The organism is Streptomyces sp. NPDC058464, from assembly GCF_042721035.1.
Lineage (GTDB): Bacteria > Actinomycetota > Actinomycetes > Streptomycetales > Streptomycetaceae > Streptomyces.
The window spans coordinates 1-55098 of sequence record NZ_JBHXMA010000057.1 but is presented as its reverse complement, the minus strand read 5'-3'; the positions used below and the strand labels follow the sequence as shown (position 1 = coordinate 55098).

Here is a 55098-nt window from a genome sequence, read left to right as displayed (position 1 = left end):
CAGGCCGACGCCGTCCACCAGCGCGGGCTTGTGCGACTGCAGGCCGCCGGCCAGCGTGGCGAGCCCCGCACCGCTGACGCCGGCCGCGCCCTTCGAGGCCAGCAGCAGGAAGAGCAGCAGCGGGATCTGCTCGCCGACCGACATCGGCGTACCGAGGGCGTCGGCGATGTACAGGGACGCCATGGTCATGTAGATCATGGTGCCGTCGAGGTTGAAGGAGTAGCCGGTCGGGACGGTGATACCGACCACGGCCTTGCTGACACCCAGGTGCTCCATCTTCGCGATGAGCCGCGGCAGCGCGGACTCGGAGGAGGAGGTGGACAGGATCAGCAGGAACTCACGGGCGAGGTACTTGAACAGCGTGAGGATGTTCAGTCCGGCGACGATCCGCAGCAGCGCACCGAGCACGACGAAGACGAACAGCACACAGGTCACGTAGAAACCGAGCATCAGCACGGCGAGACTCTTGAGCGCGTCGAGCCCGGCGGAGCCGACGACGGCGGCGATCGCGCCGAACGCACCGATCGGCGCGGCCCACATGATCATGCCCAGGATGCGGAAGACGAGCCGCTGGATGTGCTCGACACCACGCAGCACCGGCTGGCCGACCGACCCCATGGCCTGCAGCGCGAACCCGGCGAGCAGCGCGATGAGCAGCGTCTGCAGCACCTGGCCCTCGGTGAAGGCGGAGACGAAGGTGGTCGGAATGATCGACAGCACGAAGTCGACCGGGCCGAGCGCCTCGGAGTCGACCTGGCTGTGTCCGGTGGCCTTGAGGGCGTTGGTGAGGTGCAGCCCGTCACCGGGGTGCAGGATGTTGCCGACGACGAGACCGATGCCCAGCGCGACCAGGGACATCACCAGGAAGTAGCCGAGCGCGATACCGCCGACGGCACCGACCTTGGCGGCCTTCCGCACGGACCCGATCCCGAGCACGATCGTGCAGAAGATGATCGGCGAGATCATCATCTTGATGAGGTTGACGAAGCCGGTGCCGAGTGGCTTGAGCTCGACCCCGGCGTCGGGCCAGACGAGCCCCACGACGATGCCGAGCGCCACCGCGGCGATCACGGCGATGTACAGGTAATGAGTGCGGTCCCGCTTGACTGCGGGTGCGGCAGGTGCCGTTTCGGGGGTGCTTGCTGCGGCCACGGCTGCCCTCCTTGACGTCTTCGTCGGCATCACCGGCGTGCGGCTCACGTCCGGGGGTTGTGGGGGATGCCGTGACTATCTCCCGGTCTGTGAGGGCGGTCACGCTTCCGTTCATTTAGTTCACGCTTAACCCGCGGGGCACACTGCTGACATGCGCCTCCCGTCCGTCCCCCGCCCCCGCAGCCTCGCCGGCCAGCTCTTCGCCATGCAGGCCGTGCTGATAGCGGTCGTGGTCGCCGGTTACGCGCTGTTCACATACGTCAGCGACCGCCACCAGGCGGAGGAGGCGGCGACCCGGCAGGCGACGGCGGTGGCCCGGTCGGTCGCCGACTCCCCCTCCGTCCGCGCGGCGATCCACACCACGAACCCTTCTTCGGAGCTCCAGCCCTACGCCCTCCAGGTGATGCGCGCCACGGAGGTCGACTTCATCACGATCATGACCCCGAACGGAATCCGCTGGACCCACCCCGACCAGACCCAGATCGGCAAGCACTACCTCGGCCACATCGGGGCGGCCCAGCAGGGCCACACCTTCAGCGAGACCTACAAGGGCACCCTCGGCGCCTCCGTCCGCACGGTGACGCCGATCATGGACAACGGCCGGGTGATCGGCCTGGTGAGCGCCGGCATCAAGGTGGAGGCGATCAGCCAGCGGGTCCAGGAGCAGGTGACGGCACTGCTGGGGGTCGCGGCGGGCGCCCTGCTGCTGGGCGCGCTCGGCACGTACGTCGTCAACGCCCGCCTGCGCCGCCACACCCATGGCATGAACGCGGCGGAGCTGAGCCACATGCACGACTACCACCAGGCGGCGCTGCACGCGGTGCGCGAGGGCCTGCTGATGCTGGACGGCCAGTACCGGGTGGCGCTCATCAACGACGGGGGGCGGGAACTCCTGGGAGTGGGCGCCGAGGAGGACGTGGTCGGCCGATCGGTGGCCGAACTGGGCCTGCCGGCCCCGCTGACCGGCGCGCTGCTGGCCTCCGAGCCCCGGGTGGACGAGGTACACCTGACGGCGGACCGGGTGCTGGTGGTGAACACGTCCCCCGTGTCGGGCGGAGAGCGCCGAGGAACGGTGGTGACACTGCGAGACGTCACCGAACTCCAGTCCCTGATGGGCGAATTGGACTCGGAACGCGGCTTCACACAGGCGCTGCGCTCCCAGGCCCACGAGGCGGCGAACCGTCTGCACACGGTCGTATCGCTGATCGAGCTCGGCCGGGCATCGGAGGCGGTCGACTTCGCGACGGCGGAGCTGGAGCTGGCGCAGGCCCTGACCGACCAGGTGGTGGCCGCGGTCAGCGAACCGGTCCTCGCCGCCCTGCTGCTGGGCAAGACCGCCCAGGCGAACGAGCGGGGCGTGGAGCTGGTGGTCTCGGACGAGAGCCGGCTGGATGACGGTTTGCTACCGGAGAGCCTGTCGGCGCGCGATCTGGTCACCATCCTCGGCAACCTGATCGACAACGCGGTGGACGCGGCCCAGGGGACGGTACGGGCGCGCGTGACGGTGACCGCCTACGCGGAGGACGCCGAGTTGGTGATGCGGGTGACGGACACGGGTGCGGGGGTCGACCCCGCCCACGCCGAGCTGGTCTTCCAGCGCGGCTTCTCGACGAAGCCGGCGGGACCGGGCGGGCGGGGGCTGGGACTGGCCCTGGTACGGCAGGCGGTCGTACGGCTGGACGGGACCCTGACGGTCACGGAGGCGCCGGAGGGCGGAGCGGTGTTCGAGGTACGGCTGCCGTTGCGGGCGTCGGTGGCGGGGGGCGAGGCGCGATGACCGGCGAACCTATTCGGGTGCTGGTCGTGGAGGACGACCCGGTGGCCGCCGACGCCCACGTCATGTACGTGGGCCGGGTGCCGGGGTTCGTCGCCGTGGGCAAGGCGCACACGGGGGCGGAGGCGCGCCGCATCCTGGACCGTACCCCCGTGGACCTGCTCCTCCTGGACCTGCACCTGCCGGACGTGCACGGCCTGCAGTTCGCCCGCTCGCTGCGGGCGGCGGGGCATCAGGCGGACGTCATAGCGGTGACGTCGGCGCGGGACCTGGCGGTGGTGCGGGAGGGGGTCTCGCTGGGGGTCGTCCAGTACGTCCTGAAGCCGTTCACCTTCGCGACGCTCCGCGACCGGCTGACCCGGTACGCGGAGTTCCGGGCGGCGGCGGGCGAGGCGAGCGGCCAGGACGAGGTGGACCGGGCGCTGGCGGCCCTTCGGGCACCGTCGCCTGCGGCGCTTCCGAAGGGGTTGAGTGCGCCGACGCTGGAGCGGGTGACGCTCGCGCTACGGGAGTCGAAGGAGGGGCTCACCGCGGCTGGGCTGGCGGAGAGCGTGGGGATCTCCCGGATCACGGCTCGGCGGTACCTGGAGCATCTGGTGGAGGCGGGGCGGGCTGGGCGGAGTCCGTTGTATGGGCAGGTGGGGAGGCCGGAGTTGGTTTATCGGTGGGGGAAGCGGTGAGCCTTTCGGCCTGGGCGCGGGCTTGGGTGGCTTCGGTGGGGGCGTTGGCTCGGGTGTAGGCGTCGGCGGCTTGGATGTAGTGGGCGCGGGCGTCGGCCAAGCGGTGGGCGGTCTCGTGGACGACGGCCAGGTTGTACAGGGTCTGGCCAGCCCCGTACCAGTCCTCGAACTCCTCAAAGACGCCCAAGGCCTCGGCATAAGCCTCGATCGCCTCCTCCACCCGACCCGCCTCCCGCAGGGCGACGCCCAGGTTGTTCAACGGGCCGGCCTCGCGGTGACGGTCGTCGGCAGCCCGGAACAAGTCGCGCGCACAGATGTGAGCCTCGACCGCCTCCTCCACCCGACCCGCCACCTGCAGGGCGACGCCCAGGTTGTTCAACGAGCTGGCCTCGCGGTGACGGTCGTCGGCAGCCCGGAACAAGTCGCGCGCACAGATGTGAGCCTCGACCGCCTCCTCCACCCGACCCGCCACCCGCAGGGCGATGCCGAGATGGTCCCATGCCATGGCCTCACGGCGGCGATCGTCCGCAGCCCGGAACAAGTCGCGCGCGTAGATGTGAGCATCAATCGCCTCCTCGACCCGACCCGCCACCCGCAGGGCGATACCGAGATAGTCCCAGGCGACGGCCTCGCGGTCGCGGTCCCCGGCACCGTATGCGGCCTCCCGCGCCGCACCGGCCACGGTGACCCAGTCGTCGAAATACCGCCGCCGGTTCAGATACTCCCCCAGACGCTCAGCCAACCGGACCGCCGCGTCCGCGTACCGATCCTCACGCGCCCACCCCATTGCCGCCACCAGCCCCGCCCGCTCCCCGTCCAACCACGCCAACGCCGCACCCCGGTCCTCGAACCGCTCCGGCTCCACCCTCCCCGGCCGCCAGCGCAACCGGTCAGACGCCGCATACACCCACCGGCAGTAGAACCCCAGCACCCGCTCCCGCGCCGCCTCCCCCTCCTCCCTCAACCCCGCGTCCCCCGCCACCACACTCACCCCATACACCCGCACCAAGTCATGCAACCGCCACCACGCCCGCTCGCTCCCCCGCTCGACGAGGTGCGCACGAGCAAGTGCCCTCAGGTCCCGCAGCGGAGGCGCACCGGTCCCCACCAGCGCGGCAGCAACCTCGTCACTCACCTCAGGGCCAGGCGCGAGGGCGAGCAGGCGCAGCAACCTTGCCTGCTCAGGCGGCAGACGGCGATAGGACAGTTCAAAGGCTGCGCGAACGCTGCGCTCCCCGTCATCGAGATGCACGAGCCGGTCATGCGAAGCCTCCAGCTCGCCGACGAGTTCCGCGACCGGCATACCCGGATCCTCCACCAACAGCGCCGCCGAGATCTGAAGAGCCAGGGGCAAATGTCCACACAGGTCGGCGAGTTGTCCGGTGGCATTGGGATCACTCGACACGCGACTGTCCTCAGGATCGGCAATCCTCAGGGCCAGTTCGAGAAGTCGTCGTGCCTCCCTCAGCGTAAGCTGGTACAACGACACGAGCCTCGCGCCGAGTTGGGGTAGCCGATCGCGTGAAGTCACCAGCACCCGATGCCGACCGTCCCCCGGCAACAACGGCCGCACCTGATCTGGCGACGAAACGTTGTCGGCCAGTACCAGCACCGCCCCCCGCTCCCGCGCCCGTTCGGCGAGCACCGACCGATACAGAGCCGCCCGATCATCGGCCGTATCCGGAAGGTGCTCTGGCGGAACCCCGAGCGCCCGCAACATCGATTGGAGAGCCTGGTCGGCGCTGACTGACTGCTCGTCGTACCCATGCAGGTCGACGAAGAGCACCCCGCCCGGGAACCACCCCTTCCCGCATGCCAGATGCGCGGTCTCGACGGCGAGCGCGGTCTTCCCGATGCCGCCGAGTCCGGATACAGCGGTCGCAAGAACCGCGGCGGAGCCGTCGAGCGCCCGCAGCAACTCAGCCGTCTCCTCCTCCCGCCCGGTGAACCCCGCCGGCCGCGGCGGCAGCGAGGCCAACGCCTCCGGCGCCGCAGCGCCCCCACCCTGAAGGATCACGACCTGAACCCCGACCACCTCACGCAGAAATACCCCGCCACGGAAGTCGGAGTGATCACCCCCGTACCAGGCAGCAGCACTACCCGGCACATGTCGCTCCATGGCAGCCGCAACAGCACCCGCAACCCCCGGATCACCGCCTAGCAGTTCCGCGACACGGTCACCCCAAGCCCGTAACGCCTCCGGCCGCCGCACCGAGCCATCCACCGCCTCGGCCAGCACCCGCCCGGCATCCCCACCCGCACCCTCGGCCAGGGCCGTCAGCAAGGCTGATAAAGCCTCTCTCATGCGCCGTTCCGTCCCCCGATGCCCCCTGACGCGTGAGCATCAACGGTACGGCCTCAGGCCGGGCTCCGCCTCTGTCTCGCCGGCCTCATGTACAGCAGCACCTGCACCCCCAGCCCCGCCACCGCGAGCGCCTCCAGGACCGACAGCCCGACCAGCAAACGACCACGGTCCCCGCCCGCCCAGAACACCACCAACGCAGCCAACGGGACCGCGCAGAACGCCGTCAGGTCGATCACGGCCTGGATCGCCTTGCGGGTCCGCCGCCGGACGTCGGTCCGGTGGTACGCCTCCCAGCCGAAGGTGCTGAAATCCCCGTCTGCGGAGGTCAGTTGCGCCAGCCTCGGCCCCAACTCGTCCCGCACATAGAGCCCGATCGCCGAGATCTTCTCGTCGTTGACCAGGTACGTCCACCCGAGCACGACGCACACCGGCGGCAACGCCAGCAGCATCGACGCCTGCTTGGCCTGCGCCGCCGCGGCAATCACGGCGGCCACCACACCGAGCGTCACGTACAGCAGGTTGTCCCGAAACCCGATCCGCGCCTTCTGCTCGTCCTTGATCGTCTGGTACTCGGCGAGCAGCAACTGCCCGACGGTGACGCCTTGCTCCGGCATACGGCTCTCCCCCACCCGACGGGCCGACTCACACCGGTCGACCATACCCCCTCCGACCTGCCCGTTCTCCACTTCGCTCGTTTTTTCCTACCACTGGTGTTACGTTCTATGAGTGAGCAGTCATGCCGTTTCCCCCACCCCGGAGCGGGCCGGCAAGCGGTCCGTGTCCCTCCCTCAGTCGTTGATAAAGGAAATCGAGGCCAGGACCGGTAGGACGGGCTTCTCGGCCGTCGTGTCCGAGGCCCTGGAACAGTGGCTGGCCATGGCCAAACTGCGCGAGGTCATCGAGGCCGACGAGCAGGAGTTCGGCCCGGTCGGTGCAGACGCCCTGCGGCGCGCGGAGGACGAGTGGTAAGCAAGCGCCTCAAGGCCATGGGCAAAGGCGGAGGGACGCTGGTCCTGGACGCTCAGGGGCTCTCCCTCCAGGTCGACGGCGACGAGCAGATGCGCGCCCGGATCAGGGCGGCAGAGCTGAACGGCCGTCGAGTCGCCCTCTCCGCCCTCACCCCGCTGGAAGTCCGGCGCTCAGGACAGGCCGGCCGGCGCCTGGCCTTCCTGCTGTCCCGCTTCGACGTCAAACCGGTCGACGAGGCCGTCCTGCGCACCGCAGCCCTCCTCCTGGACGCGACCGGTCTGGACGGTCACGAATGTCTCGTCGACGCGATCGTGGTCGCCACCACCGCTCTCTGCGTGCCACCTGTCCGTCTGGTGACGTCGGACGGCTCTCACATACCCAAGCTGTGCGCCGCCGCCCATGAACTGCCACCACAGCCCTCGATCGGCCTGATCACCGTCTGATCCTCAGCCTGAGCCAACGGGACGGTCTGACAGGAGACTTGGCGCTACTGTGGACGGATGCCCGCGAAACAGCCCATCGCTGTCATCCTCACGGCGCTCCCCCTGGAGTACGACGCCGTCCGCGCCCATCTGACGGGCGACATCGAGGAACTCGTCCATGACGACGGGACCCGCGTGGAGGTGGGCTCGCTCGAAGGCTCACCCTGGGCTCTCGCGGTCGCGGAGTTGGGCGAGGGCGCCATGAACGCCGCCGCGCTCACCACTCAGATCGTGGGCTGGCTACGCCCGCAGGCACTGTTCTTCGTCGGGATCGCGGGCGGGCTCAAGGACGACATCGAGGTCGGTGACGTCGTGGTCGGGACATGGGTGTACGCCGTTCATGGCGGCAAGCACACCCCCGAGGGCTTCAGCTCACGGCCCAAGAGCTGGCCCGGCTCCAACCGTCTGGTGCAGGCCGCACGCTCAGCCGTGCGCGACCTGCGGGAGCTACGGGCCCACCTCAAGCCGATCGCGTGTGCCGACGTCGTCCTTGCCGACGACAGATCCACGTTCGCCGACGAGATCCGGCGCACCTACAACGATGCCTGCGCCATCGAGATGGAGGGTTCCGGCGCCGTCCACGCGGCCCATCTGAACGGCCAGCTGGACGCACTCGTGATCCGCGGAATCAGCGACCGCGCGAACCGCGACAAGCACGTGGCGGACGCCTCGGGTTCGCAGGAGCGGGCCGCCGAACAGGCGGCCTCGGTCGCGGTGGCGGTGTTGCGGAAGCACCGGCCCCGTGGGGGCTCCGACGACGAGGAGGGTCCCCAACAACGCGGGGACGGCTCAGCGACGTACGGCGGCGACCACATCGACTTCAGGGGTGGCACCTTCTACGGACCCGTCGTCGGCAAACGGACCGGAAGCTAGCGGCAGGGGCACGGCCCACGGCCCGGTTCCCCACGCGACGGCGACCCTGCCGCCGCGCCCGCTGGGCTTCACCGGTCGGACGGCGGAGCTGGACCGCCTACTCCCCCACCTCGCCCCGGACAGGGCCGACGGGGACGCCCTCCCACTCCTGATCTTCGCGGTCACCGGTATGGGAGGCATCGGCAAGACCGCGCTGGCTGTGGAGGCTGGGCATCGAGCGCGCGCGAAGGGGTGGTTCCCGGGCGGCACGCTCTTCGTGGACCTGCGCGGCTACGATGCCGACCCGGTCACCGCGGACCAGGCGGTCCTGGCGCTGCTCGACGCGCTCGGTGTCCGGGGGACGGAACTGCCGCCGGCGCCGGAACGCCAGTACGACGCGTACCGCGCACTCCTCGCCGAACAGCAGGACCGGATGCTGCTGATCCTGGACAACGCCTCGGATCCGTCCCAGTTCCTGCCGCTGTTGCCCAGCACGGACCACCACCGGGTGCTGATCACCTCCCGGGACCGCCCGGACGCCCTGCCGGTACGACTCATCGACCTCGAGACCCTCGATCCGGACGACTCCGTCGCCTTGGTCAGCCGCGCCCTCCACGACGCCGACGAGCGCGACGACCGCCCCGCCTGTGAACCGGACGCGCTCCGCGAACTGACCGACCTCTGCGGCCACTTGCCCTTGGGCCTCCAGATTGCCGCGGCGATGCTGCGTCGACGTCGACATCGGAGCCTCGCCTCGCTGGTCGCCGAGATCAAGGAGACCGGGGATCCGACCACCGTCCTCGACAACGGCAGTCACGGTACGGATCAGTACGGCCGTTCGTTGGTCCTCCGGCCCGTGCTGGAGACCTCGTATCGCCGACTGCCCGCCGATCAGGCTCGGTTGCTGCGACTGCTGGCCCTCGCACCGGGTGCGGACACCGGCACGGAGGCGGTGGCCGCACTGGCCGACCTCAACGAGGAGACCGTGCTGTCCCTATTGGAGGACTTGGCCGCCACACATCTCGTCACGCCGGTCCGGGAAGGCGAGGGGGCGGCTTCGGTGGTGCGGTGGCGGTTGCATGACCTGGTGCGGGGTTATGGAGTGGGTGTGGTGTCGGGGGATGTGGGGTTGCGGGAGGAGGGGGAGGCGGCGCGGGAGCGGGTGCTGGGGTTCTACTGTCGGTGGGCGGGGGCGGCGGATGCTCGGTTGCAGTGGTTGCCGGGGATGGTGGAGCCGGAGCGGTTCGGGGACCGGCGTGGGGCGTTGGCGTGGTTTGACGGGGAGCGGGCAGGGCTGGTGGCGGCGGTGGGGTGGGCGCGGGAGGAGCGGTACGCGGACGCAGCGCTACGGCTGGCTGAGCACTTGTCGGAGTATTTCGGCTGGCGGCGGTATTTCGATGACTGGATCACCGTGGCCGGTGTGGCGCGGGAGGCCGCAGACGGTGCTGGAGACAGCCACCAGAAGGCAAGTGCGTGGAACAACCTCGGCATCGCCCTGCGGGAGACGGGCCGGGTGGAGGAGGCCATCGAGGCCCACAGCCACGCCCGCGACCTGCTGCGTGCTGTCGACGACCGCCACCATGAGGCCAGTGCGTGGGGCAACCTCGGCATCGCCCTGCGGGAGGCGGGCCGGGTGGAGGAGGCGATCGATGCCTACACCCACGCCGGCGACCTGTTCCAGGCTGCTGGCGACCGCCACCGCGAGGCCATGGCGTGGAACAACCTCGGCATCGCCCTGCGGGAGACGGGCCGGGTGGAGGGAGCGATCGAGGCCCACACCCACGCCCGCGACCTGTACCAAGATGCCGACGACCGCCACCGCGAGGCCACCGCGTGGAACAACCTCGGCGTCGCCCTGCAGGAGACGGGCCGGGTAGAGGAGGCGGTCGAGGCGTATACCGAGGCGTTGAGCATCCATCAGGAGTTCGAGGACTGGTACCGGGCCGGCCAGACCCTCAAGAACCTGGCATCCGCCCACGAGACCGCCCACCGCCCGGCCGACGCCCGCGCCTGCTGGCTCCGGTCCGCCGACACCTACACCCGCGCCAACGCCCCCGCCGAAGCCGCCCAAGCCCGCACCCGGGCCGCCAAACTCGACTGACCCCCCTCATCCCACCCCCACATACCCCCGCCCCCCACCCCGGCAACACGGCCCACATCCGCGTCCCACCCCCGGAGCCGGACAGTCCGTCGTCTACGCCGAGGCCGCCGTACCCCGCCTCGACACCGTCGAGTTGGACAGCACCCACGGTCCCGAGTTCATCGACACGGAGGCACAGCTCGGCAGGTACCGGGCCCAACTCGACGCGGCCGCGGGCGTGGCTCTCGGTGCCGACGCCTCCCGTGACTTCATCCGCACCCTCGCCGACGACCTCTAGGAGCACCCCGTGCCGGACATCACCTGGGAAGAGCCGTTCTGCACCGAGGGTGCCAACTGCTTCCGCCTAGGCACCGACCCCCAAGGCAACGCCTACATAGCCGTAGCCGGCCAGGAGGACGCCTGCCTCACCGACACCCGCGAAGCCCTCCGCACGCTCATCCGGGACATCAAGGCCGGGAAGGCCGACCACCTCCTCTGACCCTTCCCCCTCCATCGCCAATCCTGTGCACACTCATTGACCTGACTAGACCACTCCACTTACCTTCACACGGCAAGAGAGACGAACCCCCAGGCCACAGCGCAGTGGCCGCCGAGGAGGTCGTGCCCGTGCGCCCCACCGCCGTCAGCATCCTTGCCCTCTCCCTCGTCACCGCCGCCGCTTCCCTCACCGCGTGCGGCAGCGGGTCCGGGAGCAGTCCCGACACCGTGAAGATCTCTTTCAAGCAGTCCACGGACAACTCCATCAAGGTGATGGACACGTATCTCGCGGACATCAAGAAGCAGTTCGAGAAGGAGTACCCGGGGAAGAAGGTCGAACTCGTTCCTATCAAGGCCCCGGACTCCGAGTACTACACGAAGCTGCAACAGATGCTCCGGTCGCCGCGGACCGCTCCCGACCTGGTCTACGAGGACACCTTCCTCATCAACTCCGATATCACCAGCGGGTACTTGAAGCCCCTCGACTCCTACCTCGGCAAGTGGGACGACTGGGGGCAGTTCATCGACACCGCCAAGGCGGCCGCCCAGGGTGAGGACGGGAAGACGTACGGCGTCCCGGACGGGACCGACACCCGTGGACTCTGGTTCGACAAGCGGGTGTTCAAGAAGGCCGGACTGCCCACCGACTGGCAGCCGAAGACCTGGGACGACGTGCTCGCCGCCGCCCGGACCATCAAGCAGAAGGTCCCCGGTGTCACGCCGCTGAACGTCTACACGGGCAAGCCCGTCGGCGAGGGCGCCACCATGCAGGGCTTCGAGATGCTGCTGTACGGGACGAACGACGGGACCAGCGACCCGCTCTACGACAAGACGAGCAAGAAGTGGATCGCCGGGAGTCAGGGGTTCAAGGACGCGCTGTCCTTCGTCGAGACCGTGTACAAGGAGAAGCTCGGGCCCGACGTCTCCGACGCCCTCGACCCCAACTTCGGCACCGCCGTCCGCGGTGAACTCCTCCCCCAGGGCAAGCTCGGCATCGACCTCGACGGGTCCTGGCTGCCGCAGGACTGGAACCAGGGCAGCGGGCACGAGTGGCCGGACTGGTCCAAGCAACTGGGGCTGGCCTACATGCCGACCCAGCACGGCCAGGCCCCCGGCAAGGTCAGCATGTCCGGTGGCTGGACCTGGGCCATCCCCAGCAAGGCGGCCAACCCCGACCTCGCCTTCGACTTCGTCAAGACCATGCAGACCAAGGCGAACGCCCAGAAGTGGTACATCGCCAACTCGGGGATCGCGGTGCGGAAGGACGTCGCGAGCGATCCGTCGTACACGTCCGCCCAGCCCGGCATCAAGTTCTTCACCGATCTGGTCGCCAGCACCCACTACCGGCCCGCCTACCCGGCCTATCCGAAGGTCTCCACCGCCATCCAGGAGGCCATGGAGAGCGTGACGACCGGTGACGCGTCGGTCGACAAGGCGGCGAGTACCTACGATTCGACGCTCAAGGACGTCACCGACGGCCAAGTGGTCACCCAGTGAGTCAGTCCGTGCGTCAACCCGAGCGTCAGTCCGCGCGTCAGTCCGAGCGTCAGCCGAGGGGGCGGTCGGCCGGTCACCCCGCGATCGGCCGGCGGCTGTTCCGCGGCCTCCCCCTCACCCCCGCCCTGGTCCTGCTCCTCCTCTTCCTCGGCGGGCCCATCGTCTACTGCGCCTGGATCGCCTTCACCGACCTCCAGCTCACCGGCCAGGCGCACTCCTCCTTCGTCGGTTTCGCCAACTTCCGCAGGGCGTTCCACGACGACGCCTTCCTGAACGCCGTCTGGCTGACCCTCGTCTTCACCGTGCTGTCCGCGCTCGTCGGGCAGAACACGCTGGGGCTGGCGCTCGCCGCGCTGATGCGGCGGGCGTCGAAGCCGGTGCGGACGCTCACCGGCGGGATCGTGATCACGGCGTGGGTGCTGCCGGAGGTCGTCGCCGGGTTTCTGCTGTACGCCTTCTTCCGGCGGGAAGGGACGCTCAACGCCATCCTGGACTTTCTCCATCTGCCGTCCCAGAACTGGCTGTTCACGCTGCCGATCCTGGCGGTGTCGTTCGCCAACGTGTGGCGGGGGACGGCCTTCTCGATGCTCGTGTACTCCGCCGCCCTCGACGAGATCCCGAACGAGATCGAGGAGTCGGCGGAGGTCGACGGCGCCGGCGGCTGGCGGCGGATGTGGCACATCACGCTGCCGATGATCCGCCGGTCCATCGGGACCAACCTGATGCTCAACACGCTCCAGACGCTCTCCGTCTTCGGGCTGATCTGGGTGATGACCAGGGGCGGCCCGGGGGACAGGAGCCAGACCCTGCCCCTCTTCATGTACGAACAGGCCTTCCAGAACAGCATGATCGGGTACGGCACCGCCGTCGCCCTGCTGCTGCTCCTCGTCGGCTCGCTCTTCTCCGTCGTCTACATGCGGCTGCTGCGCACGGAGGTGTGAGCCGAAAGATGCCTCGCAATCGCCACCGCTCCCGCCGGCTCGCCGCCGACCTCGGCCTGCTCGTCGTGGCCGCCGCCTTCGTGCTGCCGCTCGCCTGGGTGCTGCTCTCCGCCGTCGACCCGCACGCCGATCTCCGGGTGCGGATCCCGGACGGGTTCACCTTCGCCAACTTCGACGCGATCCTCACCCCCGACATCACCTACACCCCGCTGCTCAACAGCCTGATCCTGTGCGGGGGCGCCACCGCGCTCACCGTCGTGTGCGCCGCCCTCGCCGCGTACCCGCTCTCCCGCTACCGTTCCCGGCTCAACCGGCCGTTCCTGCTCTCCATCCTCTTCGCGACCAGTCTGCCCATCACCGCGATCATGGTGCCGGTGTACGCGCTGTTCGTGCGGATCAACCTCATCGACACCATGCAGGGCACGATCCTGTTCTTCGCCGCCTCCCAACTCCCGTTCTCCATCTGGCTGATGAAGAACTTCATGGACGGTGTCCCGAAGGAGCTGGAGGAGGCCGCGTGGACGGACGGTGCGGGCTCCGCCCAGTCGCTGGTGCGGATCGTGCTTCCGCTCATGGGGCCTGGTCTCGCCGTCGTCACCGTGTTCGCCTTCGTGATGATGTGGGGCAACTTCTTCGTCCCGTTCATGCTGCTGCTCTCGCCGGACCAGATGCCCGCATCGGTCAGCATCAACGACTTCTTCGGCAACCGCGGCACCGTCGCCTACGGCCAGCTCGCCGCCTTCTCCGTCATCTACTCGACGCCGGTGATCCTGCTGTACGTCCTGGTCGCGCGGCGGCTGGGAGGAGGATTCGCGCTGGGCGGCGCCGTCAAGGGATGAACAGGTCACACGTACGGGGGAAACCGTACGTTCGTACAATCCGTGTTCCTGGCCGAACGGACCGTAGTCACCGTCCTTGATCACCCCTACCTTGTCGGCTGTGCGCCGACCCCCAGCTCTGCCGAACCAGCCAGGTCCCCCCTTCAACGCCCCCGCCGCCCGCAGACTCCGTGCCGCTCTCGGCATGGGGCCCGAGCACGTTGCCCACGATCTGCGGGCCTCATTCGGGCTGCCGTACGCCACGCCCGATCTCGTCCTCGCCTGGGAGCGCGGCGCGGTGATCCCCAGCAGTCCCGAACTCACCGCGCTGGCAGGCGTGTTGTGGTGTGCCCCGGGCGAACTGATCGGCCGGCCGCGGACGCTGCGCGAACACCGGATCGCGCGCGGGCTGGCTCCGGAGGACGTGGCGCTGGCGGTCGGCGTCGACCTTCTCGGCTATCTCGCGATGGAGGAGGACGAGGAGTGGCAGGGCACGGAACGGCAGTCCGCCGTCCTGGCCGAGGCTCTCCGGCTCTCCCTGCCGGACTTCATCACCGTCACCGGCAAGGAGGAGAAGCTGGCGGAACTGCTGCGGGGCGCGGTCACCACCCGCTGGCAGGCCTACGTCCGCCAGGTGGCCAAGGTCGTCCCCCTGGACAAACGCCTGATCGAGGGCACCCTCCGCGAACTGCACGAGAGCTACCAGGGCCAGATGACGGCAACCCTGGCCTGGGGCAACATTCCGGCAGCGGATTCAGCCGACGACAAGGGCGAGGACTTCCTTGCGGCGATCGTCGGCCACTTCTGGAACAGAGTCGAGGACAAGCGCCCCTGAAAAGGGGCGCGGGGCTGTGTTCGATATGCGGCTCCGCCGCGTGGGCGCGACCAGCCCCCACCGGCCCGCAGCTCCCCCCACCACCGAACCGCCCCTTAGAACACCGACTCCGCCTCGTCCATCCGATCCTTCGGCACCCTCTTCAGCTCGGTCACCGCCTCCGCGAGCGGCACCATCGCGATGTCCGTCCCCCGCAGCGCGGTCATCCTCCCGAAGTCACCCCGGTGCGCCGCCTCCACCGCGTGCCACCCGAACCGCGTCGCGAGGACGCGGTCGTAGGCCGTCGGCGTGCCGCCGCGCTGGACGTGGCCGAGGATGACCGGCTTGGCCTCCTTGCCGAGCCGCCGCTCCAGCTCGTACGCCAGGGCCGTGCCGATGCCCTGGAAGCGCTCGTGGCCGTACTGGTCGATCGCGCCCTTGCCGTAGTCCATCGTGCCCTCGGCGGGGTGCGCGCCCTCCGCCACGCAGACCACGGCGAACTTCTTGCCGCGGGCGAACCGCTCCTCGACCATCTTGACCAGGTCGGCGGGGTCGAAGGGCCGCTCGGGGAGGCAGATGCCGTGGGCGCCGGCGGCCATCCCGGACTCCAGGGCGATCCAGCCGGCGTGCCGGCCCATCACCTCGACGACCATCACCCGCTGGTGGGACTCGGCGGTGGTCTTGAGGCGGTCCATCGCCTCCGTGGCGACCCCCACCGCGGTGTCGAAACCGAAGGTGCGGTCGGTGGACGAGATGTCGTTGTCGATGGTCTTCGGGACGCCGACGACCGGCAGGCCCGCGTCGGACAGCATGCGCGCCGCGGTCAGCGTGCCCTCGCCGCCGATCGGGATCAGCGCGTCGATGCCGAACTCCTCGACCATGTCGGTGGCCCGGTCGCAGGCCTCGCGCAGCCGGTCCCGCTCCAGTCGCGACGAGCCCAGGATGGTGCCGCCGAGGGACAGGATGCCGCCGACCGCGTCCAGGTCGAGGGTGCGGTAGTGGCCGTCGAGCAGACCCCGGAAGCCGTCCTCGAAACCGATGACCTCGTCGTCGTACTGTGCGACAGCACGGTGTACCACCGACCGGATGACGGCGTTCAGGCCGGGGCAGTCGCCGCCTGCGGTGAGAACTCCGATGCGCATGGTGGTGTGTCTCCTGCTCGCTGTCGTGACCGGTGAGCCGATCCGATTGTTTCATGCCGGACGGGTGGACGAAGTCCTGACGGGCGCCTTATCCGGCGCCAGGGGTATTGTCAAGAGGGTTCCGCTCACCCCGGTGGGCGATTTTTGTGTGGCTATGCAAGCCCATAGAGGCAGAGACCCATAGAGAGACGGAGTGCACACGTGACGCGCAGCGTGTACGTGACCGGGATCGACCGGGGCGACGGCCGCCAGGTCGTCGAGCTGGGCATGATGGAACTGCTGACCCGGCAGGTCGACCGGGTCGGTGTCTTCCGTCCGCTCGTCCATGACAATCCCGACCGCCTGTTCGAGCTGCTGCGTGCCCGGTACCGCCTCTCCCAGGACCCGGCGACCGTCTACGGCATGGACTACCACGCGGCCTCCGCCCTCCAGGCCGAGCGCGGTGCCGACGAGCTGGTCTCCACCCTCGTCGACCGCTTCCACCTGGTCGCCCGCGACTACGACGTCGTCCTGGTCCTCGGCACCGACTTCGCCGACACCCAGTTCCCGGACGAGCTGTCCCTGAACGCCCGGCTCGCCAACGAGTTCGGTGCCTCGGTGATCCCGGTGGTCGGCGGCCGCGACCAGAACGCGGAGTCCGTGCTGGCGGAGACCCGGAACGCGTTCCGGGCGTACGACGGTCTCGGCTGCGACGTGCTGGCGATGATCGCCAACCGGGTCGTCCGCGAGGACCGGGAGGAGATAGCCCGGCGGATCGACGGGCGGCTGCCGGTGCCGGTGTACGTGCTGCCGGACGAGCCCGCGCTGTCCGCGCCGACGGTCGCCCAGATCGCGCACGCGCTCGATGCGAAGGTGCTGCTGGGCGACGACTCGGGGCTGGCCCGGGACACCCTGGACTTCGTGTTCGGCGGCGCGATGCTGCCGAACTTCCTGCCCGCCCTGACCCCGGGTTGTCTGGTCGTGACCCCCGGCGACCGCGCCGACCTGGTCGTCGGCTCGCTGGCCGCGCACAGCGCCGGCACCCCGCCGATAGCCGGCGTGCTGCTCACCCTCGGCGAGCGGCCCAGCGACGAGATCCTCACCCTGGCCGCCCGGCTGGCCCCCGGCACCCCGGTGCTGTCCGTGCCCGGCAACAGCTTCCCGACCGCCGCCCAGCTGTTCTCCCTGGAGGGCAGGCTGAACGCGGCCACCCCGCGCAAGGCGGAGACCGCGCTCGGCCTGTTCGAGCGGTACGTCGACACCGCCGGCCTCAACAAGCGGGTCTCGGCGCCGAGCACCGGCCGGCTCACCCCGATGATGTTCGAGCACAAGCTCCTGGAGCAGGCGCGTTCCGACAAGCGGCGGGTGGTGCTGCCGGAGGGGACCGAGGCGCGGGTGCTGCATGCGGCGGAGGTGCTGCTGCGCCGGGGGGTATGTGACATAACACTGCTCGGACCGGTCGACCAGATCCGCAAGAAGGCCGCCGACCTCGGCATCGACCTGGGCGACGCCCAGCTGATCGACCCGGCCACCTCCGAGCTGCGCGACGCCTTCGCCGAGCAGTACGCGCTGCTCCGCGCCCACAAGGGCGTGACGGTGGAGCTGGCGTACGACGTGGTCGCCGACGTCAACTACTTCGGCACCCTGATGGTGCAGGAGGGGCTGGCGGACGGCATGGTCTCCGGGTCCGTCCACTCGACGGCGGCGACCATCCGGCCGGCCTTCGAGATCATCAGGACCAGGCCGGGGTCGTCGATCGTCTCGTCCGTCTTCTTCATGTGCCTCGCCGACAAGGTGCTGGTCTACGGCGACTGCGCGGTGAACCCGGACCCGAACGCCGAGCAGCTCGCCGACATCGCCGTCCAGGCGGCCGGTACCGCCGCCCAGTTCGGGGTGGAGCCGCGGATCGCGATGCTGTCGTACTCCACGGGCACGTCGGGTTCGGGTGCGGACGTGGACAAGGTGCGGGAGGCGACCGAGCTGGCGCGCTCGCGCAGGCCCGACCTGAAGATCGAGGGGCCGATCCAGTACGACGCGGCGGTGGAGCCGTCGGTGGCCGCCACCAAGCTGCCGGGCTCCGAGGTCGCCGGGCAGGCCAGCGTGCTGATCTTCCCGGACCTCAACACCGGCAACAACACCTACAAGGCCGTGCAGCGGTCGGCCGGCGCGATCGCGGTCGGGCCGGTGCTCCAGGGGCTGCGCAAGCCCGTCAACGACCTGTCCCGCGGTGCCCTCGTCCAGGACATCGTCAACACCGTCGCCATCACGGCGATCCAGGCCCAGAACCCGGCCCAGAATTCGGCCCAGAACCCGGCCCAGAACCCGGCCTCGCCCCAGGCCGCGTTCCCGAGCGAGAAGGCAACCGCCCAGTGAGCCACCGTCCGACCCGTGTCCTCGTCCTCAACTCCGGCTCCTCGTCGGTGAAGTACCAGCTGCTGGACATGCGGGACAGCAGCCGGCTGGCGGTGGGTCTCGTCGAGCGGATCGGCGAGCAGACCTCACGGCTGAAGCACTCCTGCCTCGGCACCGGTGACACCCGCGAGGCGGTCGGTCCGATCGCCGACCACGAGGCCGCGCTGAAGGCCGTCGCGGAGGAGCTGGCCAAGGACGGGCTCGGCCTTGACTCGCCGGAGCTGGCCGCGATCGGGCACCGGGTGGTGCACGGCGGGATGTTCTTCACCGAGCCGACGGTGATCGACGACGCGGTGCTCGACGAGATCGAGCGGCTGATCCCGGTCGCCCCGCTGCACAACCCGGCCAACCTGACCGGGATCCGCACCGCGCAGGCGCTGCGCCCGGACCTGCCGCAGGTCGCCGTCTTCGACACGGCGTTCCACACCACCATGCCGGAGTCCGCGGCGCGTTACGCGATCGACCCGCGGATCGCCGACCGGTACCGGATCCGGCGCTACGGCTTCCACGGCACCTCGCACGCGTACGTGTCCCGGGCGACCGCGAGGCTGCTGGGAAGGACACCGGAAGAGGTGAACGTCATCGTGCTGCACCTCGGCAACGGGGCGTCGGCGTCGGCCGTCCGGGGTGGCCGGTGCGTGGACACCTCGATGGGCATGACGCCTTTGGAGGGACTGGTGATGGGAACCCGTTCCGGCGATCTGGACCCGGCCGTCATTTTCCATTTGGCCCGGGTTGGCGGAATGTCCATGGACGAGATCGACACTCTTCTCAACAAGAGGAGTGGTTTGTTCGGTCTGTGCGGTGACAACGACATGCGGGAGATCAGGCGCCGGATCGACGAGGGCGACGAAGACGCAGAACTCGCCTTCGACATCTACGTGCACCGCCTGAAGAAGTACATCGGCGCGTACTGCGCCGTCCTCGGCCGGGTCGACGCGGTGGCATTCACCGCGGGCGTCGGCGAGAACGCGGCCCCGGTGCGGGAGGCGGCCGTGGCGGGTCTGGAGGGGCTGGGGCTCGCGGTCGACCCGGAGCTGAACGGCGCCCGAGGGGACGAGCCGCGGCTGATATCGCCGGCCGGTGCGCGCGTCGCCGTCGCGGTGGTGCCGACGGACGAGGAGCTGGAGATCGCGACGCAGACGTACGCGCTCGTCGGCACCGGATCGGCACCGGTCGGAAATAACAGCTGAGCACATTAGCGCCCATTTGTATCTTCCACCAGACGGAATATTCCGTAGCGAAACAAACCGATAGGATCGCCCCATGCGCCGTTCGAAAATCGTCTGTACTCTCGGCCCCGCGGTCGACACCCACGAAATGCTCGTCGCCATGATCGAGGCCGGCATGAACGTGGCCCGGTTCAACTTCAGCCACGGCTCGCACGCCGAGCACCAGGGGCGGTACGACCGCGTCCGGGCCGCCGCCAAGGAGACCGGCCGCGCCATCGGCGTCCTGGCCGACCTCCAGGGCCCGAAGATCCGTCTGGAGACCTTCGCCGAGGGACCGGTGGAGCTGGAGCGCGGTGACGAGTTCGTCATCACGACCGAGGACGTCCCGGGCGACAAGACCATCTGCGGTACGACCTACAAGGGCCTGCCGGGCGACGTCTCGCGCGGCGACCAGATCCTCATCAACGACGGCAACGTCGAGCTGAAGGTCCTGGACGTCGAGGGCCCGCGGGTGCGGACGATCGTCATCGAGGGCGGTGTCGTCTCCGACCACAAGGGCATCAACCTGCCCGGTGCGGCCGTCAACGTGCCCGCGCTGAGCGACAAGGACATCGAGGACCTGCGGTTCGCGCTGCGCATGGGCTGCGACATGGTCGCGCTGTCCTTCGTGCGGGACGCGAAGGACGTCAACGACGTCCACCGGGTGATGGACGAGGAGGGCCGCCGGGTCCCCGTCATCGCCAAGGTGGAGAAGCCGCAGGCGGTCGAGAACATGGAGGGCGTCGTGCTGGCGTTCGACGCCGTGATGGTCGCCCGTGGCGACCTCGCCGTCGAGTACCCGCTCGAGAAGGTCCCCATGGTGCAGAAGCGGCTCATCGAGCTGTGCCGCCGCAACGCCAAGCCGGTGATCGTGGCGACCCAGATGATGGAGTCGATGATCACCAACTCCCGTCCGACCCGCGCCGAGGCCTCCGACGTGGCCAACGCGATCCTGGACGGCGCCGACGCGGTCATGCTGTCCGCCGAGTCCAGCGTGGGCGCGTACCCGGTCGAGACCGTGAAGACGATGTCGAAGATCGTCTCGGCGGCCGAGCAGGAGCTGCTGAGCAAGGGCCTGCAGCCGCTGGTGCCGGGCAAGAAGCCGCGCACCCAGGGCGGTTCGGTCGCCCGTGCCGCCTGCGAGATCGCGGACTTCCTCGGCGGCCGCGGCCTGGTCGCCTTCACCCAGTCGGGTGACACGGCCCGCCGCCTCTCGCGCTACCGCGCGCAGCAGCCGATCATCGCGTTCACCACCGACGAGAACACCCGCAACCAGCTCACCCTCAGCTGGGGTGTGGAGTCGCACGTCGTGCCGTTCGTGAACACCACGGACGAGATGGTGGACATGGTCGACCAGGAGCTCGCCAAGATCAACCGCTTCAACCCGGGCGACACCGTCATCATCACGGCCGGTTCGCCCCCCGGCGTCTCCGGCACCACCAACATGCTCCGCGTCCACCACATCGGCGGCATCAACAAGTGACGCCCCGCTGAAGGGCCTTGTACGGCACCGAGGGCGCCCCCTGTGGCAGGGGGCGCCCTCGCTTCCTGTCTCCGGGCTACGGCAGGGTGTCGGCGATCCGGTCCCACTCCTCGAACTCGCCCCTGCGCGGGTGATCCGGAAGCAGCGGGGCGACGGCGCGGGCGGGGCCGAGCAGCCCGCGGACCCTGCGCAGGGAGAGCATCCGGGCGCGGTCCAGCTCACGCCACCGCGAGGCGAGCGCGGCGGCCGTGTCCGGGGTCATCGGCATGGCGTCGAGGGCGCGGTCGAGCACCGGGCCCGGATCCAGCAGCGGAACGTCCGGCACCGCGCCCGCCTCCGTCAGCTCCTTCAGCAGGGAGACCCGGAGCCAGAGGTCGCGCAGCAGCCACTCGTTGCGCTGGGCGCCGGTCGCCCGCTCCGCGGCCGCCAGCAGGGCCGGCCACGCCTCGGCGACCGCCCGCCACTGCGCACCGGTCAGCCGGGCCGGGTCCTGCTGGATAACAGCGGCGAACATCTGCGCGGCACCGATCCACTCGCTCACCGCGCCGTCGGTCCGCAGCACCTCCGGTGCCGACCAGCGACGTGCGTGCGCGTCCAGGTCCAGCCCGTCGAGGTCGTCGAAGAGACCACTCATCCGAAGTACACCCCAGCCGTCACGGACATCTCCTTCACGCGGGACAGCACTGTGGCCCGGTCTCCGCGCGAGGCGGACGACCGGGCCACAGCTCTTTGCGCGGCTCCCGAACGGGTCTGTGGCGGCGGTCAGCCGGTTCCGTCGGTCGTGTAGACGTGCATCCCGGGGATGTGCAGGGTGCCGCCGAACTGCGCGGCCTGGGTGACCTTCACGTTGGTGAAGTAGATCAGCGGGATGTTCAGCGGCGGCGGGTTGTCCACGTCGAACGTGATCGGGATCAGGCCGAAGAGGTTGCCCGAGATGGACTCCGTGTACATCGTCGTGGAGCCGTCGCGGATCGTGGACGTGGAACCCGACGCGGCCTGCACGTGGTAGGTCTTGTCGATGTTCGTGTCCTTGACCGTCTGGTGCAGGTTACCGATGTCGGTGCCGCCCGAGATGACGTACTTCAGCACCTTCTTCGTCTTGCCGCTGGCCGTCTTCACCGTGACGATGCCCTGGTAGTCGGCGCTCTTCAGCGTCAGCGAGCTGGCGCTCAGGTACCAGGGGTCGTCCGCCACCGGCACCTTGTTGTCGACACCGCTCACGTCGTCGGTGGCGACCTCGCAGTCGTCGGCCGACGTGGTGGAGCTCGCGGAGGCGCTCGGCGAGGCACTGCTGGTGGCGTCCGCGGCCGCCTTGGTGGCGTCGTCCGCCGCCTTGGTCGCCGTGTCGGTGGTGTCCTTCACGGTGTCCGTGACCGTCTTGACGGTCTTGGAGACGGTGTCCGAGCCGCTGTCGTCGCTCGTCGAGGCGGACGAGTCCGACTTCTCCGTGGACGACGAGGACGAGTCCGAGGACGCGGACGCCGACGGCGAGGGGGTGGCGCTCGCGGTGGAGTCCGACGAGGACGAGCTCGTCGTGCTGCCGCCGCTGAGGATGCTGCCGATCGCGTCCCCGATCGAGTCCAGCAGACCGCCACCGCTGCTGCTGCTCTCGGAGGCGGACGGCGACGGGGTCGCCGTGCTGCCGGAGTCCGAGGACCCCGAATCGCCCGAGGAGGACGACGACTTGGACGCGGACGGCGTCGGCGTGGCCGTGTCGTCGGAACCTGAATCCGACGAGGACGACTTGTCCGACGACGACGTCGAGTCCTTGGCGTCGTCCGACGCGGTGGCGGACGGCGTGGCCGAGTCCGTGGCGTCGTCGCTCGCGCTCGCCGAGGCGGAGGGCGAGGCCGAGTCCAGGGCCGCGACGCAGTCCTTGTAGTCCTCGGCGAGGCTCTTCGAGGACGCCGACGACGTGCTGTTGGTGTCGGCGATCGCGAGCGTCGACGTGAACCCGAAGCCCATGAGCACGGCCGTGGGCATCGCCACGGACGCTATCGCCTTGCCCGCGGGCATGTGGAACCTGGTGAACAGCGGCTTCTTGGGTGCCGCATGGCGGGGCCCGGTTCTCACACGGGACTCGTCCACATCAGTCCCGTGGGTCACCTCGTCAGCCGGCACTGTGCCTCCCGTTCGCCCCGTTCACCGGGCTCGTTCCTGACAGGTCGTTCTCCCCCAGCGCCTTGAGGTCCTGGGAGTCAGCGTCCACGCCGTCCGGACCCGTGTAGTAGGCGGCCTCCTCCGGGGCGTCGTCCCCGGCCGGCGGGATCTCGCCCTCCGGCTGCGGCTTCGGGGGCGCACCCGGGGACCAGGCCACGGCCATCGCACCGCCGACGAGGGCGAGCAGGAAGCCCATGATGAAGCCACCGAAGTTGGACACGGGGAGGGACACCAGCGCCAGCAGGATCGCGGCGATACCCGCGAACGTGCGGATGTGCTTCTGGTACCAGAGGCTGATGCCCAGGACGACGAGCAGCACGCCGATGATCAGGGATCCGGCACCCGCGGTGGTGGCCATGGCCACCGTGAGGTTGCCGATCTGGAGGTGCGCGTACGGGAAGTACATGATCGGGAAACCGGCGAGCAGGATGTACAGACCGGCCCAGAAAGGCCGTGTGCCCCGCCAGGAGCGGAACTGCAGCCTCCGGCGGGTGAACTGGCCGGGTGCGGCAGGAGTCTCGGCGCTCATGGAAAACAGCTCCCTGGTGCGGCGTTGCTGTGGTGGTGATGCTGTGTGTGGTGCGGTGGTGGTTCCTTGTACCGCGTGTGAAGACCGTGGGGAGAAGATGGAGGGCGGGGGTGCCGTCGGCTCCCCCGCCCGTCACAGAGTGCTCAGTAGCACTCCGCTCCCGACGTCGAGATCGACATGTGCAGCCCGCTGAGCTTGAAGGTTCCGGCGGTGGTGGCCCACGCCGTCTGCTTCACGCCGGACAGCGAGGCGTGGTCCGCCTCCTGCGCGAACCCGTAGGGGTTCGTCTGCTGGTTGCTGACCTCGCTCGACTTGACGCCCGGACCCTTGGTCGAGCTGCTGGCCGCGACACCGATGTTGATGTTGGTGAACGTCGCGTCGGCACTCAGGTCGTCAAGGTCGATGTACAGCTTGCTGGCCTCGACCGGCTTGCTGGCATCGGTGCCCGCGTGCAGGATCAGGCTGACGTTCCCGAAGATCGGGACGTTCGGCGTGACCACGGACTGGCACAGGTTGTTGATCTTCGCCGTGTTGAACGCCGAGACCGCGACCGGGTGGATCGTGCTCTTACCCGCAAGGGTGTAGCCCGAGTCGACCGCGCCGTACTGGACGAAGCCGTCGCCTTCGAGCTGGTCGGCCGTGACCTTGAACTGCTGGCCCGACACGCTGAACGACGCGGCCAGAGCACCCTGCGCGAGGGCGACACCTATACACGCCGTGGCGGCAACGCTGGGCACCATGACCACAGCGAACCGCTTCCATCTGGTCCCGCCACGCACCTGGGACTCCATATTTCCTCCTTCTCGGACGTACATCTCCTGGCCCGGTATCGCCCCCAACGGCGGCTCGGCCGGGCAGGGATGGGAGAAGTGCTACGTCCTCGGAAGGGGAGCGCCCGCACTCGGAGGCACGAAACGCACCTCGATCACCGGCGATCACCCCCGAGCGACAACCACTGGTCGCGCCTGACACGCATCACGCACAACCTTGCTGGACAGGCTTCGCCGTAGAGCGAAGACCCCCCTGCCCAAGAGCCGGCGTCACTGCCGCCGACTCTGCTCGGTGGGGACCCAGATGAACCCGCGGCCCGATTGGCTGTCGGGGTACGGGAATGGACCGAGCGTCGCCGATCGTGGTGCATTCTCGCCGCCCGCACAAGGGGCTTCGTTACTCGGTAGTAACGGGCGGATAACCGAAGGACGACCCGCTGGTCTCGGAGAGCAACCCTGGGTGGCATCCAGGGGCAGAGCAAAACAGTTGATGAATGGACAGAACCAGACAGATCAACGACCCTGATTTACTCCGAGTAACAGCGGCCGCGATTACCAAGATTTGGTAAAGAGCGGCCGCTGTGGCCCCGCGTCGGCAAATCTTTCACTCGGGCATCACAGGACGTGACGTTTAGCGACTGGTCAGAACCGTGTTCAGACCGTTGTCTAGAACAGCGCGCGCGCCAGCGCCCTGCGCGCTCCCACGACCCGTGGATCGTCGGTGCCCACGACCTCGAAGAGCTCAAGAAGCCGCCGCCGTACGGCATCCCGGTCGTCCCCGGCCGTCCGCTGCACGGTCTCGATCAGCCGCCCGAAGGCGTCCTCGACATGCCCGCCCACCAGGTCCAGGTCGGCGGCCGCGATCTGCGCCTCGGCGTCGGCCGGCTTCTCGGCCGCGTCCTTGCGCACCGCCTGCGGGTCCATCCCCTGCACCCGCTGGAGCAACTCGGCCTGCGCGAGCCCCAGCTTGGCCTCGCTGTTGGCGGGGTCGTCGGTCAGCACGTTCTTGTACGCCTGGACCGCACCGCCGAAGTCACCCGCGTCCAGCGCCTGGACGGCGGCCTCGAGAAGCGCGTCGTACGGACCCGCGGGCAGCGCGGCCTCCGGCTGGGCACCCGGCTCCGCGTCGGGGTCGACGACGAGTCCGGTCAGCCCGAACCGCTGCTCGGCGACCTGCACCAGCTGATCCAGCGTCTCGCGGATCTGCTGCTCGGGGGCCGCCCCCTGGAAGAGCGGCAGTGCCTGCCCGGCGACGACGGCGAACACCGCCGGGATCCCCTGGACCCCGAACTGCTGCATCAGCATCTGGTTGGCGTCGACGTCGATCTTCGCCAGCAGGAAGCGGCCGTCGTACTCGACGGCGAGGCGCTCAAGGACCGGGCTCAGCTGCTTGCAGGGCTGACACCACTCGGCCCAGAAGTCGATGACGACGGGCACTTCGGCGGACCGCTGCAGGACATCGCGCTCGAAGCCGGCTTCGTCGACGTCGATGACCAGGTCGGCCGGGGAGACGGCACCGGCCCCACCCTGCCGGACCGCTTCGGCGCGCGCCTGCTCGGCTTTGGTCTTGGCGTCCTGGGCCGCCTTGACCGCGGCGAGGTCGACGACGCCGCTCATGGACATGTTCCGTGGCTGCATGCGTCTATCCTCCCCCGTTCCCGCGCGCAAGTGAAAAGCGTTGTGAAAGCTGGCCGAACGTGTGTTCCGCAACGGCGCCGGGTCCCCACCCCACGCCCATGGTCGTCGCCCGTGCGGTCACCCACGAGCTTTCGCTACGACCCGTAGCGTAATGCCATCAGGGGCCTGCGCGACACCACATTCCGGTGATCTCCCTCACGGCATCACATGAACCGCCGGTTATGGTCGTGGCATGCAGAGCCGCACCCCCGCAGGCCGTACCGGCCGCCCGCGCAGCGCCGCCGCCGACGCCGCGATCCTGGAGGCGACGCGGCAGGCGCTGGTCGAACTGGGCTGGTCCAAGCTCACCCTGGGAGACGTGGCCACGCGGGCCGGGGTTGCAAAAACGACCCTCTACCGCCGCTGGGCAGGCAAGAACGAGCTCGTCGTCGACGCGGTGGCAGAACTGTTCGACGAACTCGAGCTCCCCGACCGCGGCAGCCTGGCGAACGACATCGAGGGTGTGGTGCTGCAGTTCGCGGCGATCCTGGACCGCCCCGAGGCCCGCAGCGGCCTGATGGCGGCGGTCGCCGAGTCGACCCGGGACGACGCGCTGCGGGAACGTATCCGCTCCTCGATCGTGGACCGCCAGAAGCGGCTGGTCCTGGAGGGCCGGGCCCGGGCGCAGTGCCGAGGCGAACTCCCCTCCGAGCCGGACCCGGAGGAGGCCGCCCGCACGGTGGACCTGATCTTCGACATGGTGGCGGGTGCGGTGGTCCACCGCACCCTGATGAGCGGCAAGCCGGCGGACGAGGAGTGGGTACGCGACTTCACCCGGGTCCTGCTACTGGGCCTCGCCACCGAACCGACCGAGCCCCCCTGACCGCACCGAGCCGCCCCGGACAGCCCCTTCCCGCCCCACCGAGCCGGCCGAGGCAGCCGCTCCTCAGCCCACCGAGCCGGCCGAGGCGGTCACTTCTCGGTCGGCCGAGTCGGGTGGTGGGTGGGCGTGGGTCCCGGGGGTCCAGGGGGCGGAGCCCCCTGGTACGCCGCTAGAAACCCGCCGGCTCCGTGTACACCCCCCACTCGTCCCGCAGCACCCCGCAGATCTCGCCCAGGGTCGCCTCGGCCCGTACCGCGTCCAGCATCGGCGCGATCATGTTGGCCCCGCCCCGCGCAGCGGCCAGCATCGCGTCCAGGGCGGCGCGCACCGCGCCCTCGTCCCGTGCGGCCCGCCGGGTGCCCAGCACCCGTACCTGCTCCCGCTCGACCTCGTGCGAGACCCGCAGGATCTCGAGGTCGCCGGTGACGGACCCGGTGTGCACGTTGACGCCGACGACCCGCTTGTCGCCCTTCTCCAGCGACCGCTGGTACTGGAAGGCGGACTCGGCGATCTCGCCGGTGAACCAGCCGTCCTCGATGCCCCGCAGGATCCCGGACGTGACCGGCCCGATCGGGTGCCGCCCGTCCGGACGGGCGCGCAGCCCCCGCTCCTTGATCTGGTCGAAGATCTTCTCGGCGTCGGCCTCGATCCGGTCGGTGAGCTGCTCGACGTACCAGGAACCGCCCAGCGGGTCCGCCACGTTGGCGGCCCCGGTCTCCTCCATGAGCACCTGCTGGGTGCGCAGCGCGATCTCGGCGGCCTGCTCGCTCGGCAGGGCGAGGGTCTCGTCGAGGGCGTTGGTGTGCAGCGAGTTGGTCCCGCCGAGCACGGCCGCGAGCGCCTCCACGGCCGTCCGCACCACGTTGTTGTACGGCTGCTGGGCGGTCAGCGAGACACCGGCGGTCTGCGTGTGGAAGCGCAGCCACTGCGACTTGTCCGACCGGGAGCCGTAGACGTCCCGCATCCAGCGCGCCCAGATCCGGCGCGCGGCGCGGAACTTGGCGATCTCCTCGAAGAAGTCGACGTGCGCGTCGAAGAAGAAGGAGAGTCCGGGCGCGAACACGTCCACGTCGAGCCCGCGGCTGAGCCCCAGCTCCACGTACCCGAAGCCGTCCGCGAGCGTGTAGGCCAGCTCCTGCGCGGCCGTCGCACCCGCCTCGCGGATGTGGTAGCCGGACACGGACAGCGGCTTGTACGCGGGGATGCCGGCCGCGCAGTACTCCATCAGGTCGCCGATCAGCCGCAGATGGGGTTCGGGCTGGAACAGCCACTCCTTCTGGGCGATGTACTCCTTGAAGATGTCGGTCTGCAGTGTGCCGTTGAGGACCGACGGGTCCACGCCCTGCCGTTCGGCGGCGACGAGGTACATGCAGAAGACGGGCACGGCGGGCCCGCTGATCGTCATGGACGTCGTGACGTCGCCCAGCGGGATGTCCTTGAACAGGACCTCCATGTCGGCGGCGGAGTCGATGGCGACCCCGCAGTGCCCGACCTCGCCGAGCGAGCGCGGGTCGTCGGAGTCCCGCCCCATGAGTGTCGGCATGTCGAAGGCGACCGACAGGCCGCCGCCGCCGTTGGCGAGGATCATCTTGTAGCGCTCGTTGGTCTGCTCGGCGTTGCCGAACCCGGCGAACTGGCGGATGGTCCAGGTCCGCCCGCGGTAACCGGTCGGATACAGCCCGCGGGTGAAGGGGTACTCGCCCGGCCAGCCGATCCGCTCGAATCCCTCGTAAGTGTCCCCCGGTCGGGGCCCGTACACCGGCTCCACGGGGTCACCGGAGAGCGTGGTGAAGTCGGCGTCCCGCTTGCGGGCCGCGTCGTAGCGGGCCTGCCAGCGTCGGCGGCCCTCCTCGATGGCTTCAGCGTCCATACCCTCGAATTTACTAGGACGTCCAAGTAAATGTCGATGCAGAACCGCCGCACGGGTGTCCGTACGGCGGTGGGACCCCGGAGCCCGGGGCCTAGGCCTGGACCTTGGCGGCCACCGGAGAGCCCTCGGTGACCTTGGCGTCGAGCTCGCGGGTGACCTTGCGCTCCACGAAGAAGGCGGCGGTCGGGATGGTCCCCGCCAGCAGCACCCACAGCTGCTTGCCGACCGGCCACTTCGCCTTGGAGCCCAGGTCGAAGGCGAAGACCAGGTAGACGACGTAGAGCCAGCCGTGCGCGATGGCGACGACGCGCGTGACGTCGGCCGCACCGTCGATGTCCAGCCCGTACTTGGCGATCATGCTCAGGCACAGCAGCACCAGCAGCACACCGGTGACGTAGGCCAGGACGCGGTAGCGGGTCAGCACGCTCTTTTTCATGGGGACGAGCGTAACCACCCGTTCCGGGAGATCTTGCCGCGGGTCACCGCTGCGCCGACGGCGGGTTCAGTCCTCGTCGAAGTCGTTCGCGGAGACCCGCAGCGGCCGCAGCATCGCGAAGATCTCCCCGCACTCCTCGGCGTCGTACACCCCGAGCCCGAAGTCCATCGCCATCAGGTCACGGGTGGCCGCCTCGACGACCTCGCGGCCCTTCTCGGTGATCGTGGCGAGCGTGCCGCGCCCGTCGTTGGGGTTGGGCCGCTTGTCGACCAGACCGGACCTCACCAGCCGGTCGACCGTGTTCGTCACCGAGGTCGGGTGCACCATCAGCCGCTCGCCGATCTTCGACATCGGCAGCTCGCCGGCCTTGGAGAAGGTGAGCAGCACCAGCGCCTCGTAGCGCGCGAACGTCAGCCCGTACGGCTTGACCACCGCGTCCACCTCGGCCAGCAGGATCTGCTGGGCCCGCATGATCGAGGTGATCGCGGCCATCGACGGGACGCTTCCCCAGCGCTGCTTCCAGAGGTCGTCGGCTCGGGCGATGGGGTCGAAGGGAAGACTGAGAGGCTTGGGCACGTCACCGACCCTACCGGCCGGTCATATAGCGGTCAGCCGTGTCTCGGCTTTCGGTCACCTTTGCCGCATCACGGACGACCCGCGCTTCAAGGGGGCCGCTACGGCACCGGCCGCACCGCCCGCCGGGCCGCCGCCACGAGCCCGCAGCAGCACACCGCCCCCACCACCCCGGCCCCCGCCACCGTGGCCCGCACCCCCACCGCCTCCGCGGCCACCCCCGCCAGCGTCATGCCGACGCCCTGCAGGGTCATCAGCCCGGCGCTGAGCACGGTCATGGCGCGGCCGCGCAACTCCTCGGGGACGGCCCGCACGAACCACTGGTCCAGGCCCAGCGTGTACGCCGATCCCGCCCCCGCCGTCACCAGGAGCAGCAGCGAGGGGGCGAGGGACGGGTGCAGGGCGTAGCCCAGGTACGGCAGCAGGGTGAGGCAGACCAGCGGCAGGGCGATCCGCTCCCGGGCGGCCGGGCCGAGCCGGGCACCGGCGTACAGCTCCCCGGCGACCGTGCCGACCGGCAGCGCGCACATCAGCAGGCCGAGCCCCGGGGACCCGGTGCCGAGCGCGTCGGCGTAGGGGGCGGCGAGTGCCTCGGGGACGACGGCGAACATCGCCGGGATCCAGAAGAGGAGGAGCAGGAGGCGGATCCGGCGGTCGGCGAACAGCTGCCGGATGCCGCCGCTTTCCCGGGTCCGGACGCGGGCGGGACGGCGCCGGGTGCCGAGGCGCAGCAGCGCGGCCGAGGCGAGGAAGGTGCCGACGGTGATCAGCAGGGCGTGCCGCGGGGCGAGGACGGCGAGGAGCAGTCCGCCGAGGCCGTAGCCGGCCAGCAGCGCGCTCTGCGCGACGATCCGCAGCAGGGAGCGGCCGAGCACGAACAGCTCGCCGCCGCCGAGGACGTCGGAGAGGGTCGCCATCCGGGTGCCGGCGAACACCGGCGAGACGACGGCGAGCGCGCAGCGCAGTCCGAGCAGCAGGCCGATGCCGGTTCCGGGTACCGCCATCACGGCGACGCACCCCGCGCACACCAGGTCGCACACGACCAGCACCCGGCGGGCCGGGAACCGGTCCGCGACCGGGGCCAGCAGGGTGCCGCCGACCAGGTAGGGCAGAAAGCCCAGCGCGAAGGTCAGCGCGCTGAGCAGCGGTGATCCCGTGAGGTCGTACACCAGCACGGACAGCGCGATCTCGCTGACGATCACGCCGAGCATGGACAGCACATGGGCGGCGAAGACGGCACGGAACTCGGGTACGGCGAGGACCCGGCCGTAGCCGGCGGGTCGCTCCAGGGCAGGCGCGGACATGGACGGCAGCGTGCCCGCGCGCCGGCCCGCCGCTTAGAGTTTCGGCACCAGCCGAATCTTCGCCTCCACCACCCGGGACCCCGCCATGCCCTCCCACCTCCACTTCGACGAGGACGACTTCCTCCGGTGCCGATTCGCCCTGTCGCCGCTGTGGGAGACGCAGGAGGCGGTGCGCACACTGCGGCGACCGGACCGGCACGGCTATCACGCGCCCTGGCTGCGGCGGATCAGGGCGGTGGCGGCCGGTCTCGACCTGGCCCCGCTGTGGCTGCTGATGCCCCGGCGCGGTCACTCCCCCGACTGGCTGGTGCCGCCGCCGACCGGTCCGGCCGCCTCCGTCGAGGAGGAGCTGGCGGCCCTGCGGGCGGTGGACCCGGAGACGGCCCGGGCGGACACCGCGCGGTCGCTCGCGGACACGCCGGGCGCGCCGGAGTCGGCGACCGGCCGGGCCTGGCTGGCGGATCCGCCGCGCATGGTCCGGGAGGTGACGGACGCGCTGGAGGCGGCCTGGCGGGTCCTGGTGGCCCCGGACTGGCCCCGGCTGCGCGCCCTGCTGGAGGCGGACATCGCCTTCCATTCGCGGCGGCTGGCGGAGGTCGGCCTGGGCGGACTGCTGCCGGAGATCCACCGCCGCTGCGGCTGGCGGTCCGGGACGCTGACGGTGGAGTCGCCCGGGGCGTACGAGCGGCGCCTCGGCGGACAGGGCCTGGTGCTGATGCCCAGCGTGTTCACCTGGCCGGACGTGATCAGCACCTTCGACCCGCCGGCCCGGCCCACGCTGGTCTACCCGGCCCGGGGCATCGGCGGCCTGTGGACCGACCCGGCCGACACCACGCCCGACGCCCTGGTACGGCTGGTGGGCCGGGGCCGCGCCGCCGTCCTGGCCGCCCTGGCCGAACCGGCGACGACCACCGCCCTCGCCCACCGGCTGCGGCTCGCCCCCTCCTCGGTCTCCGCGCACCTGGCGGTCCTGCGCGACGCGGGGCTGCTGACCTCGCGCCGCTACGGCCACCAGGTGCTGTACGAACGGACCCCGCTGGGCATCGCACTGACGTCCGGGACACCGGGCGGCTGACCCGTGCCAGGATGAGGCCCATGCCGGAAGCACCCGACGCGGCCACCGCCTGGCAGTGGCTGCTCGAACGACGCCCGAACACCCGGGGTTTCCTGACCGACGAACTGGTCGAGATCGCGCACGCGACCCACGCCGACCCCCGGCTGCGCGCCCTGTACCCCTGGCCGAGCCACGGCGCCCTGCACTTCCTGCGCGGCCTGCCCGGCGAGGAACGTCCCGGCGAGCGCCTTCCGTACGTCCTCTACGGCCCGCCGCCCTACACGGTCTACTCGTCGGACTTCGCCGAACTGGGCGAGGTCGCGACGGCCGAGGAAGCCGTCACGCTGCTGGTCCGGCACCTGCCGCCCGAGCCGCGGCGCCCCTAAGGGCGGCCGACGCGGCGCAGCCGGTGCCGGACCGCACGCTGGGCCACCGGGCCGAGTTCCTCCAACGCGGCCACCAGTGCGCCGAGTTGCTCCAGGGCGTCCAGGGCCGCATGGGCGCCGGTCGCGTCGACGCCCTCGTACAGCTCGATGCCGACGAACGACGCGGCGACCGTGCGGGCGAGCCCGGCCGGGTCGGTGAACTCCCCGAAGGGGGTGGCCGCGAGGACCCGGACGAGCACCTCCTCTATCTCGGCGATCCACAGGTCGAGCCCGGCCGCCGTGGCGGGTCCGAGCGCCTCGTGGGTCTGCGCACCGGCCAGCAGCTGCCCGAGCAGGGCGACATGGCCGCCCGCGCGCGCCTCCTCGTGGATCTGCCGCCCCACCGTGAGCAGTTCGGAGAACGAGCCGACAGTGGCGAGCCGGGGGCGGAAGCGGGCCACGGCCTGCTCGGCGCCGTACCGGCAGGCCGCGGCGAGGAGTTCGTCCATGGATCCGAAGTGGTAGAAGACCAGCGCCTGGTTGACCCCGGCGGCCGCCGCCACCGTGCGGGCCGAGGTCTTGGCGATCCCCTGCTCGGTGAGCGTGCGCAGCGCGCCCTCCAGCAGCTTGTGCTTCGTCTCCAGGGACTTGGCGGTCTCCGGGCTCACGCGCGCGGCTCCTCACGGACGGGCCGCAGCCCGGGCCGCACCCCGCGGCCGCGGACGGCGGTGTACGACGCCTCGAAGGAGCCCTGGTAGCCGAAGAGCGGCCCGAAGTACCGGTTCACCACCCGGACCTGGATGCGGAAGCGGCCGGCCCGGTCGTCGTAGGACTCGCGCACCTCGGCGGTGGCGCCGACGAGTTCGGGGACGCGGACGTCCACCGGGCCCTCCCTGAAGCGGTGTTCGCCGGAGCGGATCAGGAGGGAGCCGTCGGACTCGGCGTGGAAGTGCAGTTCGCTGGCCAGGTGCTGGTGGGTGCCGAGGTAGTCGAGGATGCGGTCGCCCTTGGGGCTGAGCACCATCTGGGCGTCGAAGCGGCGAGGGCGGCCGGGCAGGTCGAAGGTGCGCACGAAACTCACCGTCTCACGGCCGTAGCCGTCCGCGTAGGGCACATTCTCGATCTTGAAGGGGACGTTCCTGGCGGCCCTGGGGACCAGGATGTTGCGGGTGGTGCCCAGCGCCAGGAACGGTTTCACGAAGGCCCCGCCGTGCCAGATCCGGTCCATCACGCCGTGGCCGGTGCAGGCCTCGCCGCTCGCCAGGCCGACCGAGAAGCGGCGCTGGAGCTGCGGGTGCAGCCGGTCGAAGTCGGGGCCGAGCACGGTGCGGAACATCGAGGTCACGGCTGCTTCTCCAGGGTGCGCAGGACGCGCGGGGCGGCCGTTCGGGCGGGCGGGGTACGCAGGCAGCGGCGGGCGGCCGGGGTGGCGGCGAGGGGCGACGTGACGACCGCCAGGAAGAGGGCGACGACGAGGACGAGCGGGACCAGGAAGGCGACGGTCGGGGCGAGGGTGCCCAGGACCGGACCCCGGCTCAGGCCGGTGCCGCAGCCGGCGATCGTCAGCGCCCGGACCGCCATCTCGGCCAGCCAGTTCCACCGCGCCCGTTCCGGGGTGATCCCGCGCTCCAGCCACAGCCGCAGCCGGTCGAAGGACCAGGCGGTCGCCCAGCCCATCAGGGGACGGAGGACCAGGCGGTCGGCGAGTGCGCCGACCGCGCCCCACCGGGGCCGGTAGTCGTAGCCGGTGAGGAAGCGGACGCCGTCGGCGACCGGTACGTACCGCCAGTAGCCGCTGCCCTCGGCGAGCAGCGAGAGCCGGTCCGGGGAGGCGAAGCGCAGGGCGGAGGTGCGGGTGCCGTCGGGGCGCTCCTTCTCCCCCGCGGAGACGCCGGTGCCGGCGACGGTGAGGAAGGGCAGCACGCGCGTGGCGTACCGGAAGCGCTGCGGCTCGCCCTCCGTGCGCGGGAGGTAGGCGATCTCGGTGAACCTCAGGTCCCAGCGCTGGTGCTGCGCGGGTTCCTGGGTGCGTGCCCACAGTTCGTCGAGGTCGGCGCGGATGTGCGCCTCTATGTAGAGCCCCATTGGTGTCGTACCCCCGCCACCTGGTCTTATGAGCTCATTTTGAGCGATCGCTCAAAACTGCTGAGATGAAGTTACCCTTTTTTGAGCGATCGCTCAATCCCAGGGTAGAAGAAAACCCCGGCCCTGGAGGACCGGGGTTCCGCCGGCTGTCGGCTCGGTGATTCGGCTACTCGGCGAGGTACCGCTCGACCGTCGCCACCTTGCTGGTGAGCCCGTCGCTGACGCCGGGCCTGATGTCCGCCTTGAGGACCAGGGAGACGCGCGGGGCGCGCTCCTCGACGGCGGCGACGGCGCGCCTGACGACGTCCATGACCTCGTGCCACTCGCCCTCGATCGAGGTGAACATGGCGTCGGTGCGGTTGGGCAGCCCCGACTCGCGGACCACCCGCACCGCGTCGGCGACGTACTCCCCCACGTCCTCGCCGACGCCGAGCGGCGTGACGGAGAAGGCGACGATCATGCCTTCACCGCCCCTTCCTGACGGGCGCGGGCCGCGATCACCGCGTCCTCGGACGCGCGGCGCAGCTTGCGCTCGGCGAAGAAGCCGCCGGTCGGCAGGACGGAGAGGACGAAGTAGAGGAGCCCGGTCCCCAGCGGCCACTTGGCACGGTTCCAGGCGTCCGCCCAGAAGATCACGTACAGGATGAACAGGACACCGTGGACCGCGCCCATCACGGGTACCGCGTTGAAGTCCGTGGTCCGCTTCAGCACCGAGCAGACGAGGAGGATCAGGAAGGACACGGCCTCCGGGGCGGAGACCAGGCGGAGGCGTCGGATGGCGGTGGCGGTCTTGATGTCCACGAGTCACCTTCGGTGGGAGAGACGTCCACTCTTTGTGAACGCGAGCACAAACGTTCAACCATTGTGGCAAAGGAGCCTCCCGGTCCCCGCGCGGGGGTGGGAGGCCGGGGCGGGCGACGAGGAGGACGGCGCCCCGCCGCGGTCCACGGTCGACCTGACGGCCGGAACGGCCGTGATACGCCTCCCCGCTGAGCGGCGGCACCCCTGACTACCCCCTGACGGCCGCACCCCTAGGGGACGGATCCGGGGTGACGTCCACCCACGGGACCTGTCGCCGCCGTCTGCCTGCGGCTACCTTCGCAGCGTGGCGATGTTCCGACTCCAGGGCAGCAAGGTGCTCGCCGTCGAGATGACCGGGGACGCCGTGAAGGCGAAGAACGGCTCGATGGTCGCGTACGACGGGCAGATGGCGTTCAAGAAGCTGAGCGGCGGCGGCGAGGGGCTGCGCGGGATGGTGACCCGGCGGCTCACCGGCGAGCAGATGACGGTGATGGAGGTGAAAGGGCACGGGACGTGCTGGTTCGCGGACCGGGCGTCCGAGATCAACCTGGTCGGCCTGCAGGGCGACAAGCTGTACGTCGAGTCGAGCAACCTGCTCGCGACCGACGCCGGCCTGCGCACCGGCACGACCTTCACGGGCCTGCGCGGCGCCTCCCAGGGCAACGGCCTGTTCACCACCACGGTCGAGGGCCACGGCCAGGCGGCGATCACGTCGGACGGCCCGGCGGTGGTGCTGAGAGTCAGCGCGCAGTACCCGCTGACCGTCGACCCGGGCGCCTACATCGCCCACCAGGGCAACCTCCGCCAGTCCTTCCAGTCGGGTGTGACCTTCCGCACGTTGTTCGGGGAGGGCGGCGGCGAGGCCTTCCAGATCCGGTTCGAGGGGGACGGCCTGGTGTACGTACAGCCGAGCGAGCGGAACACGATCGCGGGGGACGTCTGACATGGCCCTGCGCGAGGTGAACTCGAAGATGGTCGAGGCGACCGTCGTCCCCGGGCAGCGGCTGTACAGCCAGCGCGGGGCGATGCTCGCGTACAAGGGCGAGGTGTCCTTCACCCCCAACATCCAGGGCGGCCAGGGCGGCCTGATGTCCATGCTCGGCCGCCGGGTGGCCGGGGAGGCCACCCCCCTGATGACGGTCGAGGGCAGCGGCACGGTCTTCTTCGGGCACGGCGGCCACCACGTCCAGGTCATCACCCTCACCGGTGACACCCTCTACGTCGAGGCGGACCGGCTGCTCGCCTTCGAGGGCACGCTGCAGCAGGGGACGATGTTCATGGGCTCCCAGGGCGGCGTGATGGGCATGGTGCGCGGCCAGGTCACCGGCCAGGGCCTGTTCACCACCACCCTCAAGGGCCACGGCGCGGTCGCCGTGATGGCCCACGGCGGGGTCTTCGAGATCCCGGTCACTCCGCAGCGCCCGGTCCATGTCGACCCGCAGGCCTACGTCGCCCACCACGGCGACGTGCGCAACAAGCTGTCGTCCGCGCTCGGCTGGCGGGAGATGGTGGGCCGCGGCTCCGGCGAGGCGTTCCAGCTGGAGCTCAGCGGCAACGGCATGGTGTACGTGCAGGCGTCCGAGGAGAAGCTGTGAGCGCATACGGAGCCGCCGGAGCGGCCGGGCCGGTCGTGCACGACCCCATGACCCTCCCCGTCGACGACAACGTCAACAAGTACACCTTCTGCGTGGAGCTCAAGAGCGGCCAGTGGTTCCTGCAGAAGGGGAAGATGATCGCCTACTACGGCTCGATCGACTTCAACGGCATCGGACACGGCCGCCTCGACCGGCTGGTCCGCACTTCCTTCCATTCGCCACTGCACGCGAGCGACTGGGTGGTGGCGGAGGGCTCGGGCAAGATGCTCCTCGCCGACCGGGCGTTCGATGTGAACTCGTACGACCTCGAAGACGGCAACCTGACCATTCGCTCCGGCAACCTGCTCGCTTTTCAGCCAAGTCTCGCGCTGAAGCAATCAATCGTTCCCGGTTTTCTGACCCTTATCGGAACCGGAAAGTTTGTGGCGGCATCTAACGGTCCGGTGGTGTTCATGGAACCCCCCATCCGGGTGGACCCGCAGGCACTGGTGGGATGGGCCGACTGCCCCTCCCCGTGCCACCACTACGACCATGGGTACATGACCGGCGTGATGGGCGGTCTACGTGCACTGACAGGCCTCGGCGGGGCCTCCGGAGAGGAGCACCAGTTCGAGTTCGTAGGGGCCGGCACGGTCCTGCTCCAGTCCACCGAGACCCTGATGGCCGAGCAGGCCACGGGAGCGGTTCCGCACGAGCCCGGGGTGCCCGGCGGAGGCGCCCCCTCCACAGGTCGTCCACAGCAACCGGGCGCACCGCGCCTTCCCGGACAGCTGGGGGACCTCCAGCGTCGCTTCGGGCTGTGAGCGGTAGTCTGCGGAGTGTGACATCGAACGCGTGCGCACAGTCACACCACCCTCACTAGTTCGCCTTTCAACATTTTAGGTAGACTTCATTCATGGAGACCGAGACGGCCACGCGCTGGCTGACCGATGCGGAGCAGTGCGCCTGGCGCACCCACCTGGAGGTCAACAGGCTGTTGACGTACCAGCTCGAAAAGGATCTGCAGCCGTTCGGCCTGACAATGAACGACTACGAGATCCTGGTGAACCTGTCCGAGTCGGAGGACTACCGGATGCGGATGAGCGACCTCGCCTCCGCCACCCTCCAGTCCAAGAGCCGGCTGTCCCACCAGATCACCCGCATGGAGAACGCGAACCTGGTCCGCCGCGAGAACTGCGAGTCGGACCGCCGCGGGCTGTTCGCCGTCCTCACCGAGCACGGCATGGAGACGATGAAGAAGGTGGCGCCACATCATGTCGCCTCCGTGCGACGGCACTTCATCGACCTGCTGTCGCCGGAGACACTCATAGAGCTGGACAAGGGCCTGAAGCCCATCGCGGAACACCTGCGGGGGCAGCGCGGGCGCCCGTGACGACAGACAGCACCTGACGGCGGCGGACGGGGGTTCAGGTCCCGTCCGCCGCTTGCTGTCCGTGGGCGGGGGGACGCTCACCGACGCCTGCAGGGTGCCGCTGCGGGGTGTGAGAGGAGCGGCTGGGCAGCGCCCCGTCAGGGGCGCGGAGAACTGCGCGATCAGCCCCCGGCGGCCCGCGCCCGCACCGCGACCCGCACCCCCGCGACGTCGGCCAGGCCAGGCGTCAGCCTTCCGTCAGGCCCGCCACCAGTTCGTCCGCCGCGCGGTACGGGTCCAGTTCGCCGGCCACGATGCGGTCCGCGAGTGCGTCGATGTGGCGGTCGCCGTGGAGGTCGCCGATGCGGGCGCGCAGGGCCGTCACCGCGATGGTCTCGACCTCGCGGGCGGCACGGGCCACGCGGCGTTCCGTCAGGACGCCCCGCTCCTCCATCCAGGCGCGGTGCTTCTCCAGGGCCTCCACCAGCTCGTCGATGCCCTCCGAGCGCGCGGCGACCGTCTTGACGATCGACGGACGCCAGTCGCCCGGGCCGCGGGACTCGCCGAGGCCGAGCATGTGGTTCAGTTCGCGGGCCGTGGCGTCCGCCCCGTCGCGGTCGGCCTTGTTGACGACGTACACGTCGCCGATTTCGAGGATGCCGGCCTTCGCCGCCTGGATGCCGTCGCCCATGCCGGGGGCCAGCAACACCACGCTGGTGTCCGCCTGGGAGGCGATCTCCACCTCCGACTGGCCGACGCCGACCGTCTCCACCAGGATCACCTCGCAGCCCGCCGCGTCCAGGACGCGGATGGCCTGGGGGGCGGCCCAGGCGAGCCCGCCGAGGTGGCCGCGGGTGGCCATCGAGCGGATGTAGACGCCGGGGTCGGAGGCGTGGTCGGACATGCGGACGCGGTCGCCCAGGAGCGCTCCGCCGGAGAAGGGGGAGGACGGGTCGACGGCCAGCACGCCGACCCGTTTGCCCTGTTTGCGATAGGCCGTCACGAGCGCGGACGTGGAGGTGGACTTGCCGACGCCCGGGGAGCCGGTCAGGCCCACCACGTAGGCGTTGCCGGTCAGCGGCGCCAGCGTCGCCATGACCTCCCTGAGCTGCGGGGACGCCCCCTCCACCAGGGAGATCAGGCGGGCCACCGCACGGGGGCGGCCCTCCCTGGCCTGGGCCACCAGTGAGGAGACGTCCTGCATCACAGCTCCGTTCGCTTCCGTTCGCTTCCGTTCGCGCAGAGAAACTTGCTCAGGCCTTCGGCACCCGCACGATCAGCGCGTCGCCCTGGCCGCCGCCACCGCACAGCGCGGCCGCGCCGACCCCGCCGCCCCGGCGCTTGAGCTCCAGGGCCAGGTGCAGGACGAGCCGGGCGCCGGACATGCCGATGGGGTGGCCCAGGGCGATCGCACCACCGTTGACGTTCACCGTTTCGGTGGACACGCCGAGGTCCTTCATTGACTGGACGGCGACGGCGGCGAAGGCCTCGTTGATCTCGATGAGGTCCAGGTCGCCGACCTCCAGGCCCTCCTTCTTCAGGGCGTGCAGGATGGCGTTGGACGGCTGGGACTGGAGGGAGTTGTCCGGTCCGGCCACGTTGCCGTGGGCGCCGATCTCGGCGAGCCACGTGAGGCCCAGTTCCTCGGCCTTGGCCTTGCTCATCACGACCACGGCAGCCGCACCGTCCGAGATCTGCGAGGAGGTACCGGCCGTGATCGTGCCCTCGCGGGTGAACGCCGGCCGCAGCTTGCCCAGCGACTCCACCGTGGTGTCGCCGCGGATGCCCTCGTCCTTGCTGAAGACGACGGGCTCGCCCTTGCGCTGCGGGATCTCGACCGGGGTGATCTCGGCCTCGAAGATCCCGTTCTTCTGCGCGGCCGCGGCCCGCTGGTGGGACAGGGCGGCGATCTCGTCCTGCTCGGGGCGCAGGATGCCCAGGCGGGTGTTGTGCTTCTCGGTCGACTCGCCCATCGGGATGTTCTCCCAGGCGTCGGTCAGGCCGTCGTACGCCATCGCGTCGAGCATCTCGATCGCGCCGTACTTGAAGCCCTCGCGGGACTTCGGGAGCAGGTGCGGGGCGTTGGTCATGGACTCCTGGCCGCCCGCGACCACGATGTCGAACTCACCCGCGCGGATCAGCTGGTCGGCCAGCGCGATGGCGTCGAGGCCGGAGAGGCACACCTTGTTGATCGTGAGCGCCGGGACGCTCATCGGGATGCCGGCCTTGACGGCGGCCTGGCGGGCCGGGATCTGCCCGGCGCCGGCCTGGAGCACCTGCCCCATGATCACGTACTGCACCTGGTCGCCACCGATCCCCGCACGGTCGAGGGCGGCCTTGATCGCGAAGCCGCCGAGGTCGGCTCCGGAGAAGGACTTCAGCGAGCCCAGCAGTCGTCCCATGGGCGTCCGCGCGCCCGCGACGATCACCGAGGTGGTTCCAGAGGTTCCAGAGGTCATGAGCTGCGAATCCCCTTACCGGCTGCACTGCCGAGGAGTGAACGAGTGGGGGGTCTGGGGGATCCCCCCAGATGAGGGTGTACTTCGAATGTATTGCGTGGCACTCCGTGCCGTCATCGGGCCGTCAGTGTGATCGCTGGCACGTTGCGTAACCATCGCCGTGGCGCTGCACTGAATCCATGCTGACGCGAATCGACCACATCGGGATCGCCTGCCACGACCTCGACGCGACCGTCGAGTTCTACCGGGCCACGTACGGCTTCGAGGTGTTCCACACCGAGGTCAACGAGGAACAGGGCGTGCGCGAGGCCATGCTCAAGATCAACGAGACGTCCGACGGCGGCGCCTCCTACCTGCAGCTCCTCGAACCGACCCGGGAGGACTCGGCGGTCGGCAAGTGGCTCGCGAAGAACGGCGAGGGGGTCCACCACATCGCCTTCGGTACGGCGGATGTGGACGGGGACGCGGCCGACATCCGGTCCAAGGGCGTACGCGTTCTGTACGAGGAGCCACGGATCGGCTCCATGGGGTCGCGGATCACCTTCCTGCACCCGAAGGATTGCCACGGCGTACTGACAGAACTGGTCACTTCGGCGGCTGTTGAGTCACCTGAGCACTGACCCTCGTACATATGGGCCGGTAGGGTTGGGGGCGGTCGTCCCTTCGCAGGTTCGCAGGGCCGGGGCGGCCGCATGCCGGGGTCCGGGTTTCGGGGGACGAGCGTCGGGGCAGCAGCCCGTGCTCCGCCGTTGATCTGACACCATTCCCCGGGGGCCCCGTTCGGCGGATGGACGGAGCTCGTTCGGAAAAGGTTGCGACCAGGGGACGGATGGGACCGCGCAGTGCGGGGCTACGAGAGCCAGGAGCGAGAGCCGGCGGCTGACGTCGACCACCTCACTCGTTTCGAAGCCGAGATGAAACGGCTGAAGACCGAGCGGGAAAAGGCGATCCAGCATGCCGAGGACCTCGGCTACCAGGTCGAGGTGCTGCGCGCCAAGTTGCACGAGGCGCGCCGCACCATCATGTCCCGGCCCGCGTACGACGGCGGTGACATCGGCTATCACACCGAGCAGCTGCTCCGTAACGCCCAGATGCAGGCCGACCAGATCCGCCAGGAGGCGGAGCGGGTCGCCGCAGAGGCCCGGGCGCAGACCCAGCGGATCCTCCAGGAGCACGCCGAGCAGGCCTCACGGCTCCAGGCCGAGCTGCACCAGGAGGCGGTGACCCGCCGCCAGCAGCTGGACCAGGAGCTGGCCGAGCGCCGGCAGACCGTCGAGTCGCACGTCAACGAGAACGTGTCGTGGGCCGAGCAGCTGCGGGCACGCAGTGAGTCGCAGGCCCGGCGGCTGCTCGACGAGTCGCGGGCCGAGGCCGAGCAGGCCATGTCCGCCGCCCGGGCCGAGGCCCAGCGGCTGACCGACGAGGCCCGGCAGCGGCTGGCCGGCGACACCGAGGCGGCCCGCGGGGAGGCCGAGCAGATCCTGCTGCGCGCCCGCCGGGACGCCGAGCGGCTGCTGAACGCCGCGTCCACACAGGCCCAGGAGGCCACCGACCACGCGGAGCAGCTGCGCAACTCCACCGCGACGGAGTCGGACTCGGCCCGTCGGCAGGCGGGCGAGCTGAGCCGGGCCGCCGAGGAGCGGATGGCGCAGGCCGAGGAGGCGCTGCGCAAGGCGCAGTCCGAGGCCGAGAAGCTGGTCACCGAGGCCGAGGCGAGCGCCGCGAAGGCCCTCTCCAGCGCCGAGGCCAGCAACCAGCAGCGCACCCAGACCGCCAAGGAGCAGGTCGCCCGGCTGGTCAGCGAGGCCACCAAGGAGGCGGAGGCCACCAAGGCGAGCGCCGAGCAGATCGTCGCGGACGCGCGCGCCGAGGCCGAGAAGATCACCGCGGAGGCCTCCGAGAAGGCCCGCAGTCTCACCGCCGAGGAGAGCGCCTCCCAGCTGGCGAAGGCCGCCAAGACCGCCGAGGACGTCCTGAACAGGGCGGCCGAGGAGGCCAGGCAGACCACCAAGGGCGCCGTCGAGGAGGCCGAGCGGATCCGCACCGAGGCGGAGACCGAGGCGGACCGGCTGCGCGCCGAGGCGCACGACATCGCCGAGCAGCTCAAGGGCACGGCGAAGGACGACACCAAGGAGTACCGCGCCAAGACGGTCGAGCTGCAGGAGGAGGCCCGCCGGCTGCGCGGCGAGGCCGAGCAGCTGCGCGCCGACTCGGTCGCCGAGGGCGAGTCGATCCGCGCCGAGGCCCGGCGCGAGACCGTGCAGACGATCGAGGAGGCGGCCAGGTCCGCCGAGGAACTGCTCGCCAAGGCCAAGGCCGACGCCGACGAGCTGCGGCAGACCGCGACCACGGACAGCGAGAAGGTCCGCACCGAGGCCATCGAGCGCGCGACCGCGCTGCGCCGGCAGGCCGAGGAGACCCTGGAGCGCTCCCGGCAGGAGGCCGACCGGCACCGCGAGGAGGTCCTGGAGCAGTCCGAGGGACTCAAGGCGGATGCCGAGCGGGCCGCGGAGGAGCTGCGCGCGGAGACCGAGCGGGGCGTCGAGGCCCGGCGCGCGGAGGCCGCCGACGAGCTGACCCGGCTGCACACCGAGGCCGAGGACCGGCTGACGAGTGCCGAGCAGTCGCTGACCGAGGCGCGCGAGGAGGCCGGGCGGATCCGCCGGGAGGCCGCCGAGGAGACCGACCGGCTGCGCGGCGAGGCCGCCGAGCGGATCCGTACGCTCCAGCAGCAGGCCGAGACCGAGGCCGAGCGGCTGCGCGACGAGGCCGCCGCGGACGCGTCGGCATCGCGCGCGGAGGGCGAGACCATCGCCGTACGGCTGCGGTCCGAGGCCGCGGCCGAGGCGGAGCGGCTCAAGCAGGAGGCCCAGGACACCGCCGACCGGGTGCGTGCCGAGGCACAGGCGGCCGCCGAGCGGCTGTCCACGGAGGCGTCCGAGACGCTGGCCGCCGCGCAGGAGGAGGCCGCCCGCCGCCGCCGGGAGGCCGAGGAGCTGCTCGGTTCGGCGCGCGAGGAGGCCGGCCAGGAGCGGGAGCGGGCCCGCGAGCAGAGCGAGGACCTGCTGGCCCAGGCGCGCAACCGCGTCGAGGAGGCGCAGGCCGAGGCCGTACGCCTGGTCGAGGAGGCGGACCGGCGGGCCACCGAGATGGTGTCGGCCGCCGAACAGCACGCCCAGCAGGTGCGGGACTCGGTCTCCGGGCTGCACGAGCAGGCGCAGGAGGAGATCACCGGGCTGCGCTCGGCCGCCGAGCACGCCGCGGACCGTACCCGGCGGGAGGCCGAGGAGGAGTCCGACCGGGTCCGCGCCGACGCGTACGCCGAGCGGGAGCGGGCCAGCGAGGACGCGACCCGGATCCGGCGCGAGGCGGCCGAGGCGTCCGAGGCGGCGAAGGCGCTCGCCGAGCGGACCGTCACCGACGCGATGGCCGAGTCGGAGCGGCTGCGGTCCGAGGCGGCCGCCCATGCCCAGCGGGTGCGCACCGAGGTCTCCGACGCGGTCGCCCAGGCCGACCAGGACGCTTCGCGCACGCGTGCCGAGGCGCGCGAGGACGCCAACCGGATGCGTTCGGACGCGGCGACCCAGGCCGACACCCTCATCACCGAGGCGCGCAACGAGGCGGAGCTGCTCCAGAACGAGACCATCGCCGAGGCCGACCGGGTCCGCGCCGACGCCATCGCCAAGGCGGAGAAGCTGATCTCGGACGCCACCGGCGACGCGGAGCGGCTGCGCGCCGAGGCCGCCGAGACGGTCGGCTCCGCCCAGCTGCACGCCGACCGGACCCGCGCCGACGCCGAGCGGCTCAAGGCGGATGCGGAGGCGGCGGTCGAGCGCATGCTCAACTCCGCGCGCGAGGAAGCCGAGCGCACCCTCGACGAGGCCCGCAAGGATGCCAACAAGCGGCGCCAGGACGTGGCCGAGCAGGTCGACACGCTCATCAACGAGACGACCGCCGAGGCCGACAAGCTGCTCACCGAGGCACAGCAGCAGGCGATGAAGACCACCGCGGACGCCGAGTCGCAGGCCGACACCATGGTGGGCGCGGCCCGCAGCGAGGCCGACCGGCTGGTCTCCGAGGCCACGGTCGAGGGCAACTCGATGGTGGAGCAGGCCCGTACGGACGCGGACGAGCTGCTCGTCGGCGCCCGCCGGGACGCCACCGCCATAAGGGAGCGCGCGGAGGAGCTGCGCGAGCGCATCACCACCGAGATCGAGGGGCTGCACGACCGGGCCCGCCGCGAGGCCGCCGAGACCATGAAGTCCACCGGCGACCGCTGCGACGCGCTCATCAAGGCCGCCGAGGAGCAGCTCGCCAAGGCTCAGGCCAAGGCCAAGGACCTGGTCTCGGAGGCCAGCTCCGAGGCGGGCAAGGTCCGGATCGCCGCCGTCAAGAAGGCCGAGGGTCTGCTCAAGGAGGCCGAGCAGAAGAAGGCCACGCTGGTCCGGGAGGCCGAGGAGCTCAAGGCCGAGGCGATCCGCGAGGCCCGCCGCACGGTCGAGGAAGGAAAGCGCGAACTGGAGATCCTGGAGCGCCGGCGGGAGAACATCAACGGCGAGATCTCCCGTGTCCAGGACGTCCTGGAGGCGTTGGAGTCCTTCGAGGCCCCGTCGTCCGGCAAGGACGGCGGAGTCAAGGCGGGCAGCACGGTGGGGGCACCCCGATCGGGTGGCAAGTCGTCAGAAGGCTAGAGTCCGAAGTCCGGTCTGTAGTGTTCTGAGGCTTTTGCGTGAACCTTTGGCAGAGGCTTTGGCAAGCGATCTCACAGCCAGCCACCCAAAAGTGGTGTCATTCTCCAGATCAAACACGCATCCGCTCGATGACACACCGCATCGGCCCCTAGGATTCCACCTATCACCTCACCGGTCTCACTCGACAGGAAACCCATGAGCGACACTTCCCCCTACGGCTTCGAGCTAGTGCGGCGTGGGTACGACCGCGCTCAGGTGGACGAACGGATCTCCAAGCTCGTCTCCGACCGTGACAGCGCTCTCGCCCGCATCACCGCTCTGGAAAAGCGCATCGAGGAGCTCCACCTCGAGACGCAGAACGCCCAGGCTCAGGTAACCGACGCGGAGCCGTCGTACGCCGGTCTCGGCGCGCGTGTCGAGAAGATCCTCCGCCTCGCCGAGGAGGAGGCGAAGGACCTGCGCGAGGAGGCCCGCCGGGCGGCCGAGCAGCACCGTGAGCTCGCCGAGTCGGCGGCCCAGCAGGTGCGCAACGACGCAGAATCGTTCGCTGCGGAGCGCAAGGCCAAGGCCGAGGACGAGGGCGTCCGGATCGTCGAGAAGGCCAAGAGCGACGCCTCGCAGCTGCGCTCCGAGGCTCAGAAGGACGCGCAGTCCAAGCGCGAGGAGGCGGACGCCCTCTTCGAGGAGACCCGTGCGAAGGCCGCGCAGGCCGCCGCCGACTTCGAGACGAACCTCGCGAAGCGCCGCGAGCAGTCCGAGCGTGACCTGGCGTCCCGCCAGCAGAAGGCCGAGAAGCGCCTCGCGGAGATCGAGCACCGCGCGGAGCAGCTGCGCCTGGAGGCCGAGAAGCTGCGTACCGACGCCGAGCGCCGCGCCCGTCAGACCGTCGAGACGGCTCAGCGCCAGGCCGAGGACATCGTCGCGGACGCGAACGCCAAGGCCGACCGGATCCGTTCGGAATCCGAGCGTGAGCTCGCCGCGCTGACGAACCGCCGCGACAGCATCAACGCCCAGCTGACCAACGTCCGCGAGATGCTGGCCACGCTGACCGGTGCCGCGGTGGCCGCCGCCAGCTCCCCGGCGGAGGACGAGCCGATCTCCCGCGGGGTCCCGGCCCAGCAGTCCCGGTAAGCGTTAGCGACCTCGAAGGCCCGCATTCCCTTCGGGGGGTGCGGGCCTCCGTCGTGCGGGTGCACGCCCCTGGAAGGGGCGTGCACCCGGCCCCTCTTCAGGGGCGCGGCGGCCGGGATATTCGCTGTCCGGCCGTCGGAGCCGGGTGATACAGATCCGGGGTGGAAACGACTCCGGACTTCTCCGACCTGCTGCGCCTGATAGACGAACGCTCGGCCGCCTTCGGCGCCGCGGTCGCCGCCGCGCCCGACCTCGACGCGCGAGTGCCGACCTGTCCCGAGTGGACGCTGTTCGATCTGGTGCGGCACCTGGGCGAGGGGCGCCGCAAGTGGGCCGTCATCGTCGCCACGGGGCCCGCCGACGCTCCCCCGGCCAAGTCGGCCTGGGACACCCCGGCTCCGCCCCGGGAGCGCGAGGCCCTGCTGGACTGGTGGGCCGCGTCGGCGCGCCGGCTCCTGGACGCGCTGCGGGAGTCCGGCCCCGACCGCGGCTGCTGGACCTGGTGGCCCGCGTCGCAGTCGCCGCAGACCACCGGTGCCGGCGCCCGGCACCAGCTCCAGGAGATCGCGCTGCACACCTACGACGCCCAGCTCACCGCGGGCGCCCCGCAGCCGCTGCCGGAGGAGGTGGCGCTCGACGGCGTCGACGAGTTCCTGCACACCTGCTGCGCCACCACGGCCCCCTGGCCGCACCGCCCCGCCACCGTCGACTACCACGCCACCGAGGGCCGCTCCTGGCGCGTCACGCTCTCCGCCGACGGCGCCCGGGCCGCCCGCCTCACGACGCCGGACACGGCGCCCGCGGCCGACGCGTCCCTGCGCGGCACGGCCGGGGAGCTGGTCCTCGCCCTGTACGACCGGGTCCCGGTGGACGCCCTGAAACTCGACGGGGAACGACGGTTGTTCGACCAGCTGCTGGCCTGGGAGCCGGAGGAGTAGGGGACGTAGGCCCCCTCAGGTGGCGTCGGCCCCCTCAGGTGGCATCGGCCCCCTCACATGCCGTCGGCCCTCTCAGGTGGCAGCCCCCGTAGGCCGGTCTTAGCGTGGCCGCATGATCGAGCTGGCGGGCCTGACCAAGCGCTACGGCGACAAGACCGCGGTCGACGACCTCACGTTCACCGTCAGACCCGGCATCGTCACCGGGTTCCTCGGGCCCAACGGTGCCGGGAAGTCCACCACCATGCGGATGATCCTCGGGCTCGACCACCCCACGGGCGGCCGGGTCCGGATCGACGGCAAGCGGTACGAGCAGCTCAAGGACCCGCTGACGTACATCGGGGCGCTGCTCGACGCGAAGGCCGTGCACGGCGGGCGCAGCGCCTTCAACCACCTGCTCTGCCTCGCGCAGAGCAACGGGATCCCGACGGCGCGGGTGGCCGAGGTCCTCGACACCGTCGGACTGACGGCGGTGGCGAAGAAGAAGGCCAAGGGGTTCTCGCTCGGGATGGGGCAGCGGCTCGGGATCGCGGGGGCGCTGCTCGGCGACCCGCGGATCCTGATGTTCGACGAGCCGGTGAACGGGCTCGACCCCGAGGGCATCCACTGGATCCGGACCCTGATGAAGTCGCTGGCCGCCCAGGGCCGGACCGTGTTCGTCTCCTCCCACCTCATGAGCGAGATGGCACTGACCGCCGACCACCTGGTCGTCATCGGGCAGGGGCGGCTGCTCGCCGACACCTCCATGGCGGACTTCATCCGGACGAACTCGCGGTCGTACGTCCGGGTCCGCTCCCCGCAACGCGAGCGGCTGCTCGACGTGCTGCACGGGGCCGGGATCACCGTCGTCGAGACGGGGACCGGAGCCCTGGAGGTGGAGGGCGGGAAGGCCGAACCGATCGGGGAGCTGGCCGCGCAGAACGGGATCGTGCTGCACGAGCTGAGCATCCAGCAGGCCTCCCTTGAGGAGGCGTTCATGCAACTGACGGCGGAGTCCGTGGAGTACCACGCGCACGCCGACTCGCCCCCGGTGCCACAGGCCTGGGGCTCCGGCTGGGACAAGGGAGCGTGACATGGCCGTCGTCACCCAGGTCGTACGGTCCGAGTGGACCAAGATCCGGTCCGTCGCGTCGACGGTGTGGACGCTGTCCCTGGCCGTGGTGGTCACCGTGGCCCTCGGAATGCTGATCTCCGGGCTCGCGAACAGGCAGTTCGGCAACATGCCCGCGCGGGAACGGCTCTCCTTCGACCCGACGAACATCAGCTTCGCCGGGATGACCCTCGGTCAGCTGGCGATGATCGTGTTCGGGGTGCTCGTCGTGTCGAACGAGTACAGCACCGGGATGATCAGGGTCTCGCTGGCCGCCGTGCCGCAGCGGGCCACCTTCCTGTTCAGCAAGATCGCGGTGGCGGCGGCCCTGGTGCTGGTGGTCGGCATGGTCACCAGCTTCGCCGCCTTCTTCCTCGGGCAGGCCATGCTCGGCTCCCACCGGGCCCAGCTCGGCGACCCCGGGGTGCTGCGCGCGGTCGTCGGCGGCGGGCTCTACATGACGCTCATCGCGATGTTCTCCATGGGCGTGGCCGCGATGCTGCGCTCGCCGATGCTGTCGCTGGGCATCCTGATGCCGTTCTTCTTCCTGATCTCCAACATCCTCGGCAACGTCGACGCGACGAAGAAGATCGGCCGGTTCCTGCCGGACCAGGCGGGCAGCCACATCATGCAGGTGGTCCCGAGGGCCGGCGACGACGTCCCGTACGGGCCCTGGGGCGGGCTCGGCATCATGGGGCTGTGGGTGATCGCCGCGCTGGCCGGCGGGTACGTCCTGCTGAAGCGGCGCGACGCCCAGTGACGGGGTCGTGACCGGTTCTGTCGCCGGAAGTCTTTACATGCTCTTGGGCGGAACCGTCAGCTCCCCGATATCCTCCTAACCCTTACGGGGGGCGTCTGCCCCATGTCCTGATCCTTTCGATGGGTGCGGAGCATGATCGAGGCTGTCGGCCTGACCAAGCGCTACGGCGACAAGACCGCCGTCTACAACCTTTCCTTCCAGGTACGACCCGGAGCCGTCACGGGCTTCCTCGGGCCGAACGGCTCGGGCAAGTCGACGACCATGCGGATGATCCTGGGTCTGGACAACCCGACCGCCGGTTCGGTGACGATCGGCGGCTTCCCGTACCGCAAGCTGCCGAACGCCGCCCGCCAGGTCGGCGCGCTGCTCGACGCAAAGGCGGTGCACGGCGGCCGGTCCGCCCGCAACCACCTGCTGTCGCTGGCCCAGCTGTCCGCCATCCCGGCCCGCCGGGTCGACGAGGTGCTCGGGGTGGTGGGCCTCCAGGGCGTGGCCGGAAAGCGCTCCAAGGGCTTCTCGCTCGGCATGGGCCAGCGCCTCGGCATCGCCGCCGCGCTCCTCGGCGACCCCCAGGTGCTGCTCTTCGACGAGCCGGTCAACGGCCTCGACCCCGAGGGCATCCTCTGGGTGCGCAACCTGATGAAGTCCCTGGCCGCCGAGGGCCGGACGGTCTTCGTCTCCTCCCACCTGATGAGCGAGATGGCGCTGACCGCCGACCACCTCATCGTCATCGGCCGGGGCCAGCTGCTCGCCGACATGAGCGTGACCGACTTCATTTCGGCCAACTCCGCCGACTTCGCGCGGGTCCGCACCCCGGACACCGAGCCGCAGCTGCGCGAGAAGCTCGGCTCGGCGCTGACCGAGGCCGGCGGCCATGTCCTGCCGGAGCAGGACGGGGCGCTCAGAGTGACCGGGCTGCCGCTGCCCCGGATCAGCGACCTCGCGCACGAGGCGGACGTACGGCTGTGGGAGCTGTCCCCGCACCAGGCCTCGCTGGAGGAGGCGTACATGCGGATGACGCAGGGCGCCGTCGACTACCGGTCCTCGATCGACCAGAAGGCCGGCCTCCAGCAGCCCCTGCCGCCGGGCGCCCAGCCGCCGATGCCGGTGCCCGGGCAGGGCCAGCCGGGCTGGTACGCCCCACCGCCGCCGCAGCAGGGCGGCCAGCCGTTCACGGGACCGTACGGTGCGCCCGGTGCGCCCGCAGGCGGGTACGGCGCCCCGCAGGGCCCGTACGGGGCTCCCCAGGCGGCTCCCAACCCCTACGCCCAGCCGACGCCCGCTCCGGCTCCCGGGTCCGCTCCGGCAGCCGCCGAACCGGCCCGGCCGGCCCCCGCCGCCGCGCCCACCGCCCCCGCCGCTCCTGCTGCCCCCGCCGACCTGACCAAGCCCGAGGACGCCCGATGAGCACCCACCAGCCTCCGCTGCCGCAGACGGCCCCGGCCGCACCCGACTGGCAGGCGGCGCCCGGCGGTTCGTACCCCGGCTACGTCTCGCCGATCCCGGTGGTGCGCACCCGCCTCGGGCACGCGATCACCTCCGAGTGGACGAAGATCAGGTCGGTGCGTTCGACGATCTGGACGCTCGGCGTCTTCGTTCTCCTGGTGATCGGCATCGGCCTGCTCGCCGGCGCCGTGGTCAGCAACTCCACCTCCTCGTCGGACGACCTGTCCGGCAGCAACGCGCTCTCGCTCGGTTTCTTCGGGCTGCTGCTCGGCAGCATGTGCATCATCACGCTCGGCGTGCTGACGACCGCCTCGGAGTACGGCACGGGCATGATCCGTACGACGATGGTGGCCTGCCCCTCCCGCGCCCGCGTGCTCGCGGCGAAGGCGATCGTCTTCTTCGCGGTCGCGTTCGTGATCACCCTCGCGGCCAGCGCGTTCGTGGCCATGACGCAGGTGTCGATGCTGAGCGACATCGCCCGGAAGCCGACCGGCGGGGAATGGCTGAAGGGAACCGTCGGCGTCAGCCTCTACATCGCGCTGCTCGGACTGCTCTCGCTGATCATCGGCTCGATCATCCGGCACTCGGCGGGCGCCATCACCATCATGATCGGCGCGGTGCTCGCCCCGCTGGTGATCGCCCTGTTCATGTTCTCCTCGTCGCTGGAGAAGGTGCGCAACGCCCTGTTCGAGTACTCGATCCCGAACCAGCTGAGCGTCTTCTACTCCAACTCCCTGAGCGAATCCGGCCCTTCGGGCTGGGACCCGCTGTGGATCATCCTGGGTGTGACGGCCGTCGCGTTCGCGGGCGCCTACGTGCTGCTGGAGAAGCGGGACGTGTAGGCCGTACGACCCTCAGAACTTCGGCGCGTTCCTGGGCCGCTGCACCCGCGTGGTGCGGCGGTCCTTCGCGTTCCAGCAGGCCTTGTGCCAGTGCCGGCGCTCGTCCACGCCCGAGTGCTCCGGCCAGGCCACCACGTGCGGGACCCCGGAGGCGATCACCTGGTCGCAGCCCGGGCACCGGTACGTCTTGCCGACCGCGCTGGCGCCGGCCACGTGCCGGACGCTCCACTCCTCGCCCTGCCAGCTCTCGGTGGACTGCCAGCCGCCGTAGCGGTCCGCGCGGTCGTCCTCGGCGCTCCGGCCGGACGAGGCCGATCCGTTCGGGCCCTGGGGTCGGTTGCGACGCGGGGACACGGGACACCTCTCGGGGCTATACAGGAAGCATGGGCTGTGTCCAGCCTACGACGCGCGCACGGGGGTACGCGTAGGGCACCAACCCGCACAAGTCCCCCTCCAGGGCGACCCATTCTCCAGACAATCCGCAAATCTCTCCGCCAGGCCGTGTCCTCGGCACGTGTCAGACGGTTATGCCCGGTGGGGGAGCTCCGGGTCGGAGCCAGGAAAGCAGGAAGAAACGATGCGCGTAGGTAGTTTTGTGCTGGCCGCCCAGTTCCCGGGCCAGGGTCAGGGGGAAGCCCTGCACCGGGCGGTGCGCACGGCGGAGGTGGCCGAGGAGTCCGGTCTGGACGCGGTCTGGCTGGCCGAGCACCACTTCGTGCCGTACGGCACGTGTCCGTCGGCGGTCACCCTGGCGGCCTTACTGCTGGGCCGCACCCGGCGACTGCGGGTCGGTACGGCGGTGAGCGTACTGCCCACCGTCCACCCGGTCGCCCTCGGCGAGCAGGCCGCGCTGCTGCACGTGACGAGCGGCGGCCGCTTCACGCTCGGCGTGGGGCGGGGCGGGCCCTGGGTGGATCTGGAGGTCTTCGGCTCCGGCCTGGAGGCGTACGAACAGGGCTTCCCCGAATCACTCGATCTGCTGATGCGCTGGCTGCGCGAACCGGCCGTGTCGGCCTCCGGACCGCGCTTCTCGTTCCGTGAGGTCCCCGTCGTACCGCGCCCGTCGGAGGCGCTGACGGAGGCGCCTGGGCCGGAGGTGGTGGTCGCCTGCACCTCCGCGGCGAGCATCCGGCTGGCCGCCGAGCGAGGGCTGCCGATGCTGCTCGGGATGCACGTCGGCGACGAGGAGAAGGCCGAGATGGTCGCGTTGTGGCGGCAGCACGCGCGGGCGGCCGGGCGGCCGGGCGACGAGATCGCCGGGGCGGCCCATGTGTCGGCCGGCGTCTGCCAGATCGCGGACAGCCGCACCGACGCGGCGGAGACCCTGACGAAGGCGATGCCGGGCTGGCTGAAGCAGGGCCTGGAGGCCCATATGACGGTGGACGGCCGGTTCCGTTCGATGCGGGACCCGCTCGCCTACACCGAACTGCTCTGCGGCCTCCACCCGGTGGGTACCCCGCGGCTGTGCGTCGACCGCCTCGCCGCGACCTCCGAGCGGACCGGCATCTCCCGCTTCGCCCTGCTGACGGAGGGCTCGGGGGATCTGGCGGCCACGGAGGAGAACGTACGACGGCTGGGTGCCGAGGTACTGCCGCACCTCCGGTGACCTCACCGCCGCGGGGAGCTTGCCGCCCCAGTGACTGATGCACCTCCCGCGTGTGGAGCGGCAAGCAAGCGGCTCACTGCGTCAGCAGTACCGGAGCACGGCGTCAGCAGTCCCGGAGTTCCGGGGACTGGTTCAGCAGCTGATTGCGCACCGAGGTGAAGCGGGCCAGTGTCTCGTCGACCGAGGCGTCCAGCGGGAACACCGCCACACGGTGGCAGTTCTGGAAGGCCAGCCGCACACCGAAGTGCCGCTGCAGGGCGCCGCGTATGGCGTCACTCGCGAGCGCACGCAGCAGCTGACCGCGTGCCTGCTCGTCCGGCGGAGGCGTCTGGTTGTCGGCGAAGTCTCCGCCGTCCACCTTCAGCTGGGCCACCAGGGAGCTGATCATCTCCCATGCGTAGGGCAGGGAGGTCCGGACGCAGTCGACGAAATCCGCTTCGTCGACCTCGCCTCGCTCGGCCTGTTCGAGTAGGGCCGGTGAGACGTCGAGCGACATGGGTACTCCTCTCGCACCCCCGAACAACAGGGGTTGGCGGACAGGTAAGGGAGTTCGCGATACCGAACACGCTGAGTACACAACTCGCGACCTCCCGTTTACTACGGTAGGCAACGGGCGGTGACGCCACCAGGAGATTGCGTATATGCGACGGTCCCTTTAGGCACACAATCGGCCAGGTTTGAACAGGCGTGTGCAGGCGACTCTTCAGGAGCGGTCGCGGAGGGGCCGTCAGCCGTAGTGCGGGCGAATCGCGTGGAGGGCGGCGCGTCGAGTAGCGTTGCCGACCATGCGTCTCGTCATCGCCCGGTGCTCCGTCGACTACGCCGGCCGGCTCACCGCCCACCTTCCCTCCGCCCCCCGTCTGATCCTGGTCAAGGCGGACGGCAGTGTCTCCATCCACGCGGACGACCGGGCCTACAAGCCCCTCAACTGGATGTCGCCGCCGTGCACCCTCAAGGAGGGAACGGGTGACGAGACCGGCGTCTGGACCGTCATCAACAAGGCGGGCGAGAAGCTCATCATCACGATGGAGGAGGTCCTGCACGACTCCTCGCACGAGCTGGGCGTCGACCCGGGCCTGATCAAGGACGGCGTGGAAGCGCACCTCCAGGAGCTGCTGGCCGACCGCATCGAGACCCTCGGCGACGGCTACACCCTCATCCGCCGCGAGTACATGACGGCGATCGGCCCGGTGGACATCCTGTGCCGCGACGCCGAGGGCCAGACCGTGGCCATCGAGATCAAACGCCGTGGCGAGATCGACGGCGTCGAACAGCTCACCCGCTACCTGGAACTCCTCAACCGCGATCCCCATCTCGCCCCCGTCCGGGGCATCTTCGCGGCCCAGGAGATCAAGCCCCAGGCCAAGGTCCTCGCCACCGACCGCGGCATCGGCTGCACGATCCTCGACTACGACGCCCTGCGCGGCATCGAGGACGACAAGCTGCGGCTGTTCTGACGGGCCGGGCCGAGGACCCTGAACAAGGCCGACGGGCCGGGCCGATGCCCTGAACAAGGCCGACAAGCTACGACCTCCTTTTACGCCGCACCCCCCACTACCGCCGCGACGGCGCTCGACCACGACGGCGGTGACCGGCGGGAGGAACTCGGCTCAGGCCGGTCCGGCACCGCCGGTCACCGCCGTAGGGGCTGAGCGC

The 55098-nt window shown here is 70.4% G+C and carries 54 protein-coding genes and 1 pseudogene (1 of these 55 only partly in view); 33 read left to right on the top strand and 22 right to left on the bottom strand.

What is annotated here, in order from left to right; all coding sequences use genetic code 11:
- A protein-coding gene (locus tag ACFWPQ_RS45795) for a cation:dicarboxylate symporter family transporter (protein ID WP_361290466.1) crosses the window boundary here: on the bottom strand, positions 1-1182 show its 5' portion. Its footprint begins 228 nt before the window's first position; 1182 of the gene's 1410 nt are visible here — the first part of the coding sequence; its start codon is at positions 1180-1182; its stop codon lies beyond the left edge, outside the window.
- A gap of 121 nt (positions 1183-1303) precedes the next feature.
- Between ACFWPQ_RS45795 and ACFWPQ_RS45790 the strand changes: the two genes are divergently transcribed.
- Together ACFWPQ_RS45790 and ACFWPQ_RS45785 are read left to right on the top strand one after the other, a co-directional pair.
- Positions 1304-2929 carry an ATP-binding protein gene (locus ACFWPQ_RS45790; protein ID WP_384049336.1) on the top strand — a complete coding sequence of 542 codons (1626 nt, stop codon included), beginning with the start codon at positions 1304-1306 and terminating at the stop codon, positions 2927-2929.
- Positions 2926-3606, top strand: coding sequence for a response regulator (locus ACFWPQ_RS45785; RefSeq protein ID WP_383713556.1), 681 nt, complete (start codon positions 2926-2928; stop codon positions 3604-3606). The genes ACFWPQ_RS45790 and ACFWPQ_RS45785 overlap by 4 nt, the downstream gene beginning before the upstream one ends.
- Here ACFWPQ_RS45785 and ACFWPQ_RS45780 read toward each other — a convergent pair.
- Together ACFWPQ_RS45780 and ACFWPQ_RS45775 are read right to left on the bottom strand one after the other, a co-directional pair.
- Positions 3494-5911: an ATP-binding protein gene (locus tag ACFWPQ_RS45780; RefSeq protein WP_384049333.1), complete on the bottom strand. Its 2418-nt coding sequence runs from the start codon at positions 5909-5911 to the stop codon at positions 3494-3496. The two genes, ACFWPQ_RS45785 and ACFWPQ_RS45780, sit on opposite strands and share 113 nt — an antisense overlap.
- Positions 5912-5964: 53 nt before the next feature.
- The gene (locus ACFWPQ_RS45775; RefSeq protein ID WP_384049330.1) at positions 5965-6525 is read right to left on the bottom strand and encodes a hypothetical protein; all 561 of its coding nucleotides are present in this window, start codon (positions 6523-6525) and stop codon (positions 5965-5967) included.
- A 112-nt stretch (positions 6526-6637) separates the two neighbouring features.
- Here ACFWPQ_RS45775 and ACFWPQ_RS45770 point away from each other — a divergent pair, with 112 nt between their 5' ends.
- The 10 genes and pseudogenes from ACFWPQ_RS45770 (at position 6638) to ACFWPQ_RS45725 (ending at position 14883) form a co-directional block, all read left to right on the top strand.
- Positions 6638-6880, top strand: coding sequence for a hypothetical protein (locus ACFWPQ_RS45770; protein ID WP_361290396.1), 243 nt, complete (start codon positions 6638-6640; stop codon positions 6878-6880).
- Complete coding sequence (locus ACFWPQ_RS45765) at positions 6874-7323, top strand: type II toxin-antitoxin system VapC family toxin (RefSeq protein WP_384049327.1); 450 nt, start codon at positions 6874-6876, stop codon at positions 7321-7323. The genes ACFWPQ_RS45770 and ACFWPQ_RS45765 overlap by 7 nt, the downstream gene beginning before the upstream one ends.
- A gap of 57 nt (positions 7324-7380) precedes the next feature.
- The gene (locus ACFWPQ_RS45760) at positions 7381-8235 is read left to right on the top strand and encodes a 5'-methylthioadenosine/S-adenosylhomocysteine nucleosidase (protein ID WP_384049324.1); all 855 of its coding nucleotides are present in this window, start codon (positions 7381-7383) and stop codon (positions 8233-8235) included.
- A 169-nt stretch (positions 8236-8404) separates the two neighbouring features.
- A complete protein-coding gene (locus ACFWPQ_RS45755) occupies positions 8405-10315 on the top strand; it encodes a tetratricopeptide repeat protein (RefSeq protein WP_384049366.1) in 1911 nt (636 codons plus the stop codon).
- Between the two features lie 82 nt (positions 10316-10397).
- A pseudogene (locus ACFWPQ_RS45750) lies at positions 10398-10592 on the top strand (Scr1 family TA system antitoxin-like transcriptional regulator); the annotation flags it as partial.
- A gap of 9 nt (positions 10593-10601) precedes the next feature.
- The gene (locus tag ACFWPQ_RS45745) at positions 10602-10793 is read left to right on the top strand and encodes a hypothetical protein (RefSeq protein ID WP_384049321.1); all 192 of its coding nucleotides are present in this window, start codon (positions 10602-10604) and stop codon (positions 10791-10793) included.
- A 122-nt stretch (positions 10794-10915) separates the two neighbouring features.
- Positions 10916-12289: an extracellular solute-binding protein gene (locus ACFWPQ_RS45740; RefSeq protein ID WP_384049318.1), complete on the top strand. Its 1374-nt coding sequence runs from the start codon at positions 10916-10918 to the stop codon at positions 12287-12289.
- Positions 12290-12372: 83 nt separating this feature from the next.
- Positions 12373-13230 carry a carbohydrate ABC transporter permease gene (locus ACFWPQ_RS45735; protein WP_384049363.1) on the top strand — a complete coding sequence of 286 codons (858 nt, stop codon included), beginning with the start codon at positions 12373-12375 and terminating at the stop codon, positions 13228-13230.
- Positions 13231-13238: 8 nt separating this feature from the next.
- Positions 13239-14069 carry a carbohydrate ABC transporter permease gene (locus ACFWPQ_RS45730; protein WP_384049315.1) on the top strand — a complete coding sequence of 277 codons (831 nt, stop codon included), beginning with the start codon at positions 13239-13241 and terminating at the stop codon, positions 14067-14069.
- Between the two features lie 100 nt (positions 14070-14169).
- Positions 14170-14883: an XRE family transcriptional regulator gene (locus ACFWPQ_RS45725; protein WP_384049312.1), complete on the top strand. Its 714-nt coding sequence runs from the start codon at positions 14170-14172 to the stop codon at positions 14881-14883.
- 95 nt (positions 14884-14978) lie between these two features.
- Here ACFWPQ_RS45725 and ACFWPQ_RS45720 read toward each other — a convergent pair whose 3' ends face one another.
- On the bottom strand, positions 14979-16004 hold the full coding sequence (locus ACFWPQ_RS45720; RefSeq protein ID WP_384049309.1) for an ATP-dependent 6-phosphofructokinase: 1026 nt from the start codon (positions 16002-16004) through the stop codon (positions 14979-14981).
- A 201-nt stretch (positions 16005-16205) separates the two neighbouring features.
- Here ACFWPQ_RS45720 and pta point away from each other — a divergent pair, with 201 nt between their 5' ends.
- The 3 genes from pta (at position 16206) to pyk (ending at position 21089) form a co-directional block, all read left to right on the top strand.
- On the top strand, positions 16206-18356 hold the full coding sequence (gene pta / locus ACFWPQ_RS45715; protein ID WP_384049307.1) for a phosphate acetyltransferase: 2151 nt from the start codon (positions 16206-16208) through the stop codon (positions 18354-18356).
- Positions 18353-19588, top strand: a complete 1236-nt coding sequence (locus ACFWPQ_RS45710) for an acetate kinase (protein WP_384049305.1) — start codon at positions 18353-18355, stop codon at positions 19586-19588. Before pta ends, ACFWPQ_RS45710 begins: the two co-directional genes overlap by 4 nt.
- A 73-nt stretch (positions 19589-19661) precedes the next feature.
- Positions 19662-21089: a pyruvate kinase gene (gene pyk, locus ACFWPQ_RS45705; RefSeq protein ID WP_384049302.1), complete on the top strand. Its 1428-nt coding sequence runs from the start codon at positions 19662-19664 to the stop codon at positions 21087-21089.
- A gap of 76 nt (positions 21090-21165) precedes the next feature.
- Here the strand turns inward: pyk and ACFWPQ_RS45700 are convergent, their stop codons facing one another.
- The 5 genes from ACFWPQ_RS45700 to ACFWPQ_RS45680 form a co-directional block, all read right to left on the bottom strand.
- Positions 21166-21723 carry a hypothetical protein gene (locus ACFWPQ_RS45700; RefSeq protein ID WP_384049299.1) on the bottom strand — a complete coding sequence of 186 codons (558 nt, stop codon included), beginning with the start codon at positions 21721-21723 and terminating at the stop codon, positions 21166-21168.
- Positions 21724-21851: 128 nt separating this feature from the next.
- The gene (locus ACFWPQ_RS45695) at positions 21852-23210 is read right to left on the bottom strand and encodes a hypothetical protein (protein ID WP_384049296.1); all 1359 of its coding nucleotides are present in this window, start codon (positions 23208-23210) and stop codon (positions 21852-21854) included.
- A complete protein-coding gene (locus ACFWPQ_RS45690) occupies positions 23200-23778 on the bottom strand; it encodes a DUF6114 domain-containing protein (RefSeq protein WP_384049293.1) in 579 nt (192 codons plus the stop codon). The genes ACFWPQ_RS45695 and ACFWPQ_RS45690 overlap by 11 nt, the downstream gene beginning before the upstream one ends.
- 143 nt (positions 23779-23921) lie before the next feature.
- Positions 23922-24569: a DUF6230 family protein gene (locus ACFWPQ_RS45685; protein ID WP_361290345.1), complete on the bottom strand. Its 648-nt coding sequence runs from the start codon at positions 24567-24569 to the stop codon at positions 23922-23924.
- A 645-nt stretch (positions 24570-25214) separates the two neighbouring features.
- Positions 25215-26186 carry a tetratricopeptide repeat protein gene (locus ACFWPQ_RS45680; protein WP_384049290.1) on the bottom strand — a complete coding sequence of 324 codons (972 nt, stop codon included), beginning with the start codon at positions 26184-26186 and terminating at the stop codon, positions 25215-25217.
- A gap of 232 nt (positions 26187-26418) precedes the next feature.
- Between ACFWPQ_RS45680 and ACFWPQ_RS45675 the strand changes: the two genes are divergently transcribed.
- A complete protein-coding gene (locus tag ACFWPQ_RS45675; protein WP_384049288.1) occupies positions 26419-27048 on the top strand; it encodes a TetR/AcrR family transcriptional regulator in 630 nt (209 codons plus the stop codon).
- A 169-nt stretch (positions 27049-27217) separates the two neighbouring features.
- Here ACFWPQ_RS45675 and ACFWPQ_RS45670 read toward each other — a convergent pair whose 3' ends face one another.
- From ACFWPQ_RS45670 to ACFWPQ_RS45655, 4 genes are all read right to left on the bottom strand, one after another.
- Positions 27218-28918, bottom strand: a complete 1701-nt coding sequence (locus tag ACFWPQ_RS45670; RefSeq protein ID WP_384049285.1) for a methylmalonyl-CoA mutase — start codon at positions 28916-28918, stop codon at positions 27218-27220.
- Between the two features lie 91 nt (positions 28919-29009).
- A complete protein-coding gene (locus ACFWPQ_RS45665; protein WP_093499022.1) occupies positions 29010-29354 on the bottom strand; it encodes a DUF3817 domain-containing protein in 345 nt (114 codons plus the stop codon).
- A 66-nt stretch (positions 29355-29420) separates the two neighbouring features.
- Entirely contained in the window at positions 29421-29930 is a 510-nt protein-coding gene (locus ACFWPQ_RS45660; RefSeq protein WP_384049282.1) for a MarR family winged helix-turn-helix transcriptional regulator, read from the bottom strand.
- A 98-nt stretch (positions 29931-30028) separates the two neighbouring features.
- Positions 30029-31231, bottom strand: coding sequence for an MFS transporter (locus tag ACFWPQ_RS45655; RefSeq protein ID WP_384049279.1), 1203 nt, complete (start codon positions 31229-31231; stop codon positions 30029-30031).
- Positions 31232-31316: 85 nt separating this feature from the next.
- On the opposite strand from ACFWPQ_RS45655, the gene ACFWPQ_RS45650 reads away from it, so the two are divergent.
- Both ACFWPQ_RS45650 and ACFWPQ_RS45645 read left to right on the top strand, forming a co-directional pair.
- Positions 31317-32306, top strand: a complete 990-nt coding sequence (locus ACFWPQ_RS45650) for a DUF5937 family protein (RefSeq protein ID WP_384049276.1) — start codon at positions 31317-31319, stop codon at positions 32304-32306.
- 20 nt (positions 32307-32326) lie between these two features.
- On the top strand, positions 32327-32671 hold the full coding sequence (locus tag ACFWPQ_RS45645; protein WP_384049273.1) for a DUF6193 family natural product biosynthesis protein: 345 nt from the start codon (positions 32327-32329) through the stop codon (positions 32669-32671).
- On the opposite strand, the gene ACFWPQ_RS45640 is transcribed toward ACFWPQ_RS45645, so the two are convergent.
- From ACFWPQ_RS45640 to ACFWPQ_RS45620, 5 genes are all read right to left on the bottom strand, one after another.
- A complete protein-coding gene (locus ACFWPQ_RS45640; protein WP_384049270.1) occupies positions 32668-33318 on the bottom strand; it encodes a TetR/AcrR family transcriptional regulator in 651 nt (216 codons plus the stop codon). The two genes, ACFWPQ_RS45645 and ACFWPQ_RS45640, sit on opposite strands and share 4 nt — an antisense overlap.
- Positions 33315-33995, bottom strand: coding sequence for a DUF4166 domain-containing protein (locus tag ACFWPQ_RS45635; protein ID WP_384049267.1), 681 nt, complete (start codon positions 33993-33995; stop codon positions 33315-33317). The genes ACFWPQ_RS45640 and ACFWPQ_RS45635 overlap by 4 nt, the downstream gene beginning before the upstream one ends.
- Complete coding sequence (locus tag ACFWPQ_RS45630; RefSeq protein WP_384049264.1) at positions 33992-34735, bottom strand: hypothetical protein; 744 nt, start codon at positions 34733-34735, stop codon at positions 33992-33994. Before ACFWPQ_RS45630 ends, ACFWPQ_RS45635 begins: the two co-directional genes overlap by 4 nt.
- A 166-nt stretch (positions 34736-34901) precedes the next feature.
- The gene (locus ACFWPQ_RS45625; protein WP_384049261.1) at positions 34902-35195 is read right to left on the bottom strand and encodes an MTH1187 family thiamine-binding protein; all 294 of its coding nucleotides are present in this window, start codon (positions 35193-35195) and stop codon (positions 34902-34904) included.
- Positions 35192-35536: a DUF3817 domain-containing protein gene (locus ACFWPQ_RS45620; protein ID WP_384049258.1), complete on the bottom strand. Its 345-nt coding sequence runs from the start codon at positions 35534-35536 to the stop codon at positions 35192-35194. The genes ACFWPQ_RS45625 and ACFWPQ_RS45620 overlap by 4 nt, the downstream gene beginning before the upstream one ends.
- On the opposite strand from ACFWPQ_RS45620, the gene ACFWPQ_RS45615 reads away from it, so the two are divergent.
- The 5 genes from ACFWPQ_RS45615 (at position 35511) to ACFWPQ_RS45595 (ending at position 38503) form a co-directional block, all read left to right on the top strand.
- A complete protein-coding gene (locus ACFWPQ_RS45615; protein ID WP_384049255.1) occupies positions 35511-35744 on the top strand; it encodes a DUF6191 domain-containing protein in 234 nt (77 codons plus the stop codon). The genes ACFWPQ_RS45620 and ACFWPQ_RS45615 overlap by 26 nt on opposite strands.
- Positions 35745-35846: 102 nt before the next feature.
- Positions 35847-36479 (top strand): AIM24 family protein, encoded by a 633-nt coding sequence (locus ACFWPQ_RS45610; protein WP_361290457.1) that lies wholly within the window; start codon positions 35847-35849, stop codon positions 36477-36479.
- 1 nt (position 36480) lies between these two features.
- Positions 36481-37131 carry an AIM24 family protein gene (locus tag ACFWPQ_RS45605; protein ID WP_384049252.1) on the top strand — a complete coding sequence of 217 codons (651 nt, stop codon included), beginning with the start codon at positions 36481-36483 and terminating at the stop codon, positions 37129-37131.
- Between the two features lie 47 nt (positions 37132-37178).
- Complete coding sequence (locus ACFWPQ_RS45600; RefSeq protein ID WP_384049360.1) at positions 37179-37934, top strand: AIM24 family protein; 756 nt, start codon at positions 37179-37181, stop codon at positions 37932-37934.
- A 92-nt stretch (positions 37935-38026) separates the two neighbouring features.
- Complete coding sequence (locus ACFWPQ_RS45595; RefSeq protein WP_361290303.1) at positions 38027-38503, top strand: MarR family transcriptional regulator; 477 nt, start codon at positions 38027-38029, stop codon at positions 38501-38503.
- A 226-nt stretch (positions 38504-38729) separates the two neighbouring features.
- Here ACFWPQ_RS45595 and meaB read toward each other — a convergent pair whose 3' ends face one another.
- Both meaB and ACFWPQ_RS45585 read right to left on the bottom strand, forming a co-directional pair.
- Positions 38730-39686, bottom strand: coding sequence for a methylmalonyl Co-A mutase-associated GTPase MeaB (gene meaB, locus ACFWPQ_RS45590; RefSeq protein ID WP_384049248.1), 957 nt, complete (start codon positions 39684-39686; stop codon positions 38730-38732).
- A 49-nt stretch (positions 39687-39735) separates the two neighbouring features.
- On the bottom strand, positions 39736-40941 hold the full coding sequence (locus ACFWPQ_RS45585) for an acetyl-CoA C-acetyltransferase (RefSeq protein ID WP_384049245.1): 1206 nt from the start codon (positions 40939-40941) through the stop codon (positions 39736-39738).
- Positions 40942-41120: 179 nt separating this feature from the next.
- Between ACFWPQ_RS45585 and mce the strand changes: the two genes are divergently transcribed.
- The 8 genes from mce to ACFWPQ_RS45545 all read left to right on the top strand — a co-directional run bounded on the left by mce (position 41121) and on the right by ACFWPQ_RS45545 (position 51836).
- Entirely contained in the window at positions 41121-41561 is a 441-nt protein-coding gene (mce, locus tag ACFWPQ_RS45580) for a methylmalonyl-CoA epimerase (protein WP_093499037.1), read from the top strand.
- A 222-nt stretch (positions 41562-41783) separates the two neighbouring features.
- Positions 41784-45632, top strand: coding sequence for a polarized growth protein Scy (gene scy / locus ACFWPQ_RS45575; protein WP_384049241.1), 3849 nt, complete (start codon positions 41784-41786; stop codon positions 45630-45632).
- A gap of 195 nt (positions 45633-45827) precedes the next feature.
- Entirely contained in the window at positions 45828-46763 is a 936-nt protein-coding gene (locus tag ACFWPQ_RS45570; protein ID WP_089098739.1) for a cellulose-binding protein, read from the top strand.
- 161 nt (positions 46764-46924) lie between these two features.
- Positions 46925-47701: a maleylpyruvate isomerase family mycothiol-dependent enzyme gene (locus ACFWPQ_RS45565; RefSeq protein WP_384049239.1), complete on the top strand. Its 777-nt coding sequence runs from the start codon at positions 46925-46927 to the stop codon at positions 47699-47701.
- A gap of 112 nt (positions 47702-47813) precedes the next feature.
- Positions 47814-48770 carry an ABC transporter ATP-binding protein gene (locus ACFWPQ_RS45560; RefSeq protein WP_384049236.1) on the top strand — a complete coding sequence of 319 codons (957 nt, stop codon included), beginning with the start codon at positions 47814-47816 and terminating at the stop codon, positions 48768-48770.
- A 1-nt stretch (position 48771) separates the two neighbouring features.
- Positions 48772-49548, top strand: coding sequence for an ABC transporter permease (locus tag ACFWPQ_RS45555; protein ID WP_384049233.1), 777 nt, complete (start codon positions 48772-48774; stop codon positions 49546-49548).
- Between the two features lie 132 nt (positions 49549-49680).
- Positions 49681-50955, top strand: coding sequence for an ABC transporter ATP-binding protein (locus ACFWPQ_RS45550; RefSeq protein WP_384049230.1), 1275 nt, complete (start codon positions 49681-49683; stop codon positions 50953-50955).
- Positions 50952-51836, top strand: coding sequence for an ABC transporter permease subunit (locus ACFWPQ_RS45545; RefSeq protein WP_384049227.1), 885 nt, complete (start codon positions 50952-50954; stop codon positions 51834-51836). The genes ACFWPQ_RS45550 and ACFWPQ_RS45545 overlap by 4 nt, the downstream gene beginning before the upstream one ends.
- Positions 51837-51848: 12 nt before the next feature.
- Here ACFWPQ_RS45545 and ACFWPQ_RS45540 read toward each other — a convergent pair whose 3' ends face one another.
- Positions 51849-52190, bottom strand: a complete 342-nt coding sequence (locus ACFWPQ_RS45540) for an ATP/GTP-binding protein (protein ID WP_384049224.1) — start codon at positions 52188-52190, stop codon at positions 51849-51851.
- Positions 52191-52413: 223 nt separating this feature from the next.
- Here ACFWPQ_RS45540 and ACFWPQ_RS45535 point away from each other — a divergent pair, with 223 nt between their 5' ends.
- Entirely contained in the window at positions 52414-53442 is a 1029-nt protein-coding gene (locus ACFWPQ_RS45535) for an LLM class flavin-dependent oxidoreductase (protein ID WP_384049222.1), read from the top strand.
- 103 nt (positions 53443-53545) lie between these two features.
- On the opposite strand, the gene ACFWPQ_RS45530 is transcribed toward ACFWPQ_RS45535, so the two are convergent.
- A complete protein-coding gene (locus tag ACFWPQ_RS45530) occupies positions 53546-53938 on the bottom strand; it encodes an SCO5389 family protein (protein WP_089098747.1) in 393 nt (130 codons plus the stop codon).
- Positions 53939-54227: 289 nt separating this feature from the next.
- On the opposite strand from ACFWPQ_RS45530, the gene nucS reads away from it, so the two are divergent.
- The gene (nucS, locus tag ACFWPQ_RS45525) at positions 54228-54899 is read left to right on the top strand and encodes an endonuclease NucS (protein WP_093499047.1); all 672 of its coding nucleotides are present in this window, start codon (positions 54228-54230) and stop codon (positions 54897-54899) included.
- Positions 54900-55098 lie beyond the last annotated feature (199 nt).

Excerpts from the sequence above, each read along its gene's own strand:
- ACFWPQ_RS45530 (WP_089098747.1), bottom strand. The coding sequence starts at position 53,938 with ATGTCGCTCGACGTCTCACCGGCCCTACTCGAACAGGCCGAGCGAGGC.
- ACFWPQ_RS45730 (WP_384049315.1), top strand. The coding sequence starts at position 13,239 with ATGCCTCGCAATCGCCACCGCTCCCGCCGGCTCGCCGCCGACCTCGGC.
- ACFWPQ_RS45790 (WP_384049336.1), top strand. The coding sequence starts at position 1,304 with ATGCGCCTCCCGTCCGTCCCCCGCCCCCGCAGCCTCGCCGGCCAGCTC.
- ACFWPQ_RS45550 (WP_384049230.1), top strand. The coding sequence starts at position 49,681 with ATGATCGAGGCTGTCGGCCTGACCAAGCGCTACGGCGACAAGACCGCC.
- ACFWPQ_RS45625 (WP_384049261.1), bottom strand. The coding sequence starts at position 35,195 with ATGATCGTCGCCTTCTCCGTCACGCCGCTCGGCGTCGGCGAGGACGTG.
- ACFWPQ_RS45615 (WP_384049255.1), top strand. The coding sequence starts at position 35,511 with ATGGCGGTGGCGGTCTTGATGTCCACGAGTCACCTTCGGTGGGAGAGA.
- ACFWPQ_RS45570 (WP_089098739.1), top strand. The coding sequence starts at position 45,828 with ATGAGCGACACTTCCCCCTACGGCTTCGAGCTAGTGCGGCGTGGGTAC.
- mce (WP_093499037.1), top strand. The coding sequence starts at position 41,121 with ATGCTGACGCGAATCGACCACATCGGGATCGCCTGCCACGACCTCGAC.
- ACFWPQ_RS45665 (WP_093499022.1), bottom strand. The coding sequence starts at position 29,354 with ATGAAAAAGAGCGTGCTGACCCGCTACCGCGTCCTGGCCTACGTCACC.
- ACFWPQ_RS45585 (WP_384049245.1), bottom strand. The coding sequence starts at position 40,941 with ATGACCTCTGGAACCTCTGGAACCACCTCGGTGATCGTCGCGGGCGCG.
- ACFWPQ_RS45785 (WP_383713556.1), top strand. The coding sequence starts at position 2,926 with ATGACCGGCGAACCTATTCGGGTGCTGGTCGTGGAGGACGACCCGGTG.
- ACFWPQ_RS45605 (WP_384049252.1), top strand. The coding sequence starts at position 36,481 with ATGGCCCTGCGCGAGGTGAACTCGAAGATGGTCGAGGCGACCGTCGTC.
- ACFWPQ_RS45690 (WP_384049293.1), bottom strand. The coding sequence starts at position 23,778 with ATGAGCGCCGAGACTCCTGCCGCACCCGGCCAGTTCACCCGCCGGAGG.
- ACFWPQ_RS45630 (WP_384049264.1), bottom strand. The coding sequence starts at position 34,735 with ATGGGGCTCTACATAGAGGCGCACATCCGCGCCGACCTCGACGAACTG.
- meaB (WP_384049248.1), bottom strand. The coding sequence starts at position 39,686 with ATGCAGGACGTCTCCTCACTGGTGGCCCAGGCCAGGGAGGGCCGCCCC.
- ACFWPQ_RS45655 (WP_384049279.1), bottom strand. The coding sequence starts at position 31,231 with ATGTCCGCGCCTGCCCTGGAGCGACCCGCCGGCTACGGCCGGGTCCTC.
- ACFWPQ_RS45650 (WP_384049276.1), top strand. The coding sequence starts at position 31,317 with ATGCCCTCCCACCTCCACTTCGACGAGGACGACTTCCTCCGGTGCCGA.
- ACFWPQ_RS45555 (WP_384049233.1), top strand. The coding sequence starts at position 48,772 with ATGGCCGTCGTCACCCAGGTCGTACGGTCCGAGTGGACCAAGATCCGG.
- ACFWPQ_RS45610 (WP_361290457.1), top strand. The coding sequence starts at position 35,847 with ATGTTCCGACTCCAGGGCAGCAAGGTGCTCGCCGTCGAGATGACCGGG.
- ACFWPQ_RS45675 (WP_384049288.1), top strand. The coding sequence starts at position 26,419 with ATGCAGAGCCGCACCCCCGCAGGCCGTACCGGCCGCCCGCGCAGCGCC.
- ACFWPQ_RS45720 (WP_384049309.1), bottom strand. The coding sequence starts at position 16,004 with ATGCGCATCGGAGTTCTCACCGCAGGCGGCGACTGCCCCGGCCTGAAC.
- ACFWPQ_RS45545 (WP_384049227.1), top strand. The coding sequence starts at position 50,952 with ATGAGCACCCACCAGCCTCCGCTGCCGCAGACGGCCCCGGCCGCACCC.
- ACFWPQ_RS45780 (WP_384049333.1), bottom strand. The coding sequence starts at position 5,911 with ATGAGAGAGGCTTTATCAGCCTTGCTGACGGCCCTGGCCGAGGGTGCG.
- ACFWPQ_RS45645 (WP_384049273.1), top strand. The coding sequence starts at position 32,327 with ATGCCGGAAGCACCCGACGCGGCCACCGCCTGGCAGTGGCTGCTCGAA.
- pyk (WP_384049302.1), top strand. The coding sequence starts at position 19,662 with ATGCGCCGTTCGAAAATCGTCTGTACTCTCGGCCCCGCGGTCGACACC.
- ACFWPQ_RS45680 (WP_384049290.1), bottom strand. The coding sequence starts at position 26,186 with ATGCAGCCACGGAACATGTCCATGAGCGGCGTCGTCGACCTCGCCGCG.
- ACFWPQ_RS45560 (WP_384049236.1), top strand. The coding sequence starts at position 47,814 with ATGATCGAGCTGGCGGGCCTGACCAAGCGCTACGGCGACAAGACCGCG.
- ACFWPQ_RS45755 (WP_384049366.1), top strand. The coding sequence starts at position 8,405 with ATGGGAGGCATCGGCAAGACCGCGCTGGCTGTGGAGGCTGGGCATCGA.
- ACFWPQ_RS45775 (WP_384049330.1), bottom strand. The coding sequence starts at position 6,525 with ATGCCGGAGCAAGGCGTCACCGTCGGGCAGTTGCTGCTCGCCGAGTAC.
- ACFWPQ_RS45700 (WP_384049299.1), bottom strand. The coding sequence starts at position 21,723 with ATGAGTGGTCTCTTCGACGACCTCGACGGGCTGGACCTGGACGCGCAC.
- ACFWPQ_RS45670 (WP_384049285.1), bottom strand. The coding sequence starts at position 28,918 with ATGGACGCTGAAGCCATCGAGGAGGGCCGCCGACGCTGGCAGGCCCGC.
- ACFWPQ_RS45760 (WP_384049324.1), top strand. The coding sequence starts at position 7,381 with ATGCCCGCGAAACAGCCCATCGCTGTCATCCTCACGGCGCTCCCCCTG.
- ACFWPQ_RS45595 (WP_361290303.1), top strand. The coding sequence starts at position 38,027 with ATGGAGACCGAGACGGCCACGCGCTGGCTGACCGATGCGGAGCAGTGC.
- ACFWPQ_RS45600 (WP_384049360.1), top strand. The coding sequence starts at position 37,179 with ATGACCCTCCCCGTCGACGACAACGTCAACAAGTACACCTTCTGCGTG.
- ACFWPQ_RS45685 (WP_361290345.1), bottom strand. The coding sequence starts at position 24,569 with ATGGAGTCCCAGGTGCGTGGCGGGACCAGATGGAAGCGGTTCGCTGTG.
- ACFWPQ_RS45535 (WP_384049222.1), top strand. The coding sequence starts at position 52,414 with ATGCGCGTAGGTAGTTTTGTGCTGGCCGCCCAGTTCCCGGGCCAGGGT.
- nucS (WP_093499047.1), top strand. The coding sequence starts at position 54,228 with ATGCGTCTCGTCATCGCCCGGTGCTCCGTCGACTACGCCGGCCGGCTC.